The sequence below is a fragment of the Sphingomonas glacialis genome, assembly GCF_014653575.1.
In the GTDB taxonomy this organism is placed as follows: Bacteria; Pseudomonadota; Alphaproteobacteria; order Sphingomonadales; family Sphingomonadaceae; genus Sphingomonas; species Sphingomonas glacialis.
In genome coordinates this window covers 1-57,671 of sequence record NZ_BNAQ01000008.1, presented here as the reverse complement: position 1 = coordinate 57,671, position 57,671 = coordinate 1, and the positions used below count along the sequence as shown (strand labels likewise).

Here is a 57,671-nt window from a genome sequence, read left to right as displayed (position 1 = left end):
CTTCGCCGCCGATGCGCTCGCCGCGGGCGAGATTGACGGGATTTGCGTCGGCGAGCCGTGGAACAGCGTCGCGGTCGACCGCGGCGTCGGCGTGATCGTCGCGGTGACGTCGCAGATCTGGCTGCGCGGGGTCGAAAAGGTGCTGGCTATGCGCACCGCGCGGATGGAGGAGGATCCCGACCTCACGCATCGCCTGCTGCGCGCGCTGTACCGCGCGGGCGTGGCCTTCGTCGATCCGGCGCGGCGCGAGGAGATTGCTGCTATCCTCGCGGGGCCGGACTATCTCGATGGGTCGGCTACGCTGATCGGCCACGCCATTTCGGACCGCATCGTGTTTGCGCAAGGCGCCGACCCGATCGACGTCCCCGATTTCATGTTCCAGCATCGCGAGGCGGCCAATTTCCCGTGGATCAGCCAGGCGGCGTGGCTCTATGCACAGATGTGCATCGCGGGCCATGCGGCACCGAACCCGGCCGGTTACGAAGCTGCGCAGCGCGTCTTTCGCCCCGACGTCTACCGCGCCGCGCTGCGACCGCTCGGCGTGCCTCTGCCGGGGGCAAGCTCGAAGCTTGAGGGAGGGATCGCCGGATCGCTTGGGGTCGGCACTACACAAGGCCGCTTGATCCTCGGTGCAGACCGATTCTTCGATGCGCGGAGCTTCGATCCGGCCGATCTCACCGGCTATCTTGGCGGATTCGAAGCATAATCTACCGCGCGGCAGAAAATTGTTGCGTTGCGGCGCGAATCGATGCAGCTTTCGGTCATCGTCGAGACGCTGCAACGGGGTAGCGTCTTCGACATCACCAACAATTTGGCAAAGTCGCCGTCGCGTCTCGAATGATCGAGCGCCGCGGCGGCTTTTTTGCGTTTGCTCGAGGGGGTATCGGGACGATGACGCAGCTGCAGACGGAGTTTGACGCGGGGCTGGTGGGGACCGGCGCGCGACCCACGGCGAAGCCGAGCGCAGCGGGCGCGACGGGCTTCTGGCAAAGCGGGCACCGCCCGACGCTGATCGCCGCCTTCCTCTATTTCGATCTCGCCTTCATGGTCTGGGTGCTGCTCGGTCCGCTCGCGCCGATCATCGCCAAGGAACTGGCGCTGTCGCCCGCCGAGAAGGGGCTGATGGTCGCCGTGCCGACGCTCGCGGGTGCGGTGCTGCGGCTCGTCAACGGGCTGCTGGTCGACAAGATCGGGCCGAAGAAGACCGGCGCGATCGGGCAGATCATCGTCATCGCCGGCCTGTCGATCGGATGGCTGTTCGGGGTCAACAGCTTTGCGGGCACGCTCGCACTCGGCGTCGTGCTCGGTTTTGCGGGGGCGAGCTTCGCGGTCGCGCTGCCGCTGGCCTCGCGCTGGTATCCGGCCGAGCATCAGGGCAAGGCGATGGGGATCGCCGGCATGGGCAATTCGGGCACCGTACTCGCCTCGCTGTTCGCGCCAATGCTCGCCAAGACCTTCGGGTGGAACGCGGTGCTGGGGCTCGCGGTTATCCCGCTTGCGATTGTGTTCATGCTCTACATGGCGATGGCGAAGGATTCGCCGAGCCAGCCTGCGCCCAAGCCATTCGCCGCCTATCTGACGGTGCTCAAGGAAGCCGACACCTGGTGGTTCATGCTGTTCTATGGCGTCACCTTCGGCGGTTTCGTCGGGCTTGCCGCCAGTCTGCCGGTCTACTTCACCGACCGTTTCGCGCTGACCCCGGTGACGGCGGGCTATTGCACCGCGGCGTGCGTCTTCGCGGGATCGCTGGTGCGGCCGATCGGCGGCGCGGTGGCGGACAGGATCGGCGGGATCAGCACGCTGACCGCGGTCTATCTGCTGGCGGCGCTCGTGCTGGTGGCGATCAGCACCGCGCCTGCCTCGCTGACCGTCTCGCTCGGCCTGTTCCTGCTGGTGATGGCGACGCTCGGTTTCGGCAACGGCGCGGTATTCCAGCTCGTGCCGCAGCGCTTCCGCGGCGAGATCGGCGTGATGACCGGCCTCGTCGGCTTCGGCGGTGGGATCGGCGGCTTCTACCTTGCTTCGTCGCTCGGCTTTGCCAAGCAGTGGACCGGCAGCACTTCGCCCGGCTTCCTGATCTTCGCCGGGCTCGCGGTCGTCGCTCTACTCGGGATCCTTAAGGTCAAGCGCCACTGGCGCGGCAGCTGGACCGCGGCAAACGGAGCGCGGATCTGATGCGTGCGCTGTCGCTCCTTGGATTGGGAGGGCTGGTGGCGACACCAGCCCTCGCCGACCCGCTCACCTTCACCCCGTTGATCGATGCGCGGCTGCGCTACGAACATGTCGAGCAGGCACCGCTTGCGAAGGACGCCGATGCTGTCACGCTCAGGCTCCGCAGCGGGTTCGAGGCGAAGCTCAGCGATTTCAGCTTCCTCGCCGAATCCGAGGCGACTCTCGCGATCAACCCGGCGTACAATAGCGGGGTCAATGGCAAGACGGCTTACCCGATCGTCTCCGATCCGCAGAATATCGAGCTCAACCGGCTGCAGCTGCAATATCGCGGGCTCAAGCAGACCGTCGTCACCATCGGGCGACAGGCGATCAACCTCGACGACCAGCGCTTCGTCGGCGCGGTCGCGTGGCGCGACAATGAACAAACCTTCGATGCGGTGCGCGTCGAATGGTCGGCGATCAAGAACCTCAAGGCCGACGTCACCTATGCGAACACTGTCCGCACTATCTGGGGGATCGACGGTGGCAATCGCTTCGGTCCCGCGCGGCTGGGCGAGATCGGCGGTGACAATGTCTTCGTCAACTTGGCCTACAGGACCAGCCTCGGTACGCTAACGGGCTTTGCCTATCTGGTCGACCAGGACCAGCGGCAAGTGTTCGTCAATTCGAGCCAGAGCTATGGCGGGCGCTTCGCCGGGGCCTATCCGCTCAGCAAGACGCTCAAGGTGGCCTACCTCGCGAGCTTCGCGTCGCAAAGCGACTATCACCGCAACCCCAACCGCTATCACGCGGACTATTATGCGGGCGAACTCGGCATCGCCGTCAGGGCGCTGACGCTGACCGGCGGGTATGAGGTGCTCGGCGCGGACAGGGGTGTCGCGGTCACCAGCTTCCAGACCCCGCTCGCCACGTTGCACAAGTTCAACGGCTGGGCCGACAAGTTTCTCGTCACCCCGCCGAATGGCCTGCGCGATGCCTATGGCTCGGTCGGCTATGGCTGGAAGAAGGTCGCCGGGCTCGATGCGATCGCCCTGGTCGCCGCCTATCACCGCTTCGACAGCAACCGGCTCGGCCAACATTACGGCGATGAGGTCGATGCGCAGCTCAGCGTCAAGCAGGGCCGATACACCGCGCTCCTCAAATATGCCGACTATCGCGCCGATCGCTACGCGACCGACACCAAGAAACTCTGGCTCTCCCTGGATTGGGCTTTCTCATGACCAAACCGCATCTCATCGTCATCGGCAACGGCATGGCGGGCTGCCGCGCCGTCGAAGAAATCCTCGCGCGCGATGCCGACCGCTATCGCATCACGATCTTCGGCGCCGAGCCGCACGTGAACTATAACCGCATCATGCTCTCGCCGCTGCTCGCCGGGGACAAGTCGTTCGACGACATCGTGATCAACGATCTCGCCTGGTATGCCGACAATGCGATCGAGCTGGTAGCGAGCGACCCCGTCGTCGCGATCGACCGCAAGATCCAGACCGTCACCGCGCGCTCGGGCCGGGTCGAGAGCTACGACACGCTGATCCTCGCGACCGGCTCGGACCCGTTCATCATCCCGGTGCCGGGGCATGATTTGCAGGGCGTCGTCACCTTCCGCGACATGGACGATGTCGGCGCGATGCTGCGCGCGGCCGATGCTGGCGGAGATGCGGTGGTGATCGGCGGCGGACTGCTCGGGCTTGAGGCGGCACACGGTCTGTCGCTGCGCGGTATGAAGGTGACCGTGCTCCACATCATGCCGACGCTGATGGAGCGCCAGCTCGACGAAGCGGCCGGGTGGCTGCTCAAGGAAGCGCTCGAGGCGCGTGGTCAGACGATCCTGACCGGCGCCGACACTGCCGAGATCTACGGCCAGGGCAAAGTTGAGGGGGTCCGCCTCAAGGACGGGCGCGACATCCCCGCGGCGCTGGTGGTGATGGCGGTCGGCATCCGCCCCAACGTCAAGCTCGCGCGCGCCGCTGGCTTGGCGATCGGGCGCGGGATCCATGTCGACGATCATCTCGTCACGTCGGACGCCAACGTGCTCGCGGTCGGCGAGTGCGTCGAGCATAACGGCCTCGTCTATGGCCTCGTCGCGCCGCTGTGGGAGATGTGCCGCAGCCTCGCCGACGGGCTCGTCGCGACGCCCTCGGGCTATACCGGATCGGTCACCTCGACCAAGTTGAAGGTCTCTGGGATTGACGTCTTCTCGGCGGGCGACTTCTCGGGCGGCGAAGGCTGCGAGGACATCGTGATGCGCGATGCGGCGCGCGGCATCTACAAGCGCGTCGTCGTCAAGGACGATCGCGTCATCGGTGCGGTGCTCTATGGCGATACGCAGGACGGCAACTGGTATTTCGACCTGCTCAAGAAGCAGCAGGACGTCGCTGAGATCCGCGACGCTTTGATCTTCGGCCAGGCGTTCGCCAGCGGAGGAGCGGCATCGGCAAACCCTAATGCGGCAGTCGCGGCTTTGGCGGACGACGCCGAGATCTGCGGCTGCAACGGCGTCAGCAAGGGCAGGGTGGTCGGCGCGATCGCGGGCGGCGCGTGCACGCTCGACGCGGTGCGCGCCTGCACCAAGGCCTCGGCCTCGTGCGGGTCGTGCACCAATCTGGTCGAAGGGCTGCTCGCGGTCACGCTCGGCGCGGCGTTCAACGGCGAGCGGACAGCGCCGACGGTGTGCAAATGCACCAGCTTTACGCATGAGGACGTCCGCCGCCTGATCCTCGAGAAGCAGCTCAAGGCGATCCCGGAGGTGATGCAGGCGCTGCACTGGATGACGCCCGACGGCTGCTCGTCGTGCCGCCCGGCGCTCAATTACTATCTGCTATGTGCATGGCCTGGTGAGTTCATCGACGACAACCAGTCGCGTTTCGTCAACGAGCGAATGCATGCCAATATCCAGAAGGACGGCACATATTCGGTCGTCCCGCGGATGTGGGGCGGGGTCACCAACCCCAAGGAACTGCGTGCAATCGCCGATGTAGCCGAGAAATACGAGGCGCGCATGGTCAAGGTGACCGGCGGCCAGCGGCTCGACATCTTCGGGATCAAGAAGGAGGATTTGCCCGCGGTGTGGGCCGATCTCAACGCCGCCGGCATGGTCAGCGGCCACGCCTATGCGAAGGCGTTGCGCACCGTGAAGACGTGCGTCGGCTCCGAATGGTGCCGCTTCGGCACGCAGGATTCGACCGGGCTCGGAATCAAGACCGAACAGATGACCTGGGGCAGCTTCATGCCGCACAAGTTCAAGATCGCGGTGTCAGGCTGTCCACGCAATTGCGCCGAGGCAACGATCAAGGATTTCGGCGTGATCTGCGTCGACAGCGGGTACGAACTGTCGATTGGCGGCAATGGCGGGATCAAGCTGCGCGGCACCGATTTCCTGTGCAAGGTCGCAACCGAGCAAGAGGCGCTCGATCACTGCGCAGCGTTCATCCAGCTCTACCGAGAGGAAGCGCGCTATCTCGATCGCACCGCGCCGTGGGTCGAGCGCGTCGGGCTCGACTATATCAAGGCGCGGATCGTCGAGGATGTCGAAGGCCGCGTGGCGCTGACTGCCCGCTTCCATTTCTCGCAGCGCTTCATGCAGGACGACCCGTGGGCGAAGCGCGCGGCGGGCGACGACTACAAACTCCACCAGCATCTCGCCGAAATCCGCCCTCTCGCGACGCCTTCGCTGGTGGCCGCGTGAGCGCGGTCGGCGAATGGCTGGACATCGGTCCGGTCGACCAGCTTCCCGCGCTCGGTGCGCGGACGTTGCCGGTACGCGGCGGGCGCGAGATCGCGATCTTCCACACCGCCAATGGCGAGGTCTATGCGCTCGCCAACCAATGCCCGCACAAGCAGGGGCCGCTCAGCCAGGGGATCGTCCACGATACTACGGTGACGTGCCCGCTGCATAACTGGCGGATCTCGCTCGTGACGGGCGAGGCGCTCGGCGAGGACAAGGGGTGCGTGCCGGTGATCCCGGTCAAGATCGATGGTGGCCGCATCCTGATCGGCCGCGCGGCGGCGCTGGAAGGCGTGGCTTGACGACGGTCAAGACCACTTGCGCCTATTGCGGCGTCGGCTGCGGCGTGCTCGCCACGCCCACCGGCGCACGCTCTGCGACGATCGCGGGCGACCCGGCCCATCCGGCGAATTTCGGCAAGCTGTGCTCCAAAGGCACGCATCTCGGCGAGACGATCGGCCGCGAAGGCCGCTTGCTCCACCCGATGATCGGCACCCGCCAGGCCAGCTGGGACGATGCGCTGGACCACGTCGCGCAGAGCTTCGCCGCGACGATCGCCGAATATGGCCCCGATAGCGTCGCGTTCTACGCCTCGGGCCAGATGCTGACCGAGGATTATTACGTCGCCAACAAGCTGATGAAGGGCTTCATCGGTACCGCCAATATCGACACCAATTCGCGCCTGTGCATGGCGAGCGCGGTGGCGGCGCATGTCCGCGCGTTCGGCGAGGATGTCGTGCCGTGCAGCTATGACGATCTCGATGCCGCCGATCTGATCGTGCTGGTCGGATCGAACACCGCCTGGTGCCATCCCGTGATCTGGCAGCGGATTGAGGCGGCGCGGGCGGCGCGCGGCACCAAACTCGTGGTGATCGACCCGCGCCGCACCGAGACCGCCGAGCGCGCCGACCTCCATCTCGCGATCGCCCCCGATAGCGACGTCGCACTGTTCAACGGACTGCTCGCACACATGCGTTCGAGCTGGCGGCTCGACGGCAAGGCGCTGGCGGAGCGCGTGCACGTTCCCGACGGCTTCTGGAAGTCGCTGCCGAAGCCAGATGTCGCGCGAGTCTGCGACATCACCCCCGCCGACCTGCAGGCGTTCTACGATCTGTTCGCGGATCACCCGCGCACGATCACTCTGTTCAGCCAGGGCGTGAACCAGTCGACCAGCGGGACCGACAAGGCGAACGCGATCATCAACCTTCATCTCGCCACCGGCCGTATCGGGAAACCCGGCGCGGGGCCCTTCAGCATCACCGGCCAGCCCAATGCGATGGGCGGTCGCGAGGTCGGCGGACTCGCCTCGACGCTCGCCGCGCATATGGGATTCTCGGATGCCGAGCGCGACCGCGCGCAACGCTTCTGGCACTCGCCGACGATTTGCCCCGGTCCCGGTCTGAAGGCGGTCGACATGTTCGAGGCGATGGCCAAAGGCAAGATCAAGGCGGTGTGGATCATGGCGACCAACCCCGCTGTGTCGATGCCCGATGCGCGCATGGCGCGCGTTGCGCTCGCCAACTGCCCGTTCGTCGTCGTGTCGGACTGCGTCACCGAGACCGATACGCTGCGCTTTGCGCAGGTGAAGCTGCCCGCGCTCGGCTGGGGCGAGAAGGACGGTACGGTTACCAATTCCGAGCGCCGCGTGTCGCGCCAGCGCGCGTTCCTGCCCGATCCGGGCGAGGCGCGTGCCGACTGGTGGGCAATCGCGGAGGTCGCACAGCGCATGGGGTTCGCCGGTTTCGAGTATCGGAACGCCGCCAGCGTGTTCCGCGAATTCGCCGCGCAGACCGGGTTCGAGAATGACGGGACGCGCCTGCTCGATATCTCCGATTGGGCGACGATCACCGATGACGGCTATGCCGCACTGGCGCCGTTCCAATGGGGCGGCGCCTCGCCATTCGCAGAACGCGCCTTCGCGACGCCCGACGGCAAGGCGCGGGTCGTGCCCGTCGTCCACGCGCCGCGCGACGATGCCAGCCGCGCCTATCCGTTGCGGCTCAACACCGGCCGCTACCGTGACCAATGGCACACGATGACGCGCACCGGGCTGTCGCCCAAGCTGTCGCAGCACCGCCGAGAACCGCTGGTCGAGGTTCATCCCGACACCGCACAGCGGCTCGGCATCACCGATGGCGCGCTCGCGCGCGTCGAGACGCCGAACGGCGCGAGCATTTTCCGCGTCGCCGTCACCCCGGACCAGCGCCGCCGCGACCTGTTCGTGCCGATCCACTGGAGCGACCAGACCAGCGCTGGCGGCCGCGCGGGGCTGTTGCCGGGGCAGGATCGTGATCCGATCTCGGGCCAGCCCGGCTTCAAAAACACCCCTGCGCGCGCCGGATCGTACAAGCCCGACTGGACCGGCTTCCTCGTGTCGCGCGAGCGGCCGGGCATCCCGGATTGCGCCTATTGGACACGAATCCGCACCGCGCATGGCTGGCTGGTCGAACTGGCTGGCGAAGGCGACCCCGCGGCGATGACCGCGCTGATGCCCAAGGGCGAGCGCGCCGAGATGATCGACGCACGCCGCGGCGTAGTGCGCTCGGCGATACTGGCAGACGGGCAGTTGCAGGCGGCGTTGTTCGTCTCGCGCAACGCTCGCCTGCCGCCGCGTGACTGGCTGATCGGGCAGCTAGGGACGGAAGAAGCCTCGTCGTTCGAAGTGCTTGCCGGGCGCCCTGCTACTCCGGCCCCCGATCGTGGCGCGATAGTTTGCGTCTGCTTCGACGTCGGCCTCAATACCCTGTTAGCCGCGATCACCGACCAGCGGCTCGTCACCGTGGAGGCAGTCGGCGCCGTGCTCAACGCCGGTACGAATTGCGGTTCGTGCCGCCCCGCCATCGCCAAATTGCTGCCCGCGCAGGAGAGTGTCCATGTCTGAGCTCATCGCACCCGGCGACGTGTGGTTGGTTGGCGCCGGTCCCGGCGACCCCGATCTGCTCACGCGCAAGGCCGAGCGGCTAATCGGCGCGGCCAGCATCGTCTTCTACGATGCGTTGGTCGGACCGGGAGTACTCGATTTGATCCCTGCGCATGTCACGCGCGTCTCGGTCGGCAAGCGCTCGGGCCGCCATTCCAAGACGCAGGGCGCGATCGACGCGCTGTTGGTCGAGGCTGCGCTCGCCGGGGAGCGGGTGGTGCGGCTGAAGGGCGGTGATCCGTCGATTTTCGGCCGCTCGACCGAGGAAATCGACGCGCTTACGAGGCACGGCCTTAGCGTGCGGATTTGCCCCGGTATCACCGCGGCGAGCGCCGCGGCGGCCAGTGCTGGCGTGTCGCTGACGCTGCGCGGATCGGCGCGTGAACTGCGTTTCGTAACCGCGCACGCGCGTGCTGGCGAGGCGCTGGATGTGGACTGGGCCGCACTTTCGGATCCCTCGGCGACCCTCGCCTTTTACATGGGCCGCGGCGCGGCGGCCGATATTGCCAGGCAGCTTATCGCAAACGGCCTCGCCCCGGCTACCCCGGTGCTGATCGCGAGCGATGTCAGCCTTCCGTCAGAACGTCTCGTCCATACCCGACTCGATTTGCTGGCGCTGGTTATTAATCGCGCCTCGGGTGCCGGCCCCGCGTTGATCTTGGTCGGCGAAGCAATGCGCGCCCAAATCGCGCCAAAACTTGTCCGGGTTGCGAACGATGCTAGTGGCAGCGGCAGTCTCGCGGTCGGTATGCTCGCGACGCCGTCAGGAGCGGTTTGACCGCTTAACGGCTCACGGCCAGTCATTTATTTCCCATATCGTGGGGTGCATGCGGCTTTGCTGTCCGGTTTGGTTTGAAGCTGCCGTCCGCGGGGCGACCTCACTCGTTCCACTTTAAAATCTATAGGAAGGCATTCCCATTGGTTACGCAGCTCTGCCTCGCACCGTGAGGACGCCTTCGAAGAGCTTGGTGACACGCTCGTTTGGCGGAACGGCCAAGGCCGCGTTGATCGCGGCCTGGTTCAATCCACGCCGACCCTTTGCAGGTGTTCCGTCGGCTGCGACGGATCCCGACGTCGGCGCGGCGCCTGGAGCCGACGAGGCGGGGTTGACGTCATCGGGGGCCTGCGTGGCCTCGATCACGCGGAGGCTGTTGGCAGCGACCGCCGGGTCGACGCGGATCTGGGGCATCTCGGGTGCCGGTATTTTGGTGCGCGCCGAAAGCTTCTTCTCGGCATAGTAGCGGACCTTCTTTCCATAGGTCGCGTACATGCCTCGCCGGAAAACGATCAGATCGTTCTCCGGCAGCAACTCGACTTCCTGAGGGAGCATCAGCGGCCGGCGCTGATCGGAGTCCGAAGTGGAGCCGCCCCCGCCGCCCCACGTTCCCATCGAGCGCGACCGCGCCTTGAACGTGTAGCTGCCGAGCTGGTCCGATATCTTCTTCGCTTCGGCCAAACCGGCCGGACGAAGCACGAGCCGTACTGCGCAGTTTCGCTCGATATCTGCCGCCACCTTGTCCCCATAGACGCCCTGGATCTGTTCGAGCGACTGGAACGCCGGCAGCATCCGCAACCCATAGCCGGCGACATAGCTGAACGCGTTTGCGAGCACAGTGCATTTGCCGAGACTCGCGAACTCGTCCAATGCAAGCAGTACCTTGATCTGATGCTTGTCCCCCTTCGGCAGCTCGCGGACGTTGCGATCGATGAGTTGCTGGAAAAGCAGGCCGTAGATCGGCGCAATCCGCTCGAGGTCATCCGGCGACACGCCGAGATAGAGCGAGATCCGCTTGTCGCGGAAATCGCTCAGATCGAAATCGCTCTCTGAGGTTGCCGCATCGACATATGGGTTCAGCCAGCCGTTGATCTTGGACGTAACCGACTGACGCAATCCGGAGAACGTGTTCGCCGACGAGCCGGTGTAATCCTTGATCGCGGAGACGCATCCTTCCGACAGGGGCTTTCCGGCCCTCTTACGATCGGCGATGATCTTCGGGAAACGCCGCTGGGCATCGCTGGCCGCGAACTGGCGGTACACCTCGCCAAGCGTGAAGGGGAGCGCGTCCTCCCCATCGTCGACGGTCGCCGCGACATAGGCAGTGATGCCGAGGAACGCGGTTCGCGCGCCCTCGGCCCAGAACTTCTCGCCCGTGAGCGGATCGGGATAGAGCATCGCCGCGATCTTCTGAAGCTCGTTGATGACCTCCACCGGATCATGCCGGTTGATGTAGCTTAGCGGATTCCACCGCACGGTGCGGCCAGTGGGATCGAGCGGGTTGAAGAGCAGCACCTGCTGTCCGAGCACCTTCAGCCGATACCCCGCCGTGTTGTCATAATTCTCCTGCTTGATGTCGAGCACCACTAGAGAATCGAGCCAGTCGAGCAAGTTCGGGATGATGACGCCCACCCCCTTGCCGGCACGCGTCGGGGCTTCGAGCATCACATGCTCGGGCCCGCCGAAGCGCATCACCTTGCCGCCGAACTTGCCCAGCACGATGCCGGCCGAGGCGAGCATCTTGCCGTTGCGGACCTCGCCGACCCGCGCGAAGCGCGCCTCGCCGTGGAGCTTTTGCCGCGTGAACAGCGTCGAGACGATGATGACGACCGTCAGGACGAGGCCGATCCCGAAGCCAATCAGGAACGGCTGATAGACGATCGGATAGCCCTTCAGCGCCCAAAGCGCGGCAGGCACCTTGCGCCACGGGGTATGGGCGTTGAGGAGGTGGGCACGCCACAGGACGGCGACGGCGCCGATCGCGGCGCTCACTAATAGGCCGACGACGCAGAGGAACGCGATCGCGCCCGGCTGCGACCCTTCGTCGCTTCGCACCCACTTTCCGTTCATGCCGGCACTCCCTTCAGTCGGTCGGCTTGCTCGCCGGATCGAACCACACTTCGGTCATGCGATAGCGTGCCGGCTGGCCCTCGCCGGGCGGCAGGCGGTGCATCTGCACGACGATATCGACGAGGGAGCGCAGCAGCGCGCGGATGTCGTGGCGGTCGAGATCGTTGCCGCCCTCCGATTCCTTCACCAGCAGCGTCAGCTGCTCGAGCGCGCCCTCGGCCGTATTGGCGTGGACCGTGGTGATCGATCCGGGATGACCGCTATTGACGTTGCGAAGATAGAAGAAGGCGGTGCCGTCCCGCAGTTCCTGCAGAAGGATGCGATCGGGCCGCATCCGCAGCGCCGATTCCAGCAACTCCTTGGCGCCCGCCTTCTGGAGGCTCTTCCCATCCTCGGCGTACATCATGTGGACGTGGTTGCGCTGGGGTACGACGAGCTCGCGCGTATCCTCGATCGTCAGGATTCGCTCATAGTCCGGGATCAGCTTGATGAGACCCTTAGAGAAGCTCGTCTTGCCGGAGCCCGTCGCGCCTGAAATGAGGATGTTCTTGCGGGCTTCGACCGCCAGTTTGAAGAAGGCGCGCCAGTCGCCCGCCTCGCGCAGCCGCAGCAGATCGGGGTCGACCTCCTCGTACAGGCCGTGCGCGCGGACCTCGCTGAACAGGCCGGCACGTTCGAAATCGTCGATGTTCATCGTCACGCCCGACGCTTTGCGGATCGTGATCGAGATGAAGCCTTGCTCGACCGCCGGGGGAACGACGACCTGCGCGCGCTCGCCGCCCGGCAGGACCGAGGAGCAGATCGGATATTCGGAATTGATGTCCTGCTTGGTCAGCCCCGCGATCAGCTTCGCCAGCGTCATGAGTGCCGCATTGTCGAGTGCGGGCTCCTCATGCCACTCCCAGCCATTCCGCGTCTCGAGGCCGATTATCCCCGGCTCGTTGATGACCAATTCGGTCACATCGTCGCGCAGAAGGTGCCGTCGGATCGGCTCGGCATTATGCTCGTAGATCAGCGACGTCGGACTGGATGCCACGGCCTTAACGCCTCAATCCCACGTCATAGACCGAGCGGAAATCGAAGTCCTTCGCGACGAAGATCGCCGCGGTGTCGCCCTGGTTCTTTTTCAGGATCGGTTTGATGTTCATGGTCTGCTGCAGGACGGTCTGCCCGGTTTGCCCAGGAACCTGCGTGGTGTTGCTCCCCTCATTGGCAACCGCCCGACCGGCAATCTGCGAGGCATCCTCCAATACCGAGATGACGAGCCCGACGCCAAAACGTGCCCAGAACTGGGTATCAACACCGCCTGGCAACCCGGCTCGACCAAGGCTGTCCGCTGCCGGCGACCCGAGGTCGATCGCGACGCCACGCGGCGTCAGGGCGCGCGTCCACAATACGAATAGGCGCGCTTGCCCCTGCGTGATGCCGCCGGAATATTGCCCCAGCACCTTGGTCCCCTTGTCGAGCAGGACGATGCGGCCGTTCTCGGAATAGACGTCGTGATTAATGACACAGGACACGAAGCCGGCCTGCGTCGAGTTGATCGCCGTTTGGAGCGTGCAGGGGATGATCGTGCCGGCACTCAGCAGAAGGTTGCGGTCCGCGACCATCGTTGCCCGGACCGTCTGGATCGCGGCATGGCCGAGCTGATCGCTGAAGTCGGTCGAGCCCTTGCCCGCCTCGGCCGGACCGTCTTCACCCGGCGCTGCGAAGCCGCTGGCACCGAGGCCCCGCCGTGCGACAGTGGATTGGCCGCCGCGCGTCCGGTCGTCGAGGTCCGTGCCCTGTTGGGCGTCGGCACCGGCGGAGGCGGGAAGGGCGGCCGAGGCCAGCCCGGTGTTGCCAAAGGCCATGATCGGCGACCGCCGCGCCGCATCGGCCATGGCGCGTGCCTGCTCGGCACGTCGCTGCTCGGGAGATTGCTGTCCGTTCGCCGTTGGGGAGGTTGTCCCGCTCGTTGCCGGCACCGGATTTCCGTTGGCATCGGCGACCTGCGGCCCCGGGGCTGCGGCGATCGGCCGCCCGAAGATGTCGGTTTGCGCCGCGCCGGGCTGGCCGAGCTGACCCGCGAGCGCCGCGCGCTGCGCATTCGGCGATCCCATCACGTCGTCCACGGCACGGTCACTGGCTTTCGCGGGCTGCGCGGCAGCCGCGGTGCTGGCCGATTGGTGAAACGCGCCATAGCCTATCACGATGCCGCCTATGGCGCCGAGCAGGCCGATGCCTGCACCGATAAACGCTAGGTTGCCCCATCCGCCGCTACGCGCGACCGGGCTATCGACCTCGCCTGGCGCAACGGTGTCGGCAGCGACATCGCCCCCGCGGTCAATGACGGTCCCGACCATGTTACTGCCCCTTCACTTTGCGTTCGACGACATTGGAGACGGTGCCCGTTCGATCGCCGCGATCGTTGCGCAACGGCGCCTCGTTGTAGATGCACAGCACCGTTGCCCCGCGCCGGAGGCGCAGCTGACGGTAGACCGCATGGATCACGACGAAATCCTCGCGGACATCGTAGGGGACGATCGTCTCGGTCCCGTCGACATCGACCGCGAAGATCGAGGGAATGTCAGCGTGGCCCGGATAGCGCAGCACGGTGAACTCGCCGTTGTCCGAGATTTCGGTGGGTTGCAGCGCGCTGTCACCCTGCACGGTGTAATTAATATTCCGGGCGCCCTCGATCACGGCATGGTCGAGCGCGGCGGTGGTGATGCTCGCCTCGATCGCCTTGGCAGCCTGGCCTTGGGCAACCTGCACCTGCAACGCCGCCATCGCCCGTTCCTCGCGCGGATAACGGAACCGCACGCCGTACATCGTGGCGCCCGTTCCCAGCGCGAGATTGAAATGATAGGTGCGCGGCACGCCGCCCGCGTTGGTGACGACGATCAGGTTGGTGCCTCCAGCCCTCTCGCGGGGTTTGAGGAAGACGATGTTTCCCACGGGCGCGATCTGCCAGGAGACGGTATCGCCCAGGGCGGCCTGCGTGACCGTTTCGCCGGGCCCGAACTGGATCTCGATCGCGTGCCGGAAACTGCCGACGATCGTCACCACCTGATCCGGATCGTAGTTGACGTTGCGAACGCGAGCGTCCTTGGCCCCAGGGACGGGAGTCTCCGACGCGAACGCAGCGTGCGGCGCGAGCGTGACTGCCGCGGCACCCAGAACCGAGAACGCGACGAGGCGGTGCCACACTACCCCGACCCAGCGCCAGAATCGGTTCCTGGCGCCGTTCTCCGTCAGCACCAACGCCGTCGCCGGCGGTGACAGGCGAAGACCCAACTTCTGGCGCAACGCTGGCAGGAAGGGGACGGTGACACTGTCGCCATTGTTCAACGCATTTGGCTGATCGCTCATGTCACGCCTCCGGGTCAGAACGATAGTTCACGACCTGGAAGCCGAGCGGATTGATATTGCGATCCTTCTCATGCTCCGGCGCCGTCGTGTATCTGAAGGTCAGTATCGCGTTCCAATTTTGCGCGATCGGCGTGTTCTGCCCGAAGGTGATGATCTTCGTGAAGCGGACCTGCGCCACGGTAGGACTGAGGAAACTGATCGTCCGGATCGAGATCGAGACGAAGCCCTTGTCGCCGTAAATGTTGGAAGGCGCGTTCTTGTTGTTGGCCTGAACGCTGTTCAGGTAACGAGCGCTCTCGGCGGAATCGCTGGTGAGCATGACCGTATAGGCGTTCTCGCGCGCAGCATCGTTTAGCCAGCCTTCGCGCAACCGCACATATTGCGAGATGAAGTAGCGGTTGACCGCATCCTCATAGGTGCGCGGCTGCGGCCCCTTGAGCGCGGTCACGACCTGCGTCTCGCCCGAGCTCTTGTCGACCCTGATGACATAGGGCTCGACGGTCTTCAGCGGGCTGAGCATCGCGACTGCTGCAACTGACGCCACAGCGAGCGTGCACGCAGCCGCCGCAACGCCCCAGGCGAGCCGCTTGGACTGGATCGCCGCACGCATACGGTCATATTCCCACGTCCTCGATGTCTCGTAGTATTTCTCTTTATCTTCGGCCTTCACCGCGCCCATGGCGTCGATCCCTTCAGCAGGAGTAGTAGGTCAGCGCGATGTCCTGCGCGGACGTGCGTGGCCCCGATCGCGGGATATTCAGGGCCCCGGGTCCGATGGGGGCGGCAGGCGTACCTCCGGCACCGGGCGTAGGGGGCGGTGCGGGAAGAGGCGCCGGTGCTGGCTCGCGTGATGGCGGCGCCACCATCGACTGCCCTGCGCCCTGCTGTGACGCCGGCAGTGGCACGGGCAAGCTCGGCAGGATCGACCCGTAGAGGTTGGCGGGACGCCGGTGTTTGCCGTCGCACACCGAGACAGGTCTGATATGAGTCCCGGTGCAGCCGCCAAGCACAAGCGTGCCGATCGCCACGATGGTCAGCCTTTTCATACGGTCTCCGTTCGTAAGGTCCCGCGCCCGGCGGTTCCGTGATGCATGGTCTTGGACGGGCCAGCGGTCCTCAAGTGGACCGAGAGGCCGAGCCGCCCGTGGCGCCCCCTCCTGGCGGGGGACGGTTCGCCTGCGTCGCGCGCCGGAACATGAGCCGGTTGGTCAACATGTTCGCCCCGGTCTGCAGGAAGCCATGGCCGCCAGATGACGCACCCCCCGAGATACCCGCGGCGATGGCCGGCGATTGAAAGAAGAAGATCGTGCCGACGATGTAGATCGCCGCGCAAGCGATCGTCGCGACGAGCATTACGGCAGCTTTCAGGACGATGTAGCCGTTCTGCGCCATGACGAAGGACGAGCCGTCTTCGGGGATCGATCCCATGATGCCGTCCATGGCGGCTTCCTGGAGGCCGGTGATGAACTTCGTCATGATCGCCATGACGACCATCAGCAGTATGAAATTGACGGTCTGCTTCAGCCACCCGTCGAATAGCCAGCGGGAGGAGTTGAAAAGCAGACACGCCAGCGCGAGCGGCGCGAGCGCGACGCAGATCGCAACCGACAGCTTGGCAAAAATGACGATGCAAAAGCCGATCGACGCCGACATAAACGCGAAGATGTAGAGGACGGCAACGCACAGATAGGTGATCAGGGTGGCGCTGAGCTGGATCACTGGCGTGCGAAAGTCGGTGATGCCCTTCTGCTCTTGCGACTGAACTTTCTGGTTCGCGTTGACCAACTTTTCCGAGAGCTTGCCGGTATCGGAGACATAGGTATCGAAGGTGGTGCCCGGGTTGGTGACGGGCGTGCCCGATCCAGCCGCGATGATTTCGCTCGGCAAGTTGGTGACCACGTTCACCACAAACGCCGAATAGCCAACCGCACTGGCAGCCGCGAGGGCGAACCCGACCTTGCCGGCTTGGAATACCAGCTCGCGAAGTGGAGCCTGGATAGCCCCTCGTAGCACGGCAAAGCCGAGAAGCAGGAAGTAGATGATCGCCGCCAGGGCCAAAGGCGCTGCAACGAAACTGACGAGCCCCGCCCCGAAGCTCGCAACCGAGGTCGCTATGGCGGTCTCCACATACGAATACATCGTCGTGAACAGCGTCATGATGTTGGGTTGGCCGGCAGCCATTGGATGAGATTCCGATCTTCGGCGATCAAAGCGCAGCGATTAAATCTACTTCTTGCGGATCGTGTTCTGTTTGAAGAAGTCCGCCTCTTCGTTGCCGGCCTTGGTCTGGGCGACCGAGATGGTCGCGTCTCCGGTCGTCGCGCACATCTTGGCCTTCTGATCCGCAGGGAGATGGCTGTACTCCCCTGCATCACACTTCGCCTGCCACTCCGTGAGGAGTTGCGGACTGGCGATCAGCTCCTCGGCGGTAGGCACCATGACGTTCTGCTGGCATCCGCAGACAAGGAGCAAAGAGCAGAGGGATAGTATCTTGCGCATGATCACTTCCTGATCGTGTTGGCACTGAAGAAGGCCGCTTCGTCGCGACCGGCCGCCACTTGCGCCGCGCTGATCTGCATGTTCGCCTGACCGGCCTGCGCCATCTGGATCGCCTGCATCTTGAGCATATCGTTCTGGAGCTGCGCCTGCTCGACCGAGATACGGGCTTGCAGGTCCATCACGTCCTTGGGATCCTTGGCGTACGACAGTTGCTCGCGGAGCTGGTCGAGGCCCTGCATCCGGGTCTGGGTGATGCTGAGCGTATTCTCGCCCAGCGCGGCCGTGGCAGCGGATGAACTGGTCGCGTCCCGAAGCGCCTGGTTGTAGGCCACGTCTGCGTCGGAGGACGAGGTTGCCGGCAGCGCGTAACGAGACTGGATACTCGATGCGAGCGCACCGAGCGAACCAATCTTCGACAGGTCGCCACTGAGCAACGTCGAAGCGTCGATCGTCGTGTTGGGCAGGATGTTGCGCACCTGCGCGTTGAGCAGCTGCGGGGCGAGATTGTTGACGTTGGTCAGCTTCTGAAGCGAGCTGAGCGTGTTCGTTGCTGTCTCGATCTGCTGCTTGCCCTGCTCGATCATCTTGACCGTGTTCTGGACCTGGGCGAGCGCTTGCACATAGGTCGAGGTATCGAAAACAGGGATGCCCTGTGCAGCGGCCGGTGACGCGAACGCAACGAGCACGACCGGCGCGGCTGCAACCATGATGATGCGCTTTAGCGACATGTCAGCTTCTCCTTTGATTGGCGTAGAAATGCGGCAGCCACGCCGCTGGATCGTTGCCTGCCAGGGCAATGGCCTCCTCCATGGCGACGAGGGTCTCCTCGCGGCCAGAAAGCACTTTCAACTCATTGGGCATGCCGCCGAGATCGAGCTTCGCGACGATCGAGGTGTGCCCTTGCTTGACCAAAAAGGTGCGGCTCTCCGGCGTCAGATCCTCACGGATCAGCCGGTACTCCGCGTCCGTCAGGCCCAGTCCGTCGCAATAATCCGATCGCTTGGCGTCCGAGTTGGGAAGCAGGATCTTGGTCGCGGTCTGCTCGATGATTGAGTGCGCGATCGGCGAGCGCAGCGCATCGGCCGGGGACTGCGTGCCGAACACCATAAAGGCGTTGCGCTTACGGAAGGTCTTGAGGCCGTCCTGCGCAAACGCCCGAAAGGCATCGTCCTGAAGCGCCTTCCAGAACTCGTCGACGTCGACCACGACACGCCGCCCGTCCAGCAGCTCGTCGACGCGGTGGAAGAGGTACAACATCGTGGGAGTGCGGATCTCAGGGTTCTCCAGGAAGTCCGTCATGTCGAAGCCGATGAACCGCGCCGACATCGACACCTCGTCCTGCGGACCATCGAAAGCCCAGCCGAGCGGGCCGCCCAGACACCAACGCTCCAGCCGGGCGCCGATGCCCTCGGCATCGGCGTAGCCCAGCATCTCGCGCAGGGCGCTGAACGAGCGTGACGGCGCCGGCAGCCGCATCACCGCCTCGATACCCTCATCGATCAGTCGCTCTTCCGCGACGCTGAGCGGCCGGTTGTCCCGGCGTACCAGGACGCGAATGAATTGCCGCAGAAAAGCGATGTCGTGCGGAGACGGGGTGAGACCCTTCAACGGCGCGAAGCCGGTGGGCTCGCCGTCGCGCAGCGCCAAGTAGGTGCCGCCACACGCGCGGACGAAGATCTCGGCGCCGCGGTCCTTGTCGAAGAACACCTGTTTCGCGCCGGTCTTTTCGAGCTGCGCTTGCAGGAAGTTCTGCAGCACCGTCTTGCCGCCACCGGTTGGCCCGATGATGAGCGTGTGGCCGATGTCGGCACGGTGAAAATTGAACCAGAAGGACGAGCCCGCGCGCGTCTTGAGCAGCGTTACCGCGTCGCCCCAGTGGTTTCCAGACTTCCGGCCTGCCGGGAAGGTGTAGAACGGGCTCAAGCCTGCGAAATTGCGCGTGTTGATGACCGCGGGGCGCGCGCGCATCCTGAAATTGCCGGGAAGCTGCGCCCAGAAGGCGGCCTCCAGTGCGACGTCCTCGCGCGCCATCACCATGCCTGTATCGGCCGCGGCCGATCGTGCGATCGACAAGCGCTCCAGCAGCCGCTTAGGGTTCTCGTCGATGATCGCGATCGAGAGGTGATGCTCGCCCATGGCGAAGCGGTTCGCCATCAGATCGTCGACGCCGTCGAGCAGCTCCTCCGCCTGGCTGACGCCGGCATCGTCCGAGGAAACCATCTGCTTGTATTTTTTGGTGAACCGCTCGCTCGCGACCGACTTCACCAACGGCGCGAAACTCTGGGTCAGCACGAACGGGAAGTCGAGCGTGAGCAGGCTGTTGAACTGACCGGTCCGCGTGCTGGCGACATACTCGCGCACGCCGAACATTCCGAGGAAATGCGACGTGTGCGGAAGCCGGATCTCGGCCGCCTCGCGACCGAACACCACGCGTGAGGCATACAGGGCTTGGCCCAGCCTGCCGTCGAGCAGCGGCACGCGGATGCGGTCGCCGGTCAGGATGAAGTGCAGCACCTCCATCGGTCGTGAAAATAGGATACCGTTGTGCTCATACATCGAGAGCGGCTCCGGAACGACATCAGCAAGCAGCGTTTCGAAGTCGCGGCACTTGTCCGCCATGATCGTGAGCGCGCGATGGTCGATCTCGGCGTTCGCTTTTCGCCTGGAGAAAAGCCGCATCACTTGCTCGCCGGCCATGCTCGACGGCCGGACGATGATCGTGACGTAGAACTCGTTGTGGTAGAGGACCTTCTTCTTCAGCGTGTCGGCGTATTTCTCCTGCAAGGTTCGCGCGAAGTCGGAGTGGAAGTCGCCGCCGAGAACGGGGTCTGTGGCTGTCCGCACGAGATGGGTCCACAGCGCAACGCGATCGTCACCGATCGAGCGCCACGCGATGTTGAGCTTGTTATGCCAGGTGTTGAGGTCGCCGATGTCGCTGGTCTCGAACGGCCGCCCATCGACGTGGTACATGCGCATGAGCGAGCCGTCTTCGAGAGCAACCAGCGTGTCATCGACGTGCCGCGTGTAGGGAATGAACTTGATGTCATCCGTCTCGCGGACAGCGATCTTCTTATGCTTGAGCCTGGAATCAGTCATTGCCGAAATGCTTCCGCTTCACGCCTTTGGCGAGGCGGACGGGAGAGTAGCTCCCGCCCCCCCAGAACTTGCGGTTCTTGGATAGAAAGCCGGTTTGGAACCACAGGCCCCACAGCCGGAAAGCGTTGAAGTCGTAGTGACAGATCATGCGTGCCGGGAAGTAGAGCGCTCCGAATAAGGCCAGGGGGTAGAACGGATTATGGAAAACCCCCCAGATCACCATGCAGACCATGATGATCGGCAGGATCGCCTCGAGCGGCAATCCCATGAACACCGATGGCCTGGTCAGGGCGAGGAACACCTTATCCTCGGCGAGCCTATCCGAGTCAGCCACCCGAGCTGCTCATCCAGCCGACGATCGTCGTGGCCGAAAAGATGATACCGATGCCGATCAGCACCGTGACCGCTTTTCCCCAGTCCATCCGACCGGTCAGCTTGGCATAGCCGACCGCCATGACGGCGATGACGCCGACCACGGACGCAACGGTAGTCATCCATGCCTTGATAGTGTTGAGACCACCTTCGATCGCGGTTCCATCGGCAAAGGCCGGCTGGGCGATCGAAATGAGGGCGAGCGCACCGACAAAGCCGATGACCTGCCGCGCGCGGGCGTCGGACAACATCCGGCCCATGCCTTGAGTGAACTTCATACGGGTCTCCATGGCTTGGGGTTTACCTCTCGAGATCGTGGGTGGGGCGGATCGGCTCGACCTGCCGAACAGGCGTCGGCTCGCGGACCGAAACATCCAGGCCGCGCCGCAGCACGTCCGAGATCAGGTGGCGGCTCTCCAAGCTCGCGGACGTCATCCGTTCCGCGTCGCCATCGAAAGCCGCACCAAGATGCTGATCCATCGCCGCCTGCGCCTGCAGCGCGTTGGCGAGGCGCGGCTCGGCGGCAATCCGCTCCGCCCCGCCATGCAGGAACAGTTCGGCCAGTTCGTCATTTTCGTGACGTCGCTCAGGCGCGGCCTGATGAAGGCGCTCCTCCCGAACAATATGGGTTTCCTGTTCGGGCTGTCGCTCGGGCGCAGCCGTCGCTTCGCCGGTCAGGCGGTCTTCGGGCGTGGCGGCGAGCGCGCCGCCGAGCGGCACGTTCGCATCGGCTTCGCGGGCGACTTCGTGCCGGTTGAGCCCGGAGCGGACGATGTAGATCGCATCGGCGACCTCGCCGTCCCACGCGCCGTCGCGCGCCATCTGGCGCAGACCGTCGGGCTCATAACCGGACCTTGAGAAGGCGCTGACCAGCGTCGGGCTTTCCAAGACCCGCTCCAGCGCCCCGTTCAGCGCATCCCTGTTCAGATCGATACGTTCGGCCTGAACCTTCCTCCGCAAGGGGTCCATGTCCTCGCTGACGGCCGCGTAGAGCGCCCTGCGATCCTGCGTGTGGACGCTCACCGTCAACAGTAGGCGCTTGTCTGCGTCGGACAATTCGGTGCTGCTTCCGCTTGGCAACGGCTGAGGCGCGCCGTTCCTCTCCGCGTCTGCCGACGGCGCGAGGACTGTCGCCTCCGTCGCCCCGACAGCCGCCGTCGGAGCGACGGGTTCGACCGTCGGCGCCGGCTTCTCCGCCACCTCACGGTCGCGTCGTGCAGCATCGGCGCGACGCAGCTCTTCCATTCGCGCCTGTTCGTCGAAGCTCGGCTCATAGCCGCGCACGGTCAGGCCTTCGCGCGACGCCGCCGTCCACAAGGCCTGACGAAACTCAAGCGAACCTTCGACGTCGATCCCCGCCCAGCCATTGTGCTTGGCGATCGTGACCAGGGCCGAGACGGTGTCGGGATCCTCGTTTCGAGCAATGATGCGATCGCCGGCAATCTCGATCGAGGGATCCGCACGATCTGTCGGCAGGAACATGCCGACGCGGCGCTCGCTGCCGTCGGACGGCTCGATGATCCGGACCTGATACCGTGTCGCCAGCTCAGGCGGGATCTGGAACGCAGCCTGTTCGGCTTGCGTCTGCGCGTCGCGTCCGCCCTGCGCAACGCTGTTATCCGCGGTCATTTGAAGACCTCGACTGTGCTGGAAGTGATCTGCCCCACCACCCAGCTATCGATGGCGACCGCAGGTTTGGTCGGGCTCGTCGTCGGAACCGCCGCGGACGGTGAGCCCGGGATGGGCGGGGGTGTCTGGATCGTCCCCATGTCGCTCGCCGCTGACCAAACCCGACCGACATAGCCATTGTGGAAACCGCGCGTCAGCGTGCCGGTGTTGTAGAGCGAATAGGTCGCGGAGATCGCGTCCAGCCCCGTATAATGCTGGATCGCGAGGCCATATCCCGCCCGCAGCATTGCGGATGCGAGTCGCAGGTTCGTACAAGGGTCGAAGGCCTGTTCGACGGTGACACCCAGTCGCGCGAAATTGGCGGAGTTCACCTGGGCCAACCCGACATCGACCGTATAGCCGGCCGCCCTGTACCGCCGCACCAGTGCGGCACCGTCGCCGATCGACGCGGCGCGGACACGCGGCCCCTTGTTGATATTGATCGCCAGATCGTCGCCGCCGCTTTCGGTCACGACGAGGGGAACCACCGCCTCGGTCGCGATCTCGGGGGCGCATTGCTGCGCAAGCATCGTGATCGCGGCTATGGCGTGGATCATTGCTGCGTCACCGTCTGGTAGCGGGTGTTGAGCGCATACCGCGACGTTCCGCCATCGGCCTGCGTCACGGTCAGGTCGTAGCCGTGCTTGGTCTTTTTCATTTTGACGCCGACCCCGGTGCAGGTCGGGAACGAGCCGCCAATAGCTAGGGCGTTCCAGAGTTTCGTGATCGGCGGGACGCACTCGACATATTTCGTCGGCGAACCGGGTGTCGCGAGGCAGAGGATCACCTGACACCCCCAGTCCGACGCGTAGGCGGGTTGTGGGGCCGCAACCGCCACGACGTCGGCCGCGCACAGCGCGATGGCGCCAGTAGTGCCGCCCAGCTTGGTCGTCAGGTATCGGATCATGAGCCACCTCTATGAACTGCGCGCCACTCTTCGGTTGCGAACACGTCCCACTGCGCCGGTGCATTTGCGGCAAGGGCGAGGGCCGAGGCCGGCGCGGTCGGTGCGGGGGCCGCCTCAACTCCGGCGGGCGTCGGCGGGGGCGGCGCGTCGCCTTGTGCGACGGTGATGATCCAGTCCTCGTCGCCTTCGATCGGTCGGGTCCGGTCGATGACCTGTCCGGGTCGCGCGAACGCCACATGCCAGTGGTTCGCGTGACCGCGATCCCCCGGCCCGAGCAGCTCGATGATACGGATACCGCTCTGTGCCATGAGGGCGCGGATCTGCTCGCGGTCGATCGCGTGGACGCCGCCTGCGGGAACGAAATCGACCGCCTGGCCGAACTTGTGCCAGCTATACCGCGCGCCGTAGCTGGCGTTCATTGGGCGGATCGTATCGGTGATCCGCGAGCCAAAGGCGCGACGAACGAGGGCTGCGACGTTCGACGCCGAGAGCGCGCCCACGGAGCCGATAGAAGACCGGTCGTCGTCGATATGCGAGAGCGCGCAGGCATCAAAAACCGTTGCCGGCGTGATACCGTAAGTCGCGAAATCACGGCCGCGGATCGCCAGCGGCCCCGCCTCGAAGTCCGCGCCCAACGCCAGCAGATCACGCACCGTCGCCTCTGCGTCAGCTGCGTTGCCCGGCTGCCGAACGAGGACCGCACCCGAACGAACGGCGACTGCGAGCGACGCGGGAGACGGCGTTCCGGCCCCAGCTAGCCCGGCGGCACAGAGTTGAATTGCCTTCGCTACGATACTCGCGGGAAGCACACCAATGCACCATTGCTAAATTGAACCAAAGCAGATGTCAGCGACTACTGGACATCGACATCAAAAGGTTAAACCTGAAGCAGAAGGCAAACAACAACACATCTGGAGCGATCCAGCCGCGATTATGGAGTGATCCAGGGTAATCTATTGCGAAGAAAGGCGCGGTATTGCACGATGACTGTACGAGATGTGTTTCAAACGGCTTTAGGCAATTGTCAGCTAGGCCAGAATCTAGCGGATTCAGTTGTCGAGTGGTTTCGAGTTGACTGGGACGACGGTGGATATACGGGCCATTCGCTCTTGAAGCTGCAAGCTATATCGGGCGGGTTGGCGCTCTTGATCGCCATCGGCTTCTGGTATTGGCCGTTCGACGACAAGCGGGCTGGGAGGCGCGGTGAGGTTTCGGCCTGCAGCGTCGCCGCGACCCATGACTTCTGCGATGCCGTTGCCGGCCTATCGACGGCGCTCCGCAATCCCTTCTTGCGAGTGGACCGAACCGGCATCCTGCCGCCCCGCGATACGCCAGGGGCCGTCGATCCCTCTATCACTCAGGCGAACATCGGCACGACGATCTGCCGACCCGGCTATGCCCGATCGGTCCGCCCCTCCTTCGCGGTTACCGCGCCCGTCAAACGGCGCTTGATGGACGCGCAGCATCCGGGCGAGTCCTTCGCCGATTACGAACTAGACCATCTGATCCCGATCTCGCTTGGCGGCGCGCCGCTCGACCGGCGTGATCTGTGGCTCCAGCCCCGGCGCGGCCAGGCGAACGCGGCCGACAAGAATGCCTTGGCCTATGTCTTGTGGCGACTGGTTTGCGAGCGCCGCGTGCCGCTTCGGACGGCGCAGCAGGCCATCCGGCGCGACTGGACGAAGGCCTACGACACATACGCGACGCCCGAGAATGTGGCGCGCTACCACTTTGCGCACCGCCAAGAGGAGCGCGACTAAACTCGCACCGGTCCGCCGGATCCGACCCCAACATCAACCAAGGAGTATATCATGCCCCAGAATATTGCCGAGTTCCGGATCATCGGTCGCATCGGCAAAATCACGGCGCGCGAGAAGGTCACCTATGTGAGCGTCGCCGCCAATTATAACCGCCGCGACGGCGACGACTGGAAGACCGACACGCTGTGGAACAGCGTCGTGTGCTTCTCCAATGTCGGACCCCAAGTCGAAGCAGCCGGGAAGGGTGATCTGGTGCATGTCACCGGCCGGGTCCGCGAGAGCAACCACGGCGAAGGCAACGAGGTTTCCTACCGCACCGAGCTGATCGCCGACACCTTCTCGATCCTGACCAAGGCCGAAGCCGAGCATAGCTGATTGGGGATCGGAAGCGGGTTGGCGGCACGGCTCCACCTCCGCCGCGTTGCGGTCGAGCCAGCGTGGCCGTTCCAACCCGGTCGGGTGACGATCCTCGCTTGGTTGCCACCCGGACGAAAGAGATCGTCGCGCCGCGCGCGGCCCACCTTCTCATGTCGACCATCCAGAGTGGAGGATGCCGCCTGTGCCTTCGGTGATATTTTCCGGAGGCTAAAGTGACCGAAACCGACCAACTTCACAGGACGTGGCCGATGACGAGACTACCGCTCGATGCCGAAATCCGAGCCAAGAACATCGTCGAACAGCTCGGCGGGGTGTGGCGCGGCACTCGCGGCGAATGCCGCTGCCCGGCCCATGACGATGGCTCCCCCAGCCTGTCCGTCCGCCTCGGCGATTCGGCGATCCTCTTCCACTGTTTTGCCGGCTGTACAGCGCTCGAGGTGCTGAAGGCGCTTCAGCGCCAAAAGCTCCACGACCGTTCTGCGGTGGCAATGCCGGAGGGAAAACCAAAGCGCGACATGGGCGCGCTCGCCCTGCGTCTCTGGAATGCCAGCGTGCCGGTCGCGGGCACGCTCGCCGAAGCCTATCTCGTCGCCCGCGGCCTCTCCGCGCCCTATCCCAAAGCTTTGCGCTTCAACCCGGCGACCATGTTCGGCTCCGGTGCCGACAGACGCGTAATGCCCGCTATGATCGCCGCAGTCGAAAACGACCTCGGACTGGTTGCCGTCCAGCGGACCTTCCTCGATCCTGTCGATGTGCTGCGCAAGCCCATCCCAAAGCCGAAGGTTGCGCTCGGACTGCTCGGCACAGCAGCGATCCGTCTTGCGCCTGCGACCGACGAGCTGGGCCTTGCCGAAGGGATCGAGGACGCCCGATCGGCGACTGAATGGTTCGGGACGCCGACATGGGCGCTGGGCGGTGTCGAACGGCTAGCCTTCGTCGCGATCCCGGAGAAGGTCCGCCGGGTGATCGTTTACGGTGACCAAGGCCGCGCGGCCGACCGCCTGTTGGAAAAGGCACGCGATCACCTGACAGCGAACGGGCGCGAGCTCATCAGCCGCGTGCCCGAGGATCATGACGACTGGAACGACGCCTGGCGCGCGTACCAGCGGAGCGCATGAAACCGCAACTGCGGGAGCTGAATTACGCGGATCATGGGCGTGTCAGCCGAGCCGCATCAACTGGGAAGGATACGGGGCGACGAGCCCCTTTAGATCATCCCATGGTGCCGATAGCCAGCGACCATAGTCGTCGTCGTGAAGGACCACCGGCATCGCCTTTGGATGGATCGGCGCGACGATCGCATTCGGCTCGGTGTCAAGAACCCATAGGCATTCCCGCGCTCGGTCGGTCGCCAGATTCCGGCAAAGGCAAAAATCGGGCGGCTAGGCACGTCGAACCAGTGCAGCGGCTTCTTTCCGTCCTCGCCAAGCGCGACCCCGAACTCGGAGAACGCCGTCACCGGCACCAGGCAACGGCGCGCCGGCGTTGTCAGCATCGACCGTCAGAAGCTCGAATTGAGATTGCGCACGTTGGTCACGTACTTGGTGAGCTTGACCGCTGGATCGCGCTTGCTCGGCACCTGCGTCGGTACACCCCACTCCATCCGCTCGATCTTCCGGTCGGCGCCGTCCTGGATGACCACTTGGCCGTAGAACGGCGTCTTCTTGCCCGTCGGAAAGATGTCGGGGACCGGATACGTCTCGTCGGGCTCGTAAGGCGGGCGGATGCCGAACGTCGCTGCGATCTCCGCCTGTTTCGCCGTCAGCCTGTATCGATTGCACATCCGAGCACCCTGTCGTTGTGCCGGCAAGCTCCGCCCGCCGGCACTCTGGCCTTAGAGCTTGTCCTTCAGACCCTTGGCGGCCGTGAACGCGACTTTCTTCGATGCAGCGATCGTCATCGCCTCGCCGGTCGACGGATTGCGGCCCTGGCGCTCAGGACGATCCTTGACCGAGAACTTGCCGAAACCGGCAATTGAGATGTCTTCGCCTTTTGCGACCGCGCCTGCGATCTGCTCGAATACCGCAGTGATTGCGGCCTTGGCTGCTGCCTCGCTCGTGCCCGTCGCCCCAGCGACACCCTTCGCCAGTTCACCGATGTTCATGCTACTTAATCTCCCTTGTGGAACCGGCAGAACCTTAGCCTTGCCGAGCGCCGATACAATGATGCTGGTCGACGATGCGAATGTCGCAGCCGTCCGACTTATGGTCCGCAGACTGGCCAGTCGTGGACCGGTCGAGGTGTATCATGGCGCGTGCGGGCAGGCGCCGACCGCCAAACTGGCGGCGTAGCCGATGCAAAGCCCTGCGCTGAATTTCTGACGCGAGCTGCACTCCCGCGTCACGCGCGCGTCTTCCTACAGGTCGCTGATCGCGGCTAGGCGAAAGACTTTCCACTAGCGCTGCCCTCGATCCTCGGTGGCTCGGCCTGCGCCAAGAGCGCAGGCTGCCTCATGAAGGTCACTCGGTCTGATGGGTAGACCAACGACATAGCCCCGCGCCATGCGACTTGCATTTACCAGGCTTCGCGGTGCCGGCGACATGAAGAGGAAGCCTCCACGACCGACGATCTGTGTGAGATTACCGGTTCTGTCGCTGCCGCCCGAGCAGGCCCTTTCATCCGACCCTGTCGAACCAGGGTAATGCGCCTCGAACTGGTTATCTCGACCAACACCGTAAGGTCGTGTATAACGTACCGTATTGGCCTGATGGGCGTTTATACGAGACCCTAGATGCGATCGACTGTCGCTGATACTCTTCCGCCGCGCGTGAGGCGGAGCTTGATGAAACTGGGCGCCGATATTGCGCTAGCGCGCAAGAAACGCAGCCTCACGGTAGTCATGATGGCTGAACGCATCGGTGTGGCCAAGAGCACATATCTCAAGCTGGAAAAAGGCGACCCGACCGTCGCGTTGGGTACATACGCTATGACCTTCTTCGTTCTGGGATTTGGCGAGCGCCTTGGAGAGATCCTCGACTCCAGGAACGACGAACAGGGTCTGTTGCTCGACTTGGAGCGCATGCCGCAGCGCGTCCGCAGACCCAAACCGCCGGTTTCGCTGTGAAGCGGACGATTGGCATCCAGATCGGCGACGAAGCCCGCGGCGTTGGATTGCTGCACTACAATCAGCAGGGCAACCGCGAGAGCGCAGGCTTCGAATATGACGCCGGCTGGCTGGCCGCTCCCGACCGCTTCGCTTTGGACCCTGCGCTGCCGCTCGTCGTCGGTCCACAATTCCACCGGAAGATCGGCACCGGTTCTATCTTCCATGCAGCGATTGCTGACACAGAGCCGGACGGATGGGGCAAGCGCGTCATCCAGCGCGACCATGCCAAGCGGAGGCAGGTTTCCCACCGCCGCGGTGAGGAGGTCGATGCTCGGGCACTGAACGGCCTCGACTATCTATTGGCGGTCGACGACGTCAGCCGGGTGGGGGCATTACGCCTTGTTGACGAACAGGGGGTTGCCCAGCGCGCGACCGAGGATGGTCTACGTACTACGCCGCCGTTGATCGAGTTGGGCCATCTCCTAGCCGCCAGTCGTGCGGTCGAAACGAACACCGAGACTGCGCAAGATCTAGCCTATTTGCGCGGTCGCGGCACGTCGCTTGGCGGACTTCGCCCTAAATGCACAGTCGTCGACGATGAGGGGCGCTTGTCGATCGGAAAGTTTCCAAGCGTCGCCGACGAGCGCTCGATCACGCGAGGGGAGGTGCTGGCAATGCGGCTGGCCCGCCGCGCTGGCATCGACGCGGCCGACGCCCGACTGATCGAAAGTGGTGGTGACGCGATCGCGCTGATCCGGCGATTTGATCGGCCCGAGGGGGGCGGGCGGCTCATGTACGTCTCGGCGGCGACGATGATCGGTGCGGAACCGGGCGACGCGCAGGAGCATGCTTATACCGAGATCGTCGACGCGCTTCGTATGAACGGTAGCGCCCCCACCGCCGACATCGAGGAGCTATGGCGCAGGATCGCATTCTCGATCCTGATCACCAACGTGGACGATCATTTGATGAACCACGGTTTCCTGCACGTCGACCGTAACCTGTGGCGGCTGGCGCCGGCCTTTGACATCAATCCGTTCCCCGAGCGACTGCGTGAGCTGAAAACCTGGATCTCGGAAGAGGTCGGGCCTGAGGCGACTATAAGCGCCCTGATGTCGGTGCTGCCTTACTTTCGTATTACTCTGCCACGCGCGAAGGAAATGCTGGCGCAGATCGAGCAGGCTGTCGCGGGCTGGCAGGGTGAGGGACGGGCGCTCGGTATGACCAATGCCGATCTGGACAGCTTTGCCGAGGCGTTCGAGCACGAGGAGCGCGCGGCGGCCCAAAAGGTGCTGGTTTGAGTCGATGGCAGCGACCCCCACAAGCCGTCCGCTTATTTGTAAACTTTGGGGAGCTGCCATAGCTCCCCAGAATGACCGGGTGTGAGTCGTGACCGCCACAGCAGGTATCGACCAGACCCGGTCGTTTAATGCTGCCCAGACGAACGTCAGGTCGGGACGAAAGCTGCCGATCGCACTGATCGAAGCAGACCAGCGGTTGTGCGCCCATTCGTTAGTGAGGCCGCTCGCAAACAAAAAAAGGCTCTTTACTTCGAGTGTGTGGATAGGCGTCGAAACGGGACCCCGGCCTAAAGACGGATAAGCCATTGTGTTAAATGGCAAAAAAGAGTCTTTCGGGGGCTCTGATCGGCGTCGCTTGGGCCCACTTCAAACTTCATAATATCAAGCGTTCCCACTAGCTTTCCTGCCAAGAGACGGAGGTCCCGTTTCGACGCCTATCCATACCGCTAGCGGCCGCTTATCTCAAATTAATGCGGGTAAAAGGATACGCTGCGGCGCAGATCAAGTTCGCCTCGATGCCCGCTGCGCTGTCCCGGCGTTGATGAGACGTGCGTTGATATCGATGTCAAACGCCGACGAACAACCTTGCCATGTTGCTCCAAAACCGTTGGACCACGCATGAGTGCGCCGCGGCCCACGCCCCTGCACGACGCCGCCGCTATGCTGGCAATCAATAACTTCGGTTCCTGACTAGATCAATGTGGACATACCTATTTACGCCCTTGGCGGGGTCATCCCCATTGACGAGCGCCGGCACGTGCACCGATTGGCAATGGCGGCGATGGTAGGCTCAGAACGGGGATCCCAGCTGATAGGGGATCCGACCGCGTTGGTTCGGATTAATGGAGAGGTCGCTGGCCGCCGGCGGAAACGCGCGCTGATCGCAGTCGGCGCGTGGGCAGATTCTGCACGAACTGCCGATCGGCGTCGCTGCGCTCTCGGTTCGCAACCCGTCGGCATAGGTGAATTCCGCGGCGTAGCGTTCCTCGCACCCCAGCGCGACGGCGTACCGCCGCGGCATTCGGGTGAAGCTGTTGGATGGCTTAACCAGGCCCTTCGCCATCGAAACGTAGCGCACGCTATCGGGGGTTTGTGCCAATTGCACCAGGATACGGTCCGGAATCGCAACGGCCTCGTGGACGACCCACAAGGGGCAGGCCCCGCCAAAGCGCGCGAATTCCAGGCGTGTTGCGGAATGCCGTTTGGTGATGTTGCCGGCCATATCGACACGGCAGAAGAACACCGGAATGCCAAGCGCACCGGGACGCTGCAACGTCGAGAGGCGATGGCATGTCTGCTCGAAACTCGTGCCGAATCGCTGGCGCAACCGATCGACATCATGGCGACAGTCGCGCGCCGCCTGCCGGAAGTGCTGATATGGCATCAACAATGCGCCAGCTGCGTAATTCGTGATACCGGCGCCGAGCAGCTGGCGACCGACCTCGGAGGTCATTCCCGCCTCGGCAATCGACTGGATCAGGTCGCCAAACTCCAGCCGCGCCAGCTGGTGCGCCACCGAAAAGAGCGTCGTCTCGGCGGGTTGCGACGGATCGACCCGAAGCACGCTTTGCCCGTCGAACGCGCGTATGACCGTTTCATCGCCAACCAGGGCCTCGACGGTCACGCCGAAACGGTCGCGCAAGCGTGTCTCGAACCGGCGCAGCGGGGGCCCCTCAGCGAATTCCGCAGCGATCCGCTCCGCTTCGCGATCGATTTCGTCGATATAGTTTTGCTGGACGTGAAACCAGTCGCGGACGGCTTCCCAGGGAAGCCGGTTGCTGACGCCGGTATTGGCATCGATCTGGTCGTCAAGCGCGCGAAGCTGGGCGAGATTGCGCTGCTGCGTCGCGTGCAAGGCGGCGAGCCGGCGCGCGATCAAGGGATGCTGACGGATGATGCGCTCGATATCCTGGAGGCTCGGGGCAACGTCCGACACGCTCGGGTCGGAACAGGCGTCGATCACTGCCGCGAAAAGCGCGCCATGTTCGCTTGGATCGATTGCAGTCCAGTCACCGGGGTAGCGCGCCGCCAGCGCGGCGAGCACCGTGCCCGTCAACGGCCGGTCACCGCTTTCGATTTGGGAAAGATAGCTCACGGAAATGTCGAGTTCGGTCGCCATCGCGCGCTGCCCGATGCCGAGGTGCTGGCGGAGCGCTTTCACGCGGTAGCCGTCATAGGCGCTTCGGGAAACTGGCGACATCCTTGTGAACAATCCGCAACGCTGTTTGCAAAACCACAATTGCATGACGCGGTATCGGCGGCAAGACAGCGACGTCCGATTGGAGCGCAAATGTTCTCAACCCTCGCCGAACTCGACCGCAAACGCGACGCCGCCCGCATGGGTGGCGGCGAGAAGCGCATTGCCGCGCAGCACGCCAAGGGCAAGCTGACTGCGCGCGAACGTCTGAGCGTGCTGCTCGACGAGCATTCGTTCGAGGAGCTCGACATGTATGTCGAGCACAATTGCGTCGACTTCGGGATGCAGGACCAGGTGATTCCGGGCGACGGCGTCGTCACCGGCTCGGGCACCATCAATGGCCGGCTGGTGTTCGTCTTCTCGCAGGACTTCACCGTGTTCGGCGGCTCGCTCAGCGAACGGCATGCCCAGAAGATCTGCAAGATCATGGATATGGCGCTGAAGGTCGGCGCACCGGTGATCGGGATCAATGACTCCGGTGGCGCGCGCATCCAGGAGGGCGTCGCCTCGCTCGGCGGCTATGCCGAGGTGTTCCAGCGCAACGTGCTGGCGAGCGGCGTCGTGCCGCAGATTTCTCTGATCATGGGGCCATGCGCGGGGGGCGCCGTCTATTCCCCGGCGATGACCGACTTCATCTTCATGGTGGAGGATAGCTCTTACATGTTCGTCACCGGCCCAGATGTAGTGAAGACCGTTACCAACGAGATCGTCACGCAGGAGGAACTGGGTGGAGCGGTGACGCATACCACGAAGTCGGGGGTCGCGGACGTGGCCTTCGAGAACGATATCGAGGCGCTGCTCGCGGCCCGCGACTTCGTGGACTTCCTTCCCGCCTCGAACCGCGAGGCGGCACCCGAGCGGCCGTCGTCCGACCCGTGGGACCGGATCGAGGACAGTCTCGACCAGCTCGTGCCGGCCTCCGCCAACCAGCCGTACGACATGCACGAGCTGATCCGGAAGACCGTCGACGAAGGCGATTTCTTCGAGGTCCAGCCGACGCATGCCGGCAACATCATCGTCGGCTTCGGGCGGATCGAAGGGCGCACCGTCGGCTTCGTCGCCAACCAGCCGATGGTGCTGGCCGGCTGCCTCGACATCAATTCGTCGAAGAAAGCGGCGCGGTTCGTGCGCTTCTGCGACGCGTTCGAGATCCCGATCGTGACGTTCGTCGACGTTCCGGGCTTCCTGCCGGGCACCCAGCAGGAGTTGAACGGCATCATCAAGCACGGTGCGAAACTCCTGTTCGCGTATGGCGAGGCGACTGCGCCCAAGATCACCGTGATCACGCGCAAAGCCTATGGCGGCGCGTATGACGTGATGGCCTCGAAGCATCTGCGCGGCGACTTGAACTATGCCTGGCCGACCGCCGAGATCGCGGTGATGGGTGCCAAGGGCGCGGTCGAGATCATCTTCCGCGGCCGCTCGCCCGCCGAGATCGCCGAGCAGACCGCGCAATATGAGGCACGCTTCGCCAACCCGTTCGTCGCGGCGAGCAAGGGCTTCATCGACGAGGTGATCCAGCCGCATTCGACGCGCCGGCGGATCGCGCTCGGCCTGCGCAAGTTGCGCGGCAAAGCCCTCGAGAATCCGTGGAAGAAGCACGACAACATTCCGTTGTGAGCGACATCATGGATCACTCGCAACGCTCGAAAGGCTGCCAGCATGCGCGTTCAGCGCCGCGCTCCATGTCAAGGCTGCGCGGCGCGGCGCCGGCGAGGGGCGACCGTGACGGCCTATAACACCATCCACTACGCGGTGGCGGAACGGGTCGCGCGCATCACGCTTGCGCGCCCCGATCGGCTGAACGCGATCACGGCCGAGATGCTGGGCGAATTGGGACACGCTCTCGATCGCGCCGTGGCGGAGGGCGCGCGCGCGATACTCCTGACGGGTGAGGGGAGGGCATTCTGCTCCGGCGCCGATCTCGGTGTGAGCCTTCCCGATGACCTCGGCCTGCTGCTCGAGGCGCATTACAATCCGGTTGCGATGAAGATCGCGGCATTGCCGATCCCGCTGGTGACCGCGGTCAACGGCGTGGCGGCCGGCGCCGGATGCTCGCTGGCGCTGATGGGGGATTTCGTGATTGCGGCGCGCTCGAGCTATTTTCTGCTCGCGTTCGTCAACATCGGACTGGTGCCGGATTTCGGCGGCACGTGGTTGGTGGCCAGAAATGCCGGACGTGCCAAGGCGCTCGAAATGATGCTGCTCGGCGAGCGCGTTTCAGCCGGGAAGGCCGAAGCCTGGGGCATGATCTACAGCGCGGTCGACGATGCGGACCTGTTGAGCGACGCGGTTGGGCTCGCGCAGCGATTGGCCCGCGGACCAACCCAGGCGATGGGCATGATCCGCCGCGCGGTTGGCCAAGCGTTGACGCTGCCGCTGGCAGAGGTGCTCCGGAGAGAAGCCGCGGACCAACGACAGGCGGGCGCGACGGCGGATTTTGCCGAGGGCGTGGCGGCGATTGCCGAAAAACGGTCCGCGAAATTTGTGGGTAAGTGATGGCTTCGCTGAACGACTGGAACGCCGCCGCCGCGAAGGAGGTCAAGGGCAAGGACCTGACCTGGCCGACGCCCGAGGGCATCGCGGTCAAGCCGCTCTATACCGCCGAAGACACGGCCGACCTCGACCCCGGCCTGCCCGGCTTCGCGCCGTTCACGCGCGGCGTGCGCGCCTCGATGTATGCCGGGCGGCCGTGGACGATCCGGCAATATGCCGGCTTCTCGACTGCCGAAGCCTCGAACGCCTTCTACCGCCGCAACCTCGCCGCCGGGCAGAAGGGCCTGTCGGTCGCGTTCGATCTGGCGACGCATCGGGGCTATGACAGCGACCATCCGCGCGTCACCGGCGACGTCGGCAAGGCCGGCGTGGCGATCGACACGATCGACGACATGAAGATCCTGTTCGACGGCATCCCGCTCGACAAGATGTCGGTCAGCATGACGATGAATGGCGCGGTGATCCCGATCCTCGCCTTCTTCATCGTCGCCGGCGAGGAACAGGGCGTGCCGCAGGCGCTGCTCGACGGGACCATCCAGAATGACATCCTCAAGGAGTTCATGGTCCGCAACACCTACATCTACCCGCCCGAGCCGAGTATGCGGATCATCTCGGACATCATCGGCTACACCTCGGCCAACATGCCGAAGTTCAACAGCATCTCGATTTCCGGCTATCACATGCAGGAAGCCGGCGCGACGCAGCTGCAGGAGCTCGCCTTCACGATCGCCGACGGGCGCGAATATGCCAAGGCGGCGATGGCGTCCGGGCTCGATCTCGATGCGTTCGCCGGGCGGCTGTCGTTCTTCTTCGCGATCGGCATGAACTTTTTCATGGAGATCGCCAAATTGCGCGCCGCGCGCAAACTGTGGCACCGCGTGATGACCGATCTTGGCGCCATGGACGAGCGCTCGAAGATGCTGCGCACGCATTGCCAGACGTCGGGCGTGTCGCTAACCGAGCAGGATCCGTACAACAACGTCATCCGTACCACGGTCGAGGCGATGGCGGCGATGCTGGGGGGCACGCAGTCGCTCCACACCAATGCGCTCGACGAAGCGATCGCGCTGCCGACCGATTTCTCCGCCCGCATCGCGCGCAACACGCAGATCGTGCTGCAGGAAGAGACGGGCATGACCAAGGTCGTCGATCCGCTCGGCGGCTCTTATTATATCGAGAGCCTGACCGAGGAGCTGGTCGACAAAGCGTGGGAGATCATCCAGCGCGTCGAGGCTGATGGCGGCATGGCCAAGGCGGTCGCCGCGGGCTGGCCTAAGGCGATGATCGAGGAAGCCTCCGCCGCCCGCGCCGCGCGGGTCGACAAAGGCGAGGACACGATCGTCGGCGTCAACAAGTACAAGCTCGCCGAGCAGGACCCGATCGACATTCTCGACGTCGACAATGTCGCGGTGCGCGAATCGCAGATCGCGCGGATCGCCAGGTCCAAGGCCGGGCGCGACGAGGCGAAGTGCGGCGCGGTGCTCGACGCACTGCGCGAAGGCGCGCGCGGCACCGAGAACGTGCTGGCGCTGGCGGTCGAGTGCGCGCGGCAGCGCGCGACGCTCGGCGAGATTTCCGCGGCGATGGAAGATGTGTTCGGGCGCTACGGCACCAATCCGACGCCGGTGTCGGGCATCTATGGCGGCGCCTATGAATTCGACCGCGAATGGCTCGGGCTGAAGGACGGCGTCGCCGCGCTCGAACGCCGCAATGGCCGCGTGCCGCGCATGCTCGTCGCCAAGATGGGGCAGGACGGGCATGACCGCGGCGCGAACCTCGTTTCGTCGGCGTTCGGCGATCTCGGCTTCGAGGTGGTGCCGGGGCCGCTGTTCCAGACGCCGTCCGAGGCCGCCAGGCTGGCGATCGACAGCGATGTCGACGTGGTCGGCGCGTCGTCGCTGGCGGCGGGGCAAAAGACGCTGATCCCCGAGCTGATCGGCCATTTGCGCGATGCCGGGCGTGGCGACATCAAGGTGATCGCGGGCGGGGTGATCCCGGCGCAGGACTATCAATATCTGCGCGACGCCGGCGTGCAGGGGATTTTCGGGCCGGGGACCAATCTGGTCGAGGCGGCCGGCGAAGTGTTGCGCCTTCTTGGGCACAACCTGCCCCCCATTGAAGAGACAGTCGAGTGATTGTTCACATCAAGAGCGGAGCGCGTCCATGTTAGGCCCCAACGAAAATTCCAATGACGCCGTCCGCGCAGCGCCGGTCGCCCCGACGCGACATCGTGCATTGCTCGAATGGGTCGCGACGATGGCAGCCCTCGCGCAGCCAGACGAGGTCGTGTGGTGCGATGGTTCGGAGGCCGAATGGAAGCGCCTTTCGGACACGCTGGTCGCCGCCGGAACCTTGGTTCGTCTCAACGCGGCGCTGCGGCCAGATTCGTTCTACGCCCGGTCAGATCCCCGCGACGTCGCGCGCGTGGAATCTCGCACGTTCATCTGTTCCGAAAATGAGTCCGATGCCGGGCCAACCAATAATTGGCATGATCCGGCGCAGATGCGCGAACGCATGAACGGATTGTTCGCCGGATGCATGCGCGGACGGACGCTGTATGTCGTGCCCTACTGCATGGGGCCGATCGGCTCGGACAAAAGCGCGATTGGCGTCGAACTGACCGACAGCGCTTATGTCGTTCTGTCGATGCGGCTCATGACCCGCATGGGTGCGGCGGCGCTCGACATGCTCGGCGACGAAGGCTTCTTCGTTCGCTGCATGCACAGCGTGGGCATGCCGCTTGGCGATGGGCAGTCGGATGTTCCTTGGCCGTGCTCGGACGAAAAATGGATCGTGCACTATCCAGAAACCCGCGAGATACAATCCTACGGGTCAGGCTATGGCGGTAATGCCCTTCTCGGCAAAAAATGCTTCGCTTTGAGAATTGCTTCGGTCTTGGCGCGCGACGAGGGCTGGCTCGCCGAACATATGCTGATCCTCAAGCTCACGGCGCCGGACAAGCAGCGCTATTTTATTGCCGCTGCGTTTCCATCGGCTTGCGGCAAGACCAATATGGCGATGCTGCAACCCACGATCCCGGGTTGGAAGGCCGAGACCATCGGCGACGATATCGCATGGATGCGCTTCGATCAGGACGGGCGCTTATACGCGATCAATCCGGAAGCCGGCTTTTTCGGCGTGGCACCTGGAACGGGGCCGAAGACCAATCGCAACGCGGTCGAAACGCTCTCGTCGTCGGTCATCTACACCAATACGGCGCTGACGGCGGAGGGGGACGTATGGTGGGAAGGCCTGACAGAAACACCGCCCGAAGGCTTGCTGGATTGGCAGGGGCGCGAATGGTCCCCCACAAGCGGCACGCCCGCAGCGCACCCGAATGCGCGTTTCACCGTCGCCGCCGATCAATGTCCCGTGATCGCGACGGAGTGGGACGATCCTGCTGGCGTGCCTATATCCGCGATCTTGTTCGGGGGGCGTCGTGCAGCAGCTGTCCCGCTCGTTACCGAAGCCTTTGATTGGGAGCACGGTGTCTATCTGGCGGCCAATCTGTCGTCCGAGGGAACCGCTGCCGCCGAAAACGCGGTCGGAACGCTCCGACGGGACCCGTTCGCGATGTTACCGTTTTGCGGATACAATATGGTCGATTATTTCGAGCATTGGCTGCGCGTAGGCGCCGCGAGCGACTCCGACCCACGCCATTTGCCGCGCATCTATCTCGTAAACTGGTTTCGCAAGGGCGCCAAAGGAGACTTCCTTTGGCCAGGCTTCGGCGACAATGTTCGCGCGCTCAAGTGGATTACCGAGCGCCTGAATGGACAGGCGACAGCCGTAGAAACGCCGATCGGTCACGTACCGGCTCAGGATGATCTTGACGTTGACGGGCTAGCGATCGGTGCAGGCTCTCTCGCCGAGCTCCTGTCCGTTGATCCTGCGGTCTGGAGCAAGGAAGCGGCGCTCAATGCGGGCCACCTTGACACGTTTGGCGACCGACTTCCTGCCGGCCGTCTCGACTTGTGACCGAGGCGGCGAAAGCGATGTCGCTCGCCGTCCGGTCGGGTACCGGCGGCGGGGTAATCAACGGCTCGATGCAGCGGTCGATCACGCGCGTCAGCTTGCGGTCGAATGCCACCCAGCCGATCCGCCAGCGCGCGTCTTGGGTCGCGCCGTTGTAGAACATCACCGGCATCTCGGGATCATCGAGCAGCATCGGACCGGTCGAAAGGTGCCAATTGTCCCACCCATCCTCGCGCGGCATGAACGGCGTCGGCTGCTCGTCCCATGGCCCATCCACCTTGGGGCCGATCGCCAGGCCGACACGGCTCGCCTCGTCGGCGGCATATTCGTAGAACAGGCTCCACCAACCATCCTTCTCACGATCGACGGTCGCTTCCTTGGTGTTGCCGAGCGACTTTGTGGAAGCGAGCGCAACGCCGGTCTTCACCAGTTTGTCGACACTTGGCCCGGTGGCGTAGAACATCTCGCCATGCGCCATATCGGCCTCGACGCCGGTATAATAGACGACGTAGCTGCCGTCCTCCATCTTCACCACCGTGGGGTCTTCGACCCCGCCCGAATCCTTTTCGCCGGCGGCGCCGGGCACGATCGAGGGCTGGTCGAGCATCGCGAAATGCACGCCGTCATCGCTCCAGCCGGCCCAGATGATGCCCGTGTCGGTCATCGGCTCGCCGGGCTGCGTCACTGCGCGCACCATGATGCCGAAGCGGCCGTCCGGCTCTAGCCACACATACGGGCTCATGAGGTCGCGCGCCATGAGTAGCGGCGGCCCTATCAGGTGGATGTCCTGCAACTCCTGCACGTTGAAATCGACCGCATTGGACGACGGATAGACCAGAACCTTGCGATCGCCGGCGACGCTGTCGGCGGGCAGGCGCGACCGAACGATCGGCACGCCGGGCGCGATTTCAGACTGGTTCGTGGCGCCGGCCGCCGACGAGGGGGCCACGTGCTTGCCCCCCATCATGCGCCGAGTGCCTGCATCAGCGAGAGGCCACCGTCGATCACGATCCGCGCGCCGGTTATGTACGACGCCTTGTCCGAGGCCAGGAACACCGCGAGATCGCCGACCTCGTCAGGCCTTCCCGCCCGATCCATCGGGATGTTTTGTTCCATCGTCTTTCGATAGGCAGGATCGGCACTCGCGCGCTTGTTCATCGGCGTTAGAATCATACCTGGCTCAATCGCGTTCACGCGGATGCCGTTGGGCGCCTCCTCGATCGCGAGCGTCTCGATCAGATTGGTCAAGCCGCCCTTGGCCGCGCAATAATCCGCACCGCCGGCGCGCACCGCATAGGCGTGAATCGACGATATGTGGATGATCGCACCCGGCATGTTTGCGGGCCGGTCGCGGACGAACCGGCGCGAGGTAAGGAACGCGCCGGTCAGGTCAGTATCGAGCATGCGCTGCCATTGCGGCATCGTCATTTGCCGGACCGGCACACCCGCCATGTTGATTCCAGCAGAGTTGACCAGCACGCTCACGAGCCCGAACGCCTGCTCCGCTTCCGCGAATGCCGCCTCCACAGATGCTTCGTCGCCAACGTTGCACTGGACCGCGATCGCCTCGCCACCTGCCGCCTTCACCTTGGCGACGGTGTCGCTTCCGTCGTTATGGGCATCGTGGAATAGCACCACCACTTTGTCGCCCAGCGCTCCGAAAGCGATCGCGCACGCCGCGCCAATCCCACTCTCAGCGCCGCTCACCAATACGCACCTGCCGTTCGCCATCGCGTTACCCTTTTCGAATCTCTTCCGATCGTATCGGCGCGAGCTTCAACACGAGCCATTATCATCTTTGTCATGTCGCTATCGGCAAACCGCCTGGCAGTAGAAAATATGAGCGTCAGTTGCCGACTTCCGACTTAAGGATCGTGCTCAAAGCGGCCGCTCGGCCAACATGGACGAACGGTCGATTTCGGGAAGCTGGAAATGCACGATTACCGGCGGCCTTTGGGTTAGCTAGACCGGAAGCACCGTTGCCTAACCGCGCGTAGGCTTCGGTGACGCAACTACCGCCATGGCTTAGCCCAGCAAGGTACGGCGGCTAAGTTTCTCGCTGACAGAAACCTGCAGCGGCAGCCGCTGGTCAGTCCGATTAAGGCGCTGAGGGGGCTTGCAGAGCAGGTTGGAGCGCATTCTAACAATTTCATTAGAATGTTCGAATGCTTTGCCTAATTGCCAAATTTCTGATCACTATGAGCCCGTCACGTCGGATGCGACTGCCAAGATTATTCGTGGGGACAGGGTGGGCTCTTTGAGCCTTGGACGCCATTGGCGTTTCAACGTTAGACCCCCGGGAGTGTACGGGCTGGCATCTGAACCGAATGAAGGACCGTATCGATGACCGACCAGAAGGACCTCCCACACGACACCGGTCCAGCAGGCGGTTGGGGGTCGATGAAGGGGATCTCGCAGATTTTTGGCGAGACTTGGCCCGCGGGTGGGGCGGTGCGCAGCCTCGCCCGGTCGAACAAGCCCAAGGGCGTGATGTGCGTGTCGTGCGCATGGCCGAAGCCGGCCAATTATTCCGCATTCGAATTCTGCGAGAACGGCGCCAAGGCGACGATGTGGGAGTTGACCAAGGATCGTTGCACGCCCGCATTCTGGCAGGATGAGGGGCACTCGGTCACAGCACTGCGTGATTGGAAGGATCATGATCTCGAAAAGACCGGGCGGCTGACGCATCCGCTGCGGTACGACGCCGCGACCGACCGCTATGTCGCGGTGAGCTGGGACGAGGCGTTTGCGGCAATCGGCAAGACGATCCAGTCGATCGATCGCGAAAGCGCGGTGTTCTACGCGTCGGGCCACGCAGGACTTGAAGCCTCGTATCTCTATGCGCTGCTGGCGCGGACCTACGGCAACAACAACCTGCCGTAGAGCTCGAATATGTGTCACGAAACGACCTCGGTCGGACTGACCAAGGTGATCGGCTCGCCGGTCGGGACGATCGTCTGGGACGATCTCGCGGAAACCGACGCTTTCTTCTTCTTCGGGCAGAATCCCGGCACCAACAGCCCGCGGTTCCTGCATCCGCTCAAGGACCTGAAGGATCGTGGCGGCAAAATCGTCACGTTCAACCCGGTGATCGAGCAGGGCCTGGTGTCGTTCGTCGATCCGCAAAGCCCCGCGGCGATGCTGACCGGCAAGGAGACCAAGATATCGGATCAATATCATCAGCTGAAGGCCGGTGGCGACGTCGCGGCGATCCTCGGGCTGTGCAAGTGCGTGGTCGAAGCCGACGACGCGGCCCAGGCGGCGGGCAAGGCAGAGGTGATCGACCACGCGTTCGTCAAGCAGCACACCACCGGCTTTGACGCCTTCATCCAGTCGTGCCGCGACGTGACCTGGGCCGAAATCGAGCAGGAATCGGGTTTGACCGAGGCGGCATTGCGCGACGCCGCTGCCGTCTACATCGCCGCCGAAAAGGTGATCGGCGTGTACGGCATGGGTCTGACCCAGCACACGCACGGCGCGCTTAACATCGCGATGCTGGTCAACCTGCTGCTGCTGCGCGGCAACATCGGCAAGCCAGGTGCGGGCTGCTGCCCGGTGCGCGGGCACAGCAACGTGCAGGGCCAGCGCACCGTCGGGATCGCCGAAAAGGTCAAGCTCGTGCCGCTCGACAAGCTAAAGGCATTATTCGGCTTCGATCCGCCGACCAAGGACGGCATGAACATTGTCGAGGCGGTCGAGGGTATGTTCGCGGGCAAGGTCCGCGCGTTCGTGTCGCTTGGCGGCAACCTTGTCCGCGCTGTGCCCGACCAGAAGCGCATGGAGCAGGCGTGGGCGGCGCAGGATCTGACCGTGATGATCTCGACCAAGCTCAACCGCAGCCATCTTTTTCCGGCTAAGCAGGCGTACATCTTGCCGTGCCTGGGCCGGTTCGAGGTCGACGAACAGGCTACCGGCAACCAGTCAATCACCACCGAAGACAGTTTCTCGATGATCAGCGCGTCGGTCGGTCATACCGCACCGGTGTCGGACATGGTGAAAAGCGAGCTCGCGATCGTCACCGGCATCGCAAAGGCCACGGTCGCCACGTCTCCCGGGTTGAAATGGGATGAATGGACAGCCGATTATGGGCTCGTCCGCGACCTGATCGAACACACCTATCCCGACGACTTTCGCGATTACAACGCGCGGATGTATGAGGCCGGCGGCTTCTACCGAGGCAATGGCGCGCATGAGCGGATCTGGAAGACGCCCGAAGGCAAGGCGGTGTTCACGACACCCGGCCAGCTGAATTCGCTAGGGTTCAAGGATGCGCCGGGTCGCTACCGGTTGATCACTTTGCGATCGAACGACCAGTTCAACACGACCATCTATGGCTATTCGGACCGCCTGCGCGGGCTGGAGGGTTCGCGCGATATCGTGTTGATGAGCCCCGAGGATATTGCAGAGCGCGGGTTCCACGATGGTCAGCGCGTGACGCTGGTCACTGATGTCGACGCCGACGACGATGATGGCCAGGATCGCCGCCTCGGCGGGCTGACGCTGACCGCCTACAAACTGCCGCGCGGGACGATTGCGTCCTATTATCCCGAGTGCAACGTGCTCGTCCCGATCGGCCACCATGATGAGCTGTCGAAGACGCCGGCCTCGAAATCGGTGCCGGTCCGGGTCGAGGCGGGCTGAGCGCCGGGCCCGCAGGAGGATGGTTCGCGTGAAGGCGATACCCTGGCGACGCGCAATCGGTTGCCTCGCGCCCGTGCTGCTATCGGGTTGCGACGTGCTCAGGCTCGGCGTGGTCGGCCATGCCGGGCCGATCGCGGCGAGCCAGTGGCATCTGTATCTCATCGTAGGCGCGGTCCTTGTGTTCGTCGCCGGCCCTGTCTTGCTGCTGACGCCGATCATGGCGTGGCATTACCGGCTGTCGAACAAGAACAGCGCGTTCAAGCCGAATTGGGACTTCTCCTGGTGGATCGAGGCGCTGATCTGGCTCCCGCCGGTGGGGATCGTGATCGGGCTGGCGATCGTCTTGTGGACGTACACGCACACGCTCGATCCCTATCGCGCGATCCCATCGGCACAGCCTGCGCTCGAGATCCAGGCGGTCGCGCTCGACTGGAAATGGCTGTTCATCTACCCCGACGCGCGGATCGCGACCGTCAACGAACTCAATATTCCGGTCGGCAGACCCGTCCATATCACCCTGACGAGCGGGACCGTGATGCAGTCGCTTATGGTGCCGCAGCTCGCCGGCCAGATCTATGCGATGGCCGGCATGACTACTCAGCTGAACTTCGCGGCAAGCCGTCCGGGCATTTTTCGCGGTGAAAACACGCAGTTCAACGGCGCCGGTTTCCAGAATCAGAAGTTCGCCGTCGTTGCGCGTCCAACCGCCGACTATCGGCAATGGATGGACCGCGTTCGCGCAAACGGTCAGCCGCTCGACGCAGCGCGCTATGCCCGGCTCGCCAAGCGATCCGTGATCGCCCGGCCGCTCTTCTACGCCTCCACGCCGCCCGACCTGTTCTCGCATATTGTCGCGCAAATCCCGGAAAAGAGACGATGACCGACGGCATTTGGCCAGCTTTGCTCGGCCGCTTCACCTGGAACGCGCTGGCGTTCGTCCGCGCGTGGCAAAACCCGACCGTCAACGAGATCATCGGGGCAGGGGCGGCAATGATGGTCGTGCTCGGTGCGGCAAGCGTGATCACGCTCATCACCGTGACCGGAAAATGGGGCTATCTGTGGCGTGAGTGGCTGACCAGCCTCGACCACAAGAAGATCGGCGTCATGTATGTCGTGCTCGCCTTCGTTATGCTCGCGCGCGCGCTGGCGGAGGCGGTGCTGATGCGGATGCAGCAGGCAGCGGCGGTGAACGCGCCCGGCTTTGTCGAACCCGATCATTTCGCGCAGCTGTTCAGCACGCATGGCAGCATCATGATATTCTTCATGGCGATGCCGTTCCTGACCGGCATCATCAACTATGTCACGCCGCTCCAGATCGGCGCGCGCGACGTGGCGTTTCCGCTGCTCAATTCGATCAGCCTATGGCTCACCGGCGGGGCGGCGGGGCTGATGATGGTATCGTTGGTGATAGGGCGCTTCTCGACTGGCGGCTGGACCGGGTATCCGCCCTATACCGAACTCGCCTTCAGCCCGGATGTCGGTCCGGATTACTGGATCTCGGCAGTGACGCTGGGATCGATCGCCTCGACGCTGTCGGGGCTCAATTTCGCGGTGACGATCTACAAGCTGCGCTGCCCCGGCATGACGCTGATGCGGATGCCGTTGTTCTGCTGGACGACACTGTGCACGTCGATCCTGATGATCTTTGCGATGCCGCCGCTGACCGTGGCGACCGCACTGCTCGCGCTCGATCGCTATCTGGGGTTTCACTTCTTCACGAACGACCTCGGCGGCAACATGATGAACTATGCCAACCTGTTCTGGCTGTTCGGTCATCCCGAGGTCTATATCCTGATCCTGCCCGCCTTCGGCGCCTATTCCGAGGTGGTGTCGACCTTTTCATCGAAGGAATTGTACGGCTACACCTCGCTGGTGCTGGCGACCATGGCGATCGCGGTGCTGTCGTTCACCGTCTGGGTCCATCACTTCTTCGCGATGGGGCAGAGCGCGAATTTGAACGCGGTGTTCGGGATCGCGACGATGACGATCGGCGTGCCGACCGGCGTCAAGATCTACGACTGGATCTGGACGATGTTCCGCGGCGAAGTGCGCTTCACCGTACCGATGCTCTACTCGCTCGCGTTCATGATGACCTTCGTGCTCGGCGGGTTCACCGGCATCCTGCTCGCGTTTCCGCCGCTCGATTACCTCGTCCACAACACGCTGTTCCTCGTCGCGCACTTCCACAACATGCTCATCCCCGGCCTGCTGTACGGCATGTTGGCGGCGACGCATTACTGGTTTCCCAAGGCGTTTGGGTTCCGCCTGAACGAAAAATGGGGACGGATCGCGTTCGGCTGTTGGGTGTTCGGTTTCTATCTCGCCTTCATGCCGCTGTACGTGCTCGGCGCGGGCGGCGCGGCGCGGCGGAGCCAAGCGTTCTTCGAACCGGCGTTTCGCCCCTGGCTCTACGTCGCCGGCGTTGGCGCGCTGATCCTGCTGGCGGCGCTAACCGCGTTGTTTGTGCAGCTGTGGGTCAGCATCCGCGAGCGTGACGCCAACCGCGTATTCGCTGGCGATCCTTGGGATGGGCGCGGGCTCGAATGGTCGACGTCGGCACCTCCGCCCGAGTATAACTACGCGGTGATCCCGGTGGTCGACGGCCGCGACCCATTCTATGACGGCAAGCGTGACGGCGATGGCTACGCAGTCCCGGCGGGGTATGAGGACATCGCGGTCCCGCGCAACAGCATGGTTGGCCCCGCGACGGGTATCCTCGGGGCGGGGCTCGCGTTCGGTCTGGTCTGGTACATCTGGTGGCTGGCGGTGCTATGCCTTGCGGGAATCGTCGCCACCGTGATCGCCCGCAGCTTCATCCGCGACGTCGAACGCATCGTTCCTGCCGCCGACGTCGCGCGGATCGAGGACCGCTGGCACCACGCGATCGCCGCGGCACGACCGATCTCCCGACATCATGAGACGACTCCGGCCAATCAGGGCCTCGCCGAGGTGACGGCATGAGCGCCGGCGACATGCGGCACGCCGGCATCAATCTCGGCACCACCGACCAGGAAACGCACGACCAGGCGGAACCCGATATATTCGGCTTCTGGATATTCCTGATGAGCGACGCGGTGATCTTCGCGCTGCTGTTCGCGGTTTATGGCACGATGCTCGGCGCGACCGTCGGCGGGCCGACTGCTGCCAGCGCGTACAAGATCGGCCCGACCTTCGCCGAGACGGTGATCCTGCTGACGAGCAGCTTCACCTTCGGCTTGGGCTCGATCGCGATGAAGCACGGCGCGTCGAACCGAGTGCTGCTCGGCTGGTTTGCCGCCACGCTGGCCCTCGGCCTCGCCTTCCTGGGCCTCGAACTCCACGACTTCGCGACGATGATCGGCGATGGCGCGGTGCCGACGCGCAGCGGGTTCCTATCGTCGTTCTTCGCGCTCGTCCCGCTGCACGGCGTGCATGTGCTGGCCGGATGCCTGTGGCTGATCGTGATGATGGTGCAGGTGCCGATCTTCGGGCGCGATGCGCGAGTGAAGATCAATCTGCTGCGGCTCGGGCTGTTCTGGCACTTCCTCGATATCGTATGGATCGCGATCTTCTCGGTCGTCTATCTGCAGGGGTTGATTCGATGACCGCGCCGCAAGCCGATCCCCGCCGGGAGAAACGTCGCGAAATCCGGACCTATGCGATCGGCTATGCACTGGCGCTCGCGCTGACAGGCGGGGCGTTTGCCGCGGTGCACTGGCCGCGCTTTCCGGCCCGCACGACGCTGGGTCTCGTATTCGGTCTCGCGCTGGTCCAGATGATCGTCCACCTCCGGTGCTTCCTGCACGTCAGCCTCAGACGATCCTCCCGCGACGACCTGTTGCTGATCCTGTTTTCGACGCTGATCATCATTCTCATGGTCGCGGGGACCATCGTGATCATCGCCAACTTGCACGGTCGCATGATGTAGAGCGAGGCAGTGCCGCCTGCACTTGGGCGTTCGGTGCAGGCGGTGCACGGACGAAAACTTTTGGAACGGTTTGATCCACGGCAACGGCGGCACCGAGTGATGACGGGCGGACGAACCTTCCGGTACCCGGATCGACTTGCCCACGACCGTGCGCGACAATCAAAGATCCCGCGCGATCGCGTTGATCGGCTTGCCACCTGTGTACTCATGCCGAACGCAGAACATAGTTCCCCCACCCACATCCCGATGTCGCCGCCTGGAGAATACCCACGCCAAGGAATGCGCAGTTGATTGCCATGCGCGCTGAGCACCTTGCGCTCCGCGTAACGCTTGACGTGACCCCCGTTTTTTCCTCCAGCTGGAGCTAGAGTCCGAGCCGGAAGAAGGGACGGACAGATGAAGCGGAAGCGGTTTTCGGAAGAGCAGGTAATCGGCATCCTGAAGGAGGCCGAGGCGGGAGCGGTGGTGACGGATCTGTGCCGGCGGCACGGCATGTCGAGCGCGACCTATTACGCGTGGAAGGCCAAGTTCGGCGGCCTGGAGGTGTCGGATGCGAAGCGGCTGCGTGCGCTCGAGGATGAGAACGCGCGGCTCAAGCGGCTGCTGGCGGACACGATGCTCGACAACGCAGGTCTGAAGGACCTGCTTTCAAAAAAATGGTGACGCCTGCCGCAAAGCGGGAAGCGGTCGCGCATCTCCAGACGGCGCTAGGGATGAGCGAGCGGCGGGCGTGTGCTGTCGTCGGAGCGGATCGCGCGAGCATGCGGTACCGCTCGTGTCGAGGAGATGATGGCGACCTGCGGTCGCGATTGCGCGAGTTGGCGCAGCAGCGGCGGCGGTTCGGCTATCGACGGCTGCACATCCTGCTGCGCCGGGACGGCATCACAATCAACCGCAAGAAGACCCAGCGGCTCTACCGCGAAGAAGGTTTGACGGTCCGTCGTCGCAAGGGACGCAAGCGTGCAGTCGGCGCGCGGGCACCAGCACCCGTGCTGGCGCTGCCCAACCAGCGCTGGAGCCTCGACTTCGTGCATGATCAGATGGCCACGGGCCGGCGGTTCCGTATCCTCAACATCGTCGATGACGTGACACGCGAGTGCCTGCGGGCGGTGCTCGACACGTCGATCTCGGGCAAGCGGGTGGTGCGCGAGCTGGCCGATCTGATCGCTGAGCGCGGCGCGCCCAAAATGATCGTCAGCGACAACGGCACCGAGCTGACCTCGAACGCGGTGCTCGCGTGGTCGGGTGATGCCGGCGTCGAGTGGCACTATATCGCACCGGGCAAGCCGACGCAGAACGGCTTCGTCGAGAGTTTCAACGGTCGCATGCGCGACGAACTGCTCAACGAGACGCTGTTCTTCACGGTCCGCCAGGCGCGCTCGATCCTCGCGTGCTGGGTCGACGACTACAACACCGAGCGGCCGCACTCCTCGCTCGGCTACGCCACACCGGCGGCATTCGCCGCCGAATTCGAAAAGCAACGGGCGGGTTTAAACCCGCCCGTTGCTTCACCCGCGCTCCCGCGCGACAACAATGGCCGGTCTCTGGTTGCGGTTGGATGAAAGACGGGGGTCACGTCACCCTGGCCGGCGGTGCCCAGCGAGATTTGTCAGAACGCGCGTCAAGCGAAAGAAGCCAACACTGTTTTGCGAACGTAAGTGGCGGGTCACGGGATGTTTTATTCGTCGACAGAGGCGGGTTTTCCCGGCCGGCAAAAAGGGCTTTGCCAGACCGTGATAAAGACGCTCTCGCGAGACCAGCGCGCTGACCCCGTCAGCAATCAGCGCCGTTGCGAACAGCGGAACGATCATCCAAAGGCTGGCGGTCGCTTCGCTGCTGATGATGACGGCCGTGAGCGGCGCGCGTACCACTCCGGTGAAGTAGGCCGCCATGCCGAGTAACACGACGGCGCCTGCTGGGCGACCCGGGAAGATCGGCGTGAGCAGATATCGGCGGCGTATCTTCGAGCAGCATGTCATCTGTTTCCGGCTAACCAGTTACGGCATCGTTGTTATCCGCATCCTGCATCAGCGCATGGAAACGGCCGCCATTTGTAAGCGAGAGCAAAAGTAGACTGAAGTTTTCCTTAACAGAATAATGGCAGGAGATTTTTAATACGTCTACTCTTAGTATGATATTTTTTAAGGGGAATTGAAGTGATGGAGCGCGGAGATAAAAAAAATCATCAAAACCGTCGCGTCTCTGGCCGACGAATGGTCACCACTCTTGGGTATGCGGGGCCAGAGCGTCGTTCCAGTGAGCGTCGAGATACTTCTAAACTGCAAGATCCGAAGTAACTCGTCTAATGATCTTCAAGCACCCTCGCAGCACCGGCCGTCGCCACGATCTTGTGCTAGAGCCTTCTTGGATAGAGCACCGGCATGAGCGTCGAATAGCAATTTCAATTGGACTCAGCGTCCGCGAGCGACACGGCCGGGCGCGACCGGTGGAGTTGCTAGATCTTTCTCGACGGGGTTGCTGCGTCGGCGATAGTTCGCTCAAGGCGGGCCAAAAGATTTGGGTGACGCTTCATGGCTTGGTAGCGATCGAAGGGATAGTCAGCTGGTGCCATAAGGGAAAAGCCGGAATTCGCTTTGGCATCCCCCTGCACCAAGCCGTGTTGGATCATCTCGTTAGCACACATGAATCCCGGTCGAGTCACTTGTGAATGATTTTGACTGGGGTGACCTGTCCCCTTCTGAGTGGTCCATCGACCATGAGAGTCTGGATCGAGGTGAGCTGCTACCCATTTTTGGACCACCCGGCTGGGCCTCGTCCAGTTCCTGCCGGCCAGGGCGGGCAATGTGTCGCTGACCGGGTCACCAGCGATATCGGCGGCTTATTGCCGGTCGCGCTATGTGGTCACACATCGCTATAGTGTCTACGCCAAGTCTTGAATTTTCCGATCGCGTCGTCGAGGCTCATGAACCAGTGCTGGTTCAATCACTCCGCCGGAACTTGCCGTTGAAGCTCTCGATGAACGCATTGTCCTTTGGGGTGCTGTCAGTTTAATGCGAACCGCTCTCTCCACGATGCATGTCGGGCATTCGTGATTGGGGACTAGCCCATAACCGATTGCCACTCGGCCTGTGCGGCTGAGCGGCGTTCCTTGTAGGTCTTGCGGTCAACGAGATGGCGTTCGAGGTCAAAGTGGTTGTGAAAGTTCGCGTGCACGCTGGCGAACTTTTGTAGGGTCTCCATCTGCCTACATTTGAGCATCGCCCGCTCTCGTCGCCGGAAGGGCAGGTGGCTGTTTTCCGCCCGGTTATTGGCCCAGCGAGCGACCTCCTGCTTTTTTCATTCCCGAGGTCTTTCATCGCTGCGCGGTAGGGCCGAAGGCCATCGGTCGCGATCGCCTCCGGTGAGCCATGGCGCTTCCGCGTCTTTTTCATGAATGTCAGCGCTGCGGCTTTGTCGCGCGTCCTGGTAACGAAGCTTTCGATGACCTCGCCTTCGTGATCGACCGCCAAAGATAGACCATCTTACCGTTGAGCCTCACGTACATCTCGTCGAGATGCCAGCGCCAGTGTCTAAAGGCGCGCATCCGGTTGGCTCGCTGCCGCCCGATGCCGCCGGCGAAGATCGGGCCGAACCGCCCCCACCAGTGCCGCACTATCTCATTGCAAATGTCGATTCCGCACTCGAACAGCAGATCTTCGACGTTTCTTAGCGAAAGCGGGAACCGCACGTACAACATCACGACCAGTCGGATCACCTCGGGTGCCGAGCTGAAGCGGCGGAACGGGCTGGGCGGGAGGGCTCTCGATTTGCGGCTCAGTGGACCTCGGTAGCGAATGCCTCGTTAATCTGACAGAGCCACCTGCTTGTATCATTTTCTGCAGCGAACGTATTGACCCGAGCCCGCTAAATCGGAACCAAACTTCAGCGCATAGCGGAAATTGGCGGAACTAGAGCGATAGCCAAAGCCGAGGTCCGCGCTGCCGTGGGGATCGACGCTGCCGCGCGGTTTGGTCAGGTCCTTGCTACGCGCGGACTTAGTGACGCGCTACTCGCGATAGGGGTTAGTCAGAACCACAAACACTTTGTTTTTGATAACTCCAGCTGTGTCGGCACAGGGCGAAGGGACAACGTCGCGCCGATTGTTGGTGTGGAAGCGACGACCGACCAAAGCGACGTGCTTTTACGTGCCGCTTAATCAAATCTCATTGCGCCCGCCGTCACCGACTTATTTAAAATAACGCGAGCGCAAACGATCGGCTTTTCTAAGCAGGTCAACATAATTGGCGTCGTTTTATTTTTGCCCCTTCGATCGACCCAAGCCGTTCGCCGTCGCCAAGCCAGAACGCCGAGCGCTGTATTCAGCCGTTACCATCGAATAAGACGCTGGAAGCGACCACCTTGCACGATATTGATCTGGCGTAAGGTCATGCGTCGCAAGATGCTTCTTGATCGATTTGAAGCGCTTTCCGCATTCGAGGCAACCAACCGAGTCCGGCTTAACGCTCGCCCGGATCGTCATCGCAGGCGTGGGTACTTCGATGGCCCCGACCGTCGGAGTCGTGCCCTGAAGCCCTGCTAGGCTCTTATAGACGGCGTTGATCAGGTCCGGCACCTCTTTCGCTGCTACCACGTTCGAGGCCACGTATGAGCCTACGATGTCAACGACATGGATAAGTAATTTTTCGCTAGTCATCTGCGGCGAGCTACACCTTTTTGATCGGAATAAAACAGAAAATGGTTAAGGTGTGCTACTCATGCAAACCAGCCTTAAGCCGATTGCGGGCAAATCGGGTGATCGAAGCCCGCGCAATTTGCCCGTCGTACTGGTCAATCGTGCCGCAAAGGAATACGATCCTTCAATGAACGACGATCCTATTCAGTACAGAAAACGTGCTGACGCCGAACGTGCGACTGCAGAGACTGCTACGCTGCCTAATCTCCGTATCCGGGCACTGCGATCGGCAGAGCGCTGGGAGGAAATGGCGATGCGTGCCGAAAGGGTCAAAGTCCTCGCGGCGGAACGGAATAATCCGAAAAGTGCTTAGCGTCATTTGCGTCGATTGCTGCTGTGCCGAACGCCTCGTCGGCGTCACGCTATAATTTTTACGGACACGGTGATTTCAAACTCTACGTGATGGGTCGCCTATCGGCACGCCACGCGCGCCCCCAGTCGGTCCATGAGTGGCACTCGCGCCACGCTAGGAGTGAGGTGGCGGCTAGGCTCGGGCATGTGAGATGTTTGGCTTGTTAGCGGCGTGGGTGACCTTATGGTAAGCGAAAAGGATGCGGTATCTCCTCCACCTCCGATTCGACGGTGAGATATTCCGCGACGCACAGGGCATGGACCTTCCCGACCTAGAAGCGGCTTGCTTCCACGCAACGAAGATCGCGCGGGATATCATGGGTGAGGAAGCTAGGAACGGCAGACTCCCGCTAGCATGGTCGATCGAAGTGGAGGACAAATTGCGCGAGATTGTTACCGAAATTCCGTTCCGGGATGCGCTGACTGTTCAGTAAGCGGCGTGGACAAATTGTTTGACGCGAGATTCGGTGATTGATTCAAGGCTTCCTTTTGGAGGCGGGGTTGAGCCGGGGCGATCTAAGCGAAGCGGAATGGCGTGTTTTGAGAGGCTTGCTGCCGATTGATGCGGCGAGCCGTGGGCCTGGGCGACCGCCCGAAGAGAACCGTTCGATCATCAACGGCATCCTCTGGCGGCTGCGCTGCGGCACGCCTTGGCGCGATGTGCCGCCCAAATACGGCAACTGGAACACGATCTACCGCCGGTTTCGGCGCTGGAGCGAGGCCGGGGTTTGGGAGGCCGTTTCGGTCACGCTGGCCGAGATGATGGCGGACAGCGGCCATTACAGTATCGATAGTACCACCGTTCGCGCCCACGTCTCGGCAGCGGGCGGAAAAGGGGGGCTCATCGACGCGCTCTTGGCCGCTCGCGGGGCGGGTTCACCAGTAAGCTTCACTGTCTGGCAGATGCCCGAGGACGACCGCTCGCCTTCCACCTGACCGTCGGCGAAGCGGCCGATTGCAAGGCCTATGACACGCTGATCGCCCTGCCGGAGCAGGCGCCAAAGGCGCGGCTGGCCGACAAGGGATATGACGCCGACGCCATCCGAGCCGACCTTGCCCGCCGCAACATACAGGCCGTCATCCCGGGCCGATCAAACCGCCGGATCAAGATCGAACACGACCGCTCGCTCTACAAGGAACGCAATCATATCGGATGCTTCTTCGGCCGCCTCAAAATCAACCGCGCCATCGCCACCCGCTACGACCAGCTCGCCGAAAGCTTCCTCAGCATGATCCATATCGCCGCCGCTAGATACTGGCTCAAATTTGTCCACGCCGCCTAGCGAATCGGCTTGAGAGATTGTTCGTCATCTGTTCTAATGCGGACATGGCTCGCTTCGATCATCAATCCGAACCGGTCGTCACGCCCGACGACCTTGCTGCGACCGTCCTGACGCATCCCGGCTGGGTTCGCGTCGGTCTATCGGCGCCTGATGAGCGGACGCGATCGAGCGCCGCAGAATTCATCGCGCAGTCGATGCTCGACAAAGTTTCGGGCGAACGCGCGCAGGCGCATCCTGACCAACTCGACCTTTCGTTGTGACGTGGGCGCCAATATCCGGTTCCGCTCGCTCGGTGATGTCGTCTCTCGAAAGGCCAACATCCACGCGCGATGTCATTTCCACTGCGACAATCAATCCATCATTGCCGGAGAGCCGCTCTACCGATGGTTTATGGTCCACCGCTGGGACTGCGCCCTCGCGTCTGTTGGAACCCATCTTAGATGCAGCAGGTGCTTTGCCCGGCCTCAGCTATGCAGCGTCACTTTCCACGCTCCATACGAACCTTCAAGGCAGCGATGGCCAAGGCCGGAAGAGGCTTGGGTTGCGTTTCTAAAACGCCTGCGTGGGTAAATGGGGGAGGCGGCTGCCGGGCATAAAAACTCTCAGGCGGAAATCGACCAGCGTCCATTCGCCGCCGACCTGAATGGACCAGCGCGACCCCATCATTGTTCGCAGTTCAGCAGACAAGCGTTTTGATCCGACACCAGACCCGAGATCGGACATTGAGCGAATGGCAGGGGTCAAGAAGTACCAAAGCGCCGGAAATGCCGGCTTTTTGTTTATCGCGGCCACAAAGAGGTTGGACGGGCCCGCCACCAAGCTCGTCATTGGTATATCGCATTGCTGATTGGTCACGCTCGTTCCCAGCTGGGCGCGGGCTGCCGAGCACGAAATGCCTCGGCGCTTGCGTGTCGCGCCAACGGTGTTCAACATAGCCTCGATTTGCCGGATCATTCGAGTGCAGCGCCAACCAGTAGCGAAGCGGTGATGTGCAGGGATAGCGAGGAACCCTAATGACGGATGCGGGCGACGTGAACACGGTCACGTTTCCAAAGATGCTGTCCCGCAGACAGATCGCGGCGATCTGCGCCGGCAATGCGCTCGAGTTCTACGACTTCGTCGTCTATGCGATCTTCGCTGTCCAGATCGGCCGGGCCTTCTTCCCTTCCGACCTTCCAGGCGTGAGCCTGCTCGCGTCGTTGGCAACGTTTGGGGTCGGCTTTGCCACCCGTCCACTGGGCGCTTTCATCATCGGCCGCATGGCGGACCGGTCTGGACGCAAGCCCGCCATGCTAGTGTCGTTTTCGCTCATCGGCGTATCCGTTGGCGGCCTTGCACTGACGCCGGGATTTGCGCCAATCGGCATGGCAGCGCCGGTTCTCGCCGTCCTGTTCCGCCTCCTTCAGGGGTTCGCGCTTGGCGGGGAGGTCGGTCCGAGTACCGCATTGCTGCTGGAGAGCGCACCGATCCAGCACCGCGGCCTTTACGTGTCGCTACAGGCAATGAGCTCCGATGGCGCCGTCATGGTCGCCGGGCTTGTGGGCGTCATTCTGTCGCTAACGCTCGATGCGGCAGCGGTGGATGCGTGGGGCTGGCGTCTCGCGCTGCTGATGGGTCTCGTAATTCTGCCGTTTGCGCTCGCTGCGAGACGCACGCTGGTCGAGACGCTGGCGATGGAAGAGGCGCTGCCGCCGCACGTCGTGGAGGCAGGCACCTGGCGCATCGTGCTCTGCGGGCTTCTTATGCTCGCCGCCGCGACGATCGCCAACTACGTGCTCGTCTATCTCGGAACCTGGGCCTCTACCACGCTCGGCATCGTCCAGCGCTCCGCCTTCGCCTCCGTGATGCTGGTTGGTCTGGGCGGAGTCCTGTGTGATCCACTGAGCGGTTGGCTCTCCGACCGATTCGGACGCCGACCTGTGATGATTGTCCCCGCTGTCGGGCTGGCGCTCGTGGTCCTGCCGGCCTTTTGGTGGGTGGCACATTACCGATCGTCGGAATTGCTGTACGCGGTAAGTACGGTGCTCGCATGCCTCCTCGATCTTTCTACCGGCACTATGCTCGTCGCTGTCGCCGAGGCGCTTCCCCGTGCGCGACGCGCCGGCGGCTTCGCGCTGATCTATGCGGTCGCGATCTCCGCATTCGGTGGCTCTACCCAGTTCGCTGTTGCCGGCCTGATCCGGCTGTCCGGCGACCCGCTGATGCCGGCATATTATATGCTAGTAGCGCTGGTGATCGGCCTGAACGCGATGTGGCACTTCCCGGAAACCAGACCAGCCTAGCCCGGTCCCAAGGCGTTCGGAGTTCCGAGCCACCCGCAATCCGTTACGGGCCCCTCAGCGATTGGGGGCAAAATTGCGCAACCTGGCAACTGTCGGCGCGTCCAAGCGCTGGATCAGCGCAACAACCAAATCCACCGTGCGGTCGAAGTCGGCGCGATCGATGATCCCGTTATGCGCGTGGGTGTAGCGCGCCGGAACGACAAGGTTGATAGTCGGGACACCGCCGGCAGTCGCCTGGATCGCCGCGCTATCGTCGCCATAGCCTTGCACTAAATCTCGCTGTAGCGGGATGTCCTTCGCCATCGCAACATCGCCGACTAGCGTGACGAAGCGCCGGTTGGGGAGAGTACTGCTATCATAAAGGAACAGGCCGGGCCCACCGCCAAGCACGGCCTGAGTCTCTTCGGGGCTGCGTCCCGGACTGTCGCCGGCGATTCCCCCTTCGATCGCGATCCCGATATCGGGCTTGATAAGGTCGGCGGCGGTCCGTGCGCCGCGGAGCCCGATTTCTTCCTGGACCGTCGCGGCGACATAAAGCTGGTTGGGATGACCAGACGCCCGCAGACGCCGCAACGCCTCTATCACGACCGCGCACCCGACCCGGTCATCCCACGCCTTGCCCAGATAGCGACCGCCCGGCAGCGCGACGAAAGGCGAATCGGGCACGACCGGATCACCGGGGCTTATCCCCAGTGCCGCAACTTCGGCAGCGTTGCGGGCACCGACATCAAGATACAGGCTGTCGCGCGAAAAGACCCGCGTGCGTTCGTCCGCCGGCACGACGTGAACGTCGCGAATGCCGGTTACGGCATGCACCGGTCCCTTGCGACCGATGATGATCCAGCGTTGATCGGGCAATGCCTGATCGAGCCATCCGCCGAGCATCTGCATCGACAGGAAGCCCGTCGGCGTGACCCGGCGGACCATGCCGCCAAGCTCGTCCATATGCGCATCCAGCATCACCTTTGGGCCGCTCGCCCCATGCTGCGCGATGACCGAGCCTACGCCGTCATAGGTGATTTTTTCGGCCAGCGGTGTTAGCTCGCGGACCATTACGCGGCGCACCGCTTCCTCGTATCCCGAAGGGCCGGGCGCGTCGGCGAGTTCGCCCAACAGCCGCTCGGTCCTGTCATGCGGCGCGGCCGCGGCAGGACATGCGACGCAGAGAACTGCAAGTACTGCCAAAATCCGCACCGACTTCTCCTCAGGATTGGAGGGATGCCGTTGGATCGCGTAATCCGCAAGGGGCAACCGCCAATTCAGCGTTTGATGAACGGATATCGAGAAGCGGAAGCCAACGCGCGAATCACCGGTATTGGGTCACAACGCTATTGACCGGCCGGTTGCGGTCGACGCTTCCGACCCGCTAATTCGTCGTCCATGTAACCGAGTTCGAGCGGCGCGAAATGGGCGAATGCCCCCCAGTCGCCATGCTGCTGTGCGAACTCGGGCAACGTGGCGTCGACCAAAACCTTGCCTGACAATCCACGATCGCGGGCACGGCTTACAAGGCTTCTCAAGTCGGCGAGATAGAGCTGGAAGTCGGCGACGTCGCTTAGCGTCGCCACTCCCCCATGCCCGGGCACGAAAGTGGTGATGCTGGCGTTTTTGGCGTGCTGCATCCCGGCCACGGTGCTGATCCAACTCGCAACGTCGCCGTCGATGATATTGGGCGATACATGGCGCCAGAGGATATCACCGCAGAATACGGCCGTGGCATCAGGTATAGTGACGATCAGGTCGCCCCCGGTGTGGCCGAGCACTGGCTGGATCAGGATTTTTCGGGTGCCGAGCCAGATGGTCA

General features: G+C 63.4%; 50 protein-coding genes and 5 pseudogenes (1 of these 55 running past the window's edge). 28 read left to right on the top strand and 27 right to left on the bottom strand.

Annotated features, from left to right (window positions below; all coding sequences use genetic code 11):
* From IE187_RS18930 to cobA, 7 genes are all read left to right on the top strand, one after another.
* Window positions 1–706 carry the 3' portion of a CmpA/NrtA family ABC transporter substrate-binding protein gene (locus IE187_RS18930; RefSeq protein ID WP_189677570.1) on the top strand. Its footprint begins 509 nt before the window's first position, so 706 of the gene's 1,215 nt are visible here — the last part of the coding sequence; its start codon lies off the left edge, out of view; its stop codon occupies window positions 704–706.
* 185 nt (window positions 707–891) lie between these two features.
* The gene (locus tag IE187_RS18925; protein ID WP_189677569.1) at window positions 892–2,175 is read left to right on the top strand and encodes a nitrate/nitrite transporter; all 1,284 of its coding nucleotides are present in this window, start codon (window positions 892–894) and stop codon (window positions 2,173–2,175) included.
* Window positions 2,175–3,392: an alginate export family protein gene (locus IE187_RS18920; protein ID WP_189677568.1), complete on the top strand. Its 1,218-nt coding sequence runs from the start codon at window positions 2,175–2,177 to the stop codon at window positions 3,390–3,392. Before IE187_RS18925 ends, IE187_RS18920 begins: the two co-directional genes overlap by 1 nt.
* On the top strand, window positions 3,389–5,857 hold the full coding sequence (gene nirB / locus IE187_RS18915) for a nitrite reductase large subunit NirB (RefSeq protein ID WP_189677567.1): 2,469 nt from the start codon (window positions 3,389–3,391) through the stop codon (window positions 5,855–5,857). Before IE187_RS18920 ends, nirB begins: the two co-directional genes overlap by 4 nt.
* A complete protein-coding gene (gene nirD, locus IE187_RS18910; protein WP_189677566.1) occupies window positions 5,854–6,198 on the top strand; it encodes a nitrite reductase small subunit NirD in 345 nt (114 codons plus the stop codon). The genes nirB and nirD overlap by 4 nt, the downstream gene beginning before the upstream one ends.
* Complete coding sequence (locus IE187_RS18905) at window positions 6,195–8,777, top strand: nitrate reductase (RefSeq protein ID WP_189677565.1); 2,583 nt, start codon at window positions 6,195–6,197, stop codon at window positions 8,775–8,777. The genes nirD and IE187_RS18905 overlap by 4 nt, the downstream gene beginning before the upstream one ends.
* Entirely contained in the window at window positions 8,764–9,594 is an 831-nt protein-coding gene (gene cobA / locus IE187_RS18900) for a uroporphyrinogen-III C-methyltransferase (RefSeq protein WP_189677564.1), read from the top strand. Before IE187_RS18905 ends, cobA begins: the two co-directional genes overlap by 14 nt.
* A 144-nt stretch (window positions 9,595–9,738) precedes the next feature.
* Here the strand turns inward: cobA and IE187_RS18895 are convergent, their stop codons facing one another.
* The 15 genes from IE187_RS18895 to IE187_RS18825 all read right to left on the bottom strand — a co-directional run bounded on the left by IE187_RS18895 (window position 9,739) and on the right by IE187_RS18825 (window position 24,210).
* Window positions 9,739–11,661: a type IV secretory system conjugative DNA transfer family protein gene (locus IE187_RS18895; protein ID WP_189677563.1), complete on the bottom strand. Its 1,923-nt coding sequence runs from the start codon at window positions 11,659–11,661 to the stop codon at window positions 9,739–9,741.
* Between the two features lie 13 nt (window positions 11,662–11,674).
* Complete coding sequence (virB11, locus tag IE187_RS18890) at window positions 11,675–12,697, bottom strand: P-type DNA transfer ATPase VirB11 (protein WP_189677562.1); 1,023 nt, start codon at window positions 12,695–12,697, stop codon at window positions 11,675–11,677.
* Window positions 12,698–12,701: 4 nt separating this feature from the next.
* The gene (virB10, locus tag IE187_RS18885; RefSeq protein ID WP_189677561.1) at window positions 12,702–14,006 is read right to left on the bottom strand and encodes a type IV secretion system protein VirB10; all 1,305 of its coding nucleotides are present in this window, start codon (window positions 14,004–14,006) and stop codon (window positions 12,702–12,704) included.
* Window position 14,007: 1 nt separating this feature from the next.
* Window positions 14,008–15,015, bottom strand: coding sequence for a TrbG/VirB9 family P-type conjugative transfer protein (locus tag IE187_RS18880; protein WP_189677560.1), 1,008 nt, complete (start codon window positions 15,013–15,015; stop codon window positions 14,008–14,010).
* Window position 15,016: 1 nt separating this feature from the next.
* Window positions 15,017–15,694: a VirB8 family type IV secretion system protein gene (locus IE187_RS18875; protein WP_137787550.1), complete on the bottom strand. Its 678-nt coding sequence runs from the start codon at window positions 15,692–15,694 to the stop codon at window positions 15,017–15,019.
* A gap of 437 nt (window positions 15,695–16,131) precedes the next feature.
* Complete coding sequence (locus IE187_RS18870) at window positions 16,132–17,172, bottom strand: TrbL/VirB6 family protein (protein WP_189677559.1); 1,041 nt, start codon at window positions 17,170–17,172, stop codon at window positions 16,132–16,134.
* Between the two features lie 69 nt (window positions 17,173–17,241).
* A complete protein-coding gene (locus IE187_RS18865) occupies window positions 17,242–17,514 on the bottom strand; it encodes a hypothetical protein (protein ID WP_189677558.1) in 273 nt (90 codons plus the stop codon).
* A 2-nt stretch (window positions 17,515–17,516) separates the two neighbouring features.
* Entirely contained in the window at window positions 17,517–18,242 is a 726-nt protein-coding gene (locus IE187_RS18860) for a TrbJ/VirB5 family protein (protein ID WP_189677557.1), read from the bottom strand.
* Window position 18,243: 1 nt separating this feature from the next.
* Window positions 18,244–20,610, bottom strand: coding sequence for a VirB4 family type IV secretion/conjugal transfer ATPase (locus IE187_RS18855; RefSeq protein ID WP_189677556.1), 2,367 nt, complete (start codon window positions 20,608–20,610; stop codon window positions 18,244–18,246).
* The gene (locus IE187_RS18850; protein WP_189677555.1) at window positions 20,603–20,944 is read right to left on the bottom strand and encodes a VirB3 family type IV secretion system protein; all 342 of its coding nucleotides are present in this window, start codon (window positions 20,942–20,944) and stop codon (window positions 20,603–20,605) included. The genes IE187_RS18855 and IE187_RS18850 overlap by 8 nt, the downstream gene beginning before the upstream one ends.
* A complete protein-coding gene (locus IE187_RS18845) occupies window positions 20,937–21,272 on the bottom strand; it encodes a TrbC/VirB2 family protein (protein WP_229839537.1) in 336 nt (111 codons plus the stop codon). Before IE187_RS18845 ends, IE187_RS18850 begins: the two co-directional genes overlap by 8 nt.
* A gap of 10 nt (window positions 21,273–21,282) precedes the next feature.
* Window positions 21,283–22,611 carry an LPD7 domain-containing protein gene (locus IE187_RS18840; protein WP_189677554.1) on the bottom strand — a complete coding sequence of 443 codons (1,329 nt, stop codon included), beginning with the start codon at window positions 22,609–22,611 and terminating at the stop codon, window positions 21,283–21,285.
* The gene (locus IE187_RS18835) at window positions 22,608–23,207 is read right to left on the bottom strand and encodes a lytic transglycosylase domain-containing protein (protein ID WP_189677553.1); all 600 of its coding nucleotides are present in this window, start codon (window positions 23,205–23,207) and stop codon (window positions 22,608–22,610) included. Before IE187_RS18835 ends, IE187_RS18840 begins: the two co-directional genes overlap by 4 nt.
* The gene (locus IE187_RS18830) at window positions 23,204–23,557 is read right to left on the bottom strand and encodes a hypothetical protein (RefSeq protein WP_189677552.1); all 354 of its coding nucleotides are present in this window, start codon (window positions 23,555–23,557) and stop codon (window positions 23,204–23,206) included. Before IE187_RS18830 ends, IE187_RS18835 begins: the two co-directional genes overlap by 4 nt.
* On the bottom strand, window positions 23,554–24,210 hold the full coding sequence (locus tag IE187_RS18825) for a lysozyme family protein (protein ID WP_229839536.1): 657 nt from the start codon (window positions 24,208–24,210) through the stop codon (window positions 23,554–23,556). The genes IE187_RS18830 and IE187_RS18825 overlap by 4 nt, the downstream gene beginning before the upstream one ends.
* Before the next feature lie 456 nt (window positions 24,211–24,666).
* Between IE187_RS18825 and IE187_RS18820 the strand changes: the two genes are divergently transcribed.
* From IE187_RS18820 to IE187_RS18810, 3 genes are all read left to right on the top strand, one after another.
* A complete protein-coding gene (locus tag IE187_RS18820) occupies window positions 24,667–25,317 on the top strand; it encodes a hypothetical protein (protein ID WP_229839534.1) in 651 nt (216 codons plus the stop codon).
* A 51-nt stretch (window positions 25,318–25,368) separates the two neighbouring features.
* On the top strand, window positions 25,369–25,692 hold the full coding sequence (locus IE187_RS18815; RefSeq protein ID WP_037533373.1) for a single-stranded DNA-binding protein: 324 nt from the start codon (window positions 25,369–25,371) through the stop codon (window positions 25,690–25,692).
* 251 nt (window positions 25,693–25,943) lie between these two features.
* Complete coding sequence (locus IE187_RS18810; RefSeq protein WP_189677584.1) at window positions 25,944–26,813, top strand: DUF7146 domain-containing protein; 870 nt, start codon at window positions 25,944–25,946, stop codon at window positions 26,811–26,813.
* 383 nt (window positions 26,814–27,196) lie between these two features.
* Here the strand turns inward: IE187_RS18810 and IE187_RS21490 are convergent, their stop codons facing one another.
* Entirely contained in the window at window positions 27,197–27,478 is a 282-nt protein-coding gene (locus IE187_RS21490) for an SOS response-associated peptidase family protein (protein WP_229839532.1), read from the bottom strand.
* Window positions 27,479–27,529: 51 nt separating this feature from the next.
* Window positions 27,530–27,799: an HU family DNA-binding protein gene (locus IE187_RS18800; RefSeq protein WP_189677550.1), complete on the bottom strand. Its 270-nt coding sequence runs from the start codon at window positions 27,797–27,799 to the stop codon at window positions 27,530–27,532.
* A 678-nt stretch (window positions 27,800–28,477) separates the two neighbouring features.
* Here IE187_RS18800 and IE187_RS18795 point away from each other — a divergent pair.
* Both IE187_RS18795 and IE187_RS18790 read left to right on the top strand, forming a co-directional pair.
* Window positions 28,478–28,759: a helix-turn-helix domain-containing protein gene (locus tag IE187_RS18795; RefSeq protein WP_229839531.1), complete on the top strand. Its 282-nt coding sequence runs from the start codon at window positions 28,478–28,480 to the stop codon at window positions 28,757–28,759.
* Window positions 28,756–30,042, top strand: coding sequence for a type II toxin-antitoxin system HipA family toxin (locus IE187_RS18790; RefSeq protein WP_189677548.1), 1,287 nt, complete (start codon window positions 28,756–28,758; stop codon window positions 30,040–30,042). The genes IE187_RS18795 and IE187_RS18790 overlap by 4 nt, the downstream gene beginning before the upstream one ends.
* 790 nt (window positions 30,043–30,832) lie before the next feature.
* Here IE187_RS18790 and IE187_RS18785 read toward each other — a convergent pair.
* Complete coding sequence (locus IE187_RS18785) at window positions 30,833–32,242, bottom strand: helix-turn-helix domain-containing protein (protein WP_189677547.1); 1,410 nt, start codon at window positions 32,240–32,242, stop codon at window positions 30,833–30,835.
* A gap of 90 nt (window positions 32,243–32,332) precedes the next feature.
* Here IE187_RS18785 and IE187_RS18780 point away from each other — a divergent pair, with 90 nt between their 5' ends.
* The 4 genes from IE187_RS18780 to IE187_RS18765 all read left to right on the top strand — a co-directional run bounded on the left by IE187_RS18780 (window position 32,333) and on the right by IE187_RS18765 (window position 38,713).
* Window positions 32,333–33,859: an acyl-CoA carboxylase subunit beta gene (locus IE187_RS18780; RefSeq protein WP_189677546.1), complete on the top strand. Its 1,527-nt coding sequence runs from the start codon at window positions 32,333–32,335 to the stop codon at window positions 33,857–33,859.
* Between the two features lie 105 nt (window positions 33,860–33,964).
* On the top strand, window positions 33,965–34,738 hold the full coding sequence (locus IE187_RS18775) for an enoyl-CoA hydratase-related protein (protein WP_229839529.1): 774 nt from the start codon (window positions 33,965–33,967) through the stop codon (window positions 34,736–34,738).
* Window positions 34,738–36,870: a methylmalonyl-CoA mutase gene (gene scpA / locus IE187_RS18770; protein ID WP_189677544.1), complete on the top strand. Its 2,133-nt coding sequence runs from the start codon at window positions 34,738–34,740 to the stop codon at window positions 36,868–36,870. The genes IE187_RS18775 and scpA overlap by 1 nt, the downstream gene beginning before the upstream one ends.
* A gap of 28 nt (window positions 36,871–36,898) precedes the next feature.
* On the top strand, window positions 36,899–38,713 hold the full coding sequence (locus IE187_RS18765; RefSeq protein ID WP_189677543.1) for a phosphoenolpyruvate carboxykinase (GTP): 1,815 nt from the start codon (window positions 36,899–36,901) through the stop codon (window positions 38,711–38,713).
* Here the strand turns inward: IE187_RS18765 and IE187_RS18760 are convergent.
* Window positions 38,652–39,659 (bottom strand): glycoside hydrolase family protein, encoded by a 1,008-nt coding sequence (locus IE187_RS18760; RefSeq protein WP_229839528.1) that lies wholly within the window; start codon window positions 39,657–39,659, stop codon window positions 38,652–38,654. The two genes, IE187_RS18765 and IE187_RS18760, sit on opposite strands and share 62 nt — an antisense overlap.
* Window positions 39,660–39,673: 14 nt before the next feature.
* Window positions 39,674–40,441, bottom strand: coding sequence for an SDR family NAD(P)-dependent oxidoreductase (locus tag IE187_RS18755; protein WP_189677541.1), 768 nt, complete (start codon window positions 40,439–40,441; stop codon window positions 39,674–39,676).
* Window positions 40,442–41,053: 612 nt separating this feature from the next.
* On the opposite strand from IE187_RS18755, the pseudogene IE187_RS18750 reads away from it, so the two are divergent.
* The 6 genes and pseudogenes from IE187_RS18750 (at window position 41,054) to IE187_RS18725 (ending at window position 48,820) form a co-directional block, all read left to right on the top strand.
* Window positions 41,054–43,351: pseudogene (locus tag IE187_RS18750) on the top strand (FdhF/YdeP family oxidoreductase).
* 28 nt (window positions 43,352–43,379) lie between these two features.
* A complete protein-coding gene (locus tag IE187_RS18745) occupies window positions 43,380–44,231 on the top strand; it encodes a COX aromatic rich motif-containing protein (RefSeq protein WP_229839527.1) in 852 nt (283 codons plus the stop codon).
* Window positions 44,228–46,312: a cbb3-type cytochrome c oxidase subunit I gene (locus IE187_RS18740; protein ID WP_189677539.1), complete on the top strand. Its 2,085-nt coding sequence runs from the start codon at window positions 44,228–44,230 to the stop codon at window positions 46,310–46,312. Before IE187_RS18745 ends, IE187_RS18740 begins: the two co-directional genes overlap by 4 nt.
* Complete coding sequence (locus tag IE187_RS18735; RefSeq protein ID WP_189677538.1) at window positions 46,309–46,935, top strand: cytochrome c oxidase subunit 3; 627 nt, start codon at window positions 46,309–46,311, stop codon at window positions 46,933–46,935. Before IE187_RS18740 ends, IE187_RS18735 begins: the two co-directional genes overlap by 4 nt.
* Window positions 46,932–47,258: a cytochrome o ubiquinol oxidase subunit IV gene (locus tag IE187_RS18730; RefSeq protein ID WP_189677537.1), complete on the top strand. Its 327-nt coding sequence runs from the start codon at window positions 46,932–46,934 to the stop codon at window positions 47,256–47,258. The genes IE187_RS18735 and IE187_RS18730 overlap by 4 nt, the downstream gene beginning before the upstream one ends.
* A gap of 396 nt (window positions 47,259–47,654) precedes the next feature.
* A protein-coding gene (locus IE187_RS18725; RefSeq protein ID WP_438810937.1) for an IS3 family transposase occupies window positions 47,655–48,820 on the top strand; the annotation gives its coding sequence in 2 pieces (ribosomal slippage) (window positions 47,655–47,907 and window positions 47,907–48,820; 1,167 coding nt in all).
* Window positions 48,821–48,970: 150 nt separating this feature from the next.
* Here IE187_RS18725 and IE187_RS21485 read toward each other — a convergent pair.
* Window positions 48,971–49,204 (bottom strand): annotated as a pseudogene (locus IE187_RS21485) (chloride channel protein); the annotation flags it as partial.
* 359 nt (window positions 49,205–49,563) lie between these two features.
* Here IE187_RS21485 and IE187_RS21760 point away from each other — a divergent pair.
* Complete coding sequence (locus tag IE187_RS21760; RefSeq protein ID WP_189677536.1) at window positions 49,564–49,926, top strand: PilZ domain-containing protein; 363 nt, start codon at window positions 49,564–49,566, stop codon at window positions 49,924–49,926.
* Between the two features lie 74 nt (window positions 49,927–50,000).
* Here IE187_RS21760 and IE187_RS21835 read toward each other — a convergent pair.
* The 3 genes and pseudogenes from IE187_RS21835 to IE187_RS18705 form a co-directional block, all read right to left on the bottom strand.
* Window positions 50,001–50,254: pseudogene (locus IE187_RS21835) on the bottom strand (integrase core domain-containing protein); the annotation flags it as partial.
* Between the two features lie 64 nt (window positions 50,255–50,318).
* Window positions 50,319–51,036, bottom strand: a pseudogene (locus IE187_RS21830) (IS6 family transposase).
* Between the two features lie 474 nt (window positions 51,037–51,510).
* Complete coding sequence (locus IE187_RS18705) at window positions 51,511–51,912, bottom strand: Ros/MucR family transcriptional regulator (RefSeq protein WP_189677535.1); 402 nt, start codon at window positions 51,910–51,912, stop codon at window positions 51,511–51,513.
* A gap of 61 nt (window positions 51,913–51,973) precedes the next feature.
* Between IE187_RS18705 and IE187_RS18700 the strand changes: the two genes are divergently transcribed.
* The 4 genes and pseudogenes from IE187_RS18700 (at window position 51,974) to IE187_RS18685 (ending at window position 53,845) form a co-directional block, all read left to right on the top strand.
* On the top strand, window positions 51,974–52,264 hold the full coding sequence (locus IE187_RS18700; protein WP_189677534.1) for a hypothetical protein: 291 nt from the start codon (window positions 51,974–51,976) through the stop codon (window positions 52,262–52,264).
* A 238-nt stretch (window positions 52,265–52,502) separates the two neighbouring features.
* Window positions 52,503–52,736 (top strand): DUF6894 family protein, encoded by a 234-nt coding sequence (locus IE187_RS18695; protein WP_189677533.1) that lies wholly within the window; start codon window positions 52,503–52,505, stop codon window positions 52,734–52,736.
* 37 nt (window positions 52,737–52,773) lie between these two features.
* Window positions 52,774–53,585: pseudogene (locus tag IE187_RS21755) on the top strand (IS5 family transposase).
* A gap of 44 nt (window positions 53,586–53,629) precedes the next feature.
* Window positions 53,630–53,845, top strand: coding sequence for a DUF6771 family protein (locus tag IE187_RS18685; protein ID WP_189677532.1), 216 nt, complete (start codon window positions 53,630–53,632; stop codon window positions 53,843–53,845).
* A gap of 289 nt (window positions 53,846–54,134) precedes the next feature.
* Here the strand turns inward: IE187_RS18685 and IE187_RS18680 are convergent, their stop codons facing one another.
* Window positions 54,135–54,539, bottom strand: a complete 405-nt coding sequence (locus IE187_RS18680; protein WP_189677531.1) for a hypothetical protein — start codon at window positions 54,537–54,539, stop codon at window positions 54,135–54,137.
* A 59-nt stretch (window positions 54,540–54,598) separates the two neighbouring features.
* Here IE187_RS18680 and IE187_RS18675 point away from each other — a divergent pair, with 59 nt between their 5' ends.
* Window positions 54,599–55,867, top strand: a complete 1,269-nt coding sequence (locus IE187_RS18675) for an MFS transporter (RefSeq protein WP_189677530.1) — start codon at window positions 54,599–54,601, stop codon at window positions 55,865–55,867.
* 54 nt (window positions 55,868–55,921) lie between these two features.
* Here IE187_RS18675 and IE187_RS18670 read toward each other — a convergent pair whose 3' ends face one another.
* The gene (locus IE187_RS18670) at window positions 55,922–57,061 is read right to left on the bottom strand and encodes a M42 family metallopeptidase (RefSeq protein WP_189677529.1); all 1,140 of its coding nucleotides are present in this window, start codon (window positions 57,059–57,061) and stop codon (window positions 55,922–55,924) included.
* A 134-nt stretch (window positions 57,062–57,195) separates the two neighbouring features.
* The coding region (locus tag IE187_RS18665) for an MBL fold metallo-hydrolase (RefSeq protein ID WP_229839524.1) at window positions 57,196–57,671 on the bottom strand (476 nt) is incomplete at its 5' end.

What these genes read in the sequence shown, in the direction of transcription:
- IE187_RS18925 (WP_189677569.1), top strand. Translation starts at nt 892, where the DNA reads ATGACGCAGCTGCAGACGGAGTTTGACGCGGGGCTGGTGGGGACCGGC.
- IE187_RS18920 (WP_189677568.1), top strand. Translation starts at nt 2,175, where the DNA reads ATGCGTGCGCTGTCGCTCCTTGGATTGGGAGGGCTGGTGGCGACACCA.
- nirB (WP_189677567.1), top strand. Translation starts at nt 3,389, where the DNA reads ATGACCAAACCGCATCTCATCGTCATCGGCAACGGCATGGCGGGCTGC.
- IE187_RS18895 (WP_189677563.1), bottom strand. Translation starts at nt 11,661, where the DNA reads ATGAACGGAAAGTGGGTGCGAAGCGACGAAGGGTCGCAGCCGGGCGCG.
- virB10 (WP_189677561.1), bottom strand. Translation starts at nt 14,006, where the DNA reads ATGGTCGGGACCGTCATTGACCGCGGGGGCGATGTCGCTGCCGACACC.
- IE187_RS18880 (WP_189677560.1), bottom strand. Translation starts at nt 15,015, where the DNA reads ATGAGCGATCAGCCAAATGCGTTGAACAATGGCGACAGTGTCACCGTC.
- IE187_RS18875 (WP_137787550.1), bottom strand. Translation starts at nt 15,694, where the DNA reads ATGGGCGCGGTGAAGGCCGAAGATAAAGAGAAATACTACGAGACATCG.
- IE187_RS18870 (WP_189677559.1), bottom strand. Translation starts at nt 17,172, where the DNA reads ATGACGCTGTTCACGACGATGTATTCGTATGTGGAGACCGCCATAGCG.
- IE187_RS18865 (WP_189677558.1), bottom strand. Translation starts at nt 17,514, where the DNA reads ATGCGCAAGATACTATCCCTCTGCTCTTTGCTCCTTGTCTGCGGATGC.
- IE187_RS18860 (WP_189677557.1), bottom strand. Translation starts at nt 18,242, where the DNA reads ATGTCGCTAAAGCGCATCATCATGGTTGCAGCCGCGCCGGTCGTGCTC.
- IE187_RS18855 (WP_189677556.1), bottom strand. Translation starts at nt 20,610, where the DNA reads ATGACTGATTCCAGGCTCAAGCATAAGAAGATCGCTGTCCGCGAGACG.
- IE187_RS18845 (WP_229839537.1), bottom strand. Translation starts at nt 21,272, where the DNA reads ATGGAGACCCGTATGAAGTTCACTCAAGGCATGGGCCGGATGTTGTCC.
- IE187_RS18840 (WP_189677554.1), bottom strand. Translation starts at nt 22,611, where the DNA reads ATGACCGCGGATAACAGCGTTGCGCAGGGCGGACGCGACGCGCAGACG.
- IE187_RS18835 (WP_189677553.1), bottom strand. Translation starts at nt 23,207, where the DNA reads ATGATCCACGCCATAGCCGCGATCACGATGCTTGCGCAGCAATGCGCC.
- IE187_RS18830 (WP_189677552.1), bottom strand. Translation starts at nt 23,557, where the DNA reads ATGATCCGATACCTGACGACCAAGCTGGGCGGCACTACTGGCGCCATC.
- IE187_RS18815 (WP_037533373.1), top strand. Translation starts at nt 25,369, where the DNA reads ATGCCCCAGAATATTGCCGAGTTCCGGATCATCGGTCGCATCGGCAAA.
- IE187_RS18810 (WP_189677584.1), top strand. Translation starts at nt 25,944, where the DNA reads ATGACGAGACTACCGCTCGATGCCGAAATCCGAGCCAAGAACATCGTC.
- IE187_RS21490 (WP_229839532.1), bottom strand. Translation starts at nt 27,478, where the DNA reads ATGTGCAATCGATACAGGCTGACGGCGAAACAGGCGGAGATCGCAGCG.
- IE187_RS18800 (WP_189677550.1), bottom strand. Translation starts at nt 27,799, where the DNA reads ATGAACATCGGTGAACTGGCGAAGGGTGTCGCTGGGGCGACGGGCACG.
- IE187_RS18795 (WP_229839531.1), top strand. Translation starts at nt 28,478, where the DNA reads ATGAAACTGGGCGCCGATATTGCGCTAGCGCGCAAGAAACGCAGCCTC.
- IE187_RS18785 (WP_189677547.1), bottom strand. Translation starts at nt 32,242, where the DNA reads ATGTCGCCAGTTTCCCGAAGCGCCTATGACGGCTACCGCGTGAAAGCG.
- IE187_RS18780 (WP_189677546.1), top strand. Translation starts at nt 32,333, where the DNA reads ATGTTCTCAACCCTCGCCGAACTCGACCGCAAACGCGACGCCGCCCGC.
- scpA (WP_189677544.1), top strand. Translation starts at nt 34,738, where the DNA reads ATGGCTTCGCTGAACGACTGGAACGCCGCCGCCGCGAAGGAGGTCAAG.
- IE187_RS18765 (WP_189677543.1), top strand. Translation starts at nt 36,899, where the DNA reads ATGTTAGGCCCCAACGAAAATTCCAATGACGCCGTCCGCGCAGCGCCG.
- IE187_RS18755 (WP_189677541.1), bottom strand. Translation starts at nt 40,441, where the DNA reads ATGGCGAACGGCAGGTGCGTATTGGTGAGCGGCGCTGAGAGTGGGATT.
- IE187_RS18740 (WP_189677539.1), top strand. Translation starts at nt 44,228, where the DNA reads ATGACCGACGGCATTTGGCCAGCTTTGCTCGGCCGCTTCACCTGGAAC.
- IE187_RS18735 (WP_189677538.1), top strand. Translation starts at nt 46,309, where the DNA reads ATGAGCGCCGGCGACATGCGGCACGCCGGCATCAATCTCGGCACCACC.
- IE187_RS18730 (WP_189677537.1), top strand. Translation starts at nt 46,932, where the DNA reads ATGACCGCGCCGCAAGCCGATCCCCGCCGGGAGAAACGTCGCGAAATC.
- IE187_RS21760 (WP_189677536.1), top strand. Translation starts at nt 49,564, where the DNA reads ATGATCTTCAAGCACCCTCGCAGCACCGGCCGTCGCCACGATCTTGTG.
- IE187_RS18705 (WP_189677535.1), bottom strand. Translation starts at nt 51,912, where the DNA reads ATGACTAGCGAAAAATTACTTATCCATGTCGTTGACATCGTAGGCTCA.
- IE187_RS18700 (WP_189677534.1), top strand. Translation starts at nt 51,974, where the DNA reads ATGCAAACCAGCCTTAAGCCGATTGCGGGCAAATCGGGTGATCGAAGC.
- IE187_RS18695 (WP_189677533.1), top strand. Translation starts at nt 52,503, where the DNA reads ATGCGGTATCTCCTCCACCTCCGATTCGACGGTGAGATATTCCGCGAC.
- IE187_RS18685 (WP_189677532.1), top strand. Translation starts at nt 53,630, where the DNA reads ATGGCTCGCTTCGATCATCAATCCGAACCGGTCGTCACGCCCGACGAC.
- IE187_RS18680 (WP_189677531.1), bottom strand. Translation starts at nt 54,539, where the DNA reads ATGATCCGGCAAATCGAGGCTATGTTGAACACCGTTGGCGCGACACGC.
- IE187_RS18675 (WP_189677530.1), top strand. Translation starts at nt 54,599, where the DNA reads ATGACGGATGCGGGCGACGTGAACACGGTCACGTTTCCAAAGATGCTG.